The sequence below is a fragment of the Streptomyces sp. DI166 genome (assembly GCF_900091315.1).
Taxonomy (GTDB): domain Bacteria; phylum Actinomycetota; class Actinomycetes; order Streptomycetales; family Streptomycetaceae; genus Streptomyces; species Streptomyces fuscus.
This window is the reverse complement of the sequence record NZ_FLSP01000059.1, coordinates 1-54,077: the sequence shown is the minus strand read 5'-3', so window position 1 is coordinate 54,077 and position 54,077 is coordinate 1. Positions and strand designations below refer to the sequence as shown.

General features: G+C 70.5%; 49 protein-coding genes, 1 tRNA gene, 1 pseudogene and 1 riboswitch. Of the genes and pseudogenes, 28 read left to right on the top strand and 23 right to left on the bottom strand.

What is annotated here, in order from left to right:
- The first annotated feature begins 237 nt into the window (after nucleotides 1-237).
- The 9 genes from GA0115233_RS25865 to GA0115233_RS25830 all read left to right on the top strand — a co-directional run bounded on the left by GA0115233_RS25865 (nucleotide 238) and on the right by GA0115233_RS25830 (nucleotide 9,190).
- Nucleotides 238-969: a YcnI family copper-binding membrane protein gene (locus GA0115233_RS25865; RefSeq protein WP_093722699.1), complete on the top strand. Its 732-nt coding sequence runs from the start codon at nucleotides 238-240 to the stop codon at nucleotides 967-969.
- A gap of 78 nt (nucleotides 970-1,047) precedes the next feature.
- A complete protein-coding gene (locus GA0115233_RS25860; protein WP_093722698.1) occupies nucleotides 1,048-1,698 on the top strand; it encodes an SCO family protein in 651 nt (216 codons plus the stop codon).
- Nucleotides 1,695-2,144, top strand: a complete 450-nt coding sequence (locus GA0115233_RS25855; protein WP_093722697.1) for a copper chaperone PCu(A)C — start codon at nucleotides 1,695-1,697, stop codon at nucleotides 2,142-2,144. Before GA0115233_RS25860 ends, GA0115233_RS25855 begins: the two co-directional genes overlap by 4 nt.
- Before the next feature lie 10 nt (nucleotides 2,145-2,154).
- Nucleotides 2,155-3,855 (top strand): copper resistance CopC/CopD family protein, encoded by a 1,701-nt coding sequence (locus tag GA0115233_RS25850; RefSeq protein WP_255310348.1) that lies wholly within the window; start codon nucleotides 2,155-2,157, stop codon nucleotides 3,853-3,855.
- On the top strand, nucleotides 3,813-4,289 hold the full coding sequence (locus GA0115233_RS41875) for a hypothetical protein (RefSeq protein WP_255310347.1): 477 nt from the start codon (nucleotides 3,813-3,815) through the stop codon (nucleotides 4,287-4,289). Before GA0115233_RS25850 ends, GA0115233_RS41875 begins: the two co-directional genes overlap by 43 nt.
- A gap of 6 nt (nucleotides 4,290-4,295) precedes the next feature.
- Nucleotides 4,296-5,576: an iron uptake transporter deferrochelatase/peroxidase subunit gene (efeB, locus tag GA0115233_RS25845; RefSeq protein WP_093722696.1), complete on the top strand. Its 1,281-nt coding sequence runs from the start codon at nucleotides 4,296-4,298 to the stop codon at nucleotides 5,574-5,576.
- Between the two features lie 70 nt (nucleotides 5,577-5,646).
- A complete protein-coding gene (pheA, locus tag GA0115233_RS25840) occupies nucleotides 5,647-6,579 on the top strand; it encodes a prephenate dehydratase (protein ID WP_093722695.1) in 933 nt (310 codons plus the stop codon).
- A 533-nt stretch (nucleotides 6,580-7,112) separates the two neighbouring features.
- Nucleotides 7,113-8,390, top strand: a complete 1,278-nt coding sequence (serS, locus tag GA0115233_RS25835; protein ID WP_093722694.1) for a serine--tRNA ligase — start codon at nucleotides 7,113-7,115, stop codon at nucleotides 8,388-8,390.
- Nucleotides 8,387-9,190: an HAD family hydrolase gene (locus tag GA0115233_RS25830; RefSeq protein ID WP_093722693.1), complete on the top strand. Its 804-nt coding sequence runs from the start codon at nucleotides 8,387-8,389 to the stop codon at nucleotides 9,188-9,190. Before serS ends, GA0115233_RS25830 begins: the two co-directional genes overlap by 4 nt.
- 141 nt (nucleotides 9,191-9,331) lie before the next feature.
- On the opposite strand, the gene GA0115233_RS25825 is transcribed toward GA0115233_RS25830, so the two are convergent.
- From GA0115233_RS25825 to GA0115233_RS25805, 5 genes are all read right to left on the bottom strand, one after another.
- Nucleotides 9,332-9,416 (bottom strand) — tRNA-Ser (locus tag GA0115233_RS25825).
- 261 nt (nucleotides 9,417-9,677) lie between these two features.
- On the bottom strand, nucleotides 9,678-10,397 hold the full coding sequence (locus tag GA0115233_RS25820; RefSeq protein ID WP_093722692.1) for an ABC transporter permease subunit: 720 nt from the start codon (nucleotides 10,395-10,397) through the stop codon (nucleotides 9,678-9,680).
- 9 nt (nucleotides 10,398-10,406) lie between these two features.
- Nucleotides 10,407-11,318, bottom strand: coding sequence for an ABC transporter ATP-binding protein (locus tag GA0115233_RS25815; protein ID WP_093722691.1), 912 nt, complete (start codon nucleotides 11,316-11,318; stop codon nucleotides 10,407-10,409).
- Nucleotides 11,315-12,214, bottom strand: coding sequence for a hypothetical protein (locus GA0115233_RS25810; protein ID WP_093722690.1), 900 nt, complete (start codon nucleotides 12,212-12,214; stop codon nucleotides 11,315-11,317). The genes GA0115233_RS25815 and GA0115233_RS25810 overlap by 4 nt, the downstream gene beginning before the upstream one ends.
- Entirely contained in the window at nucleotides 12,204-13,166 is a 963-nt protein-coding gene (locus tag GA0115233_RS25805; protein ID WP_093722702.1) for an ABC transporter ATP-binding protein, read from the bottom strand. Before GA0115233_RS25805 ends, GA0115233_RS25810 begins: the two co-directional genes overlap by 11 nt.
- Before the next feature lie 262 nt (nucleotides 13,167-13,428).
- Between GA0115233_RS25805 and GA0115233_RS25800 the strand changes: the two genes are divergently transcribed.
- The 5 genes from GA0115233_RS25800 (at nucleotide 13,429) to GA0115233_RS25780 (ending at nucleotide 18,745) form a co-directional block, all read left to right on the top strand.
- Nucleotides 13,429-14,274 (top strand): M24 family metallopeptidase, encoded by an 846-nt coding sequence (locus GA0115233_RS25800; protein WP_176711938.1) that lies wholly within the window; start codon nucleotides 13,429-13,431, stop codon nucleotides 14,272-14,274.
- Nucleotides 14,268-16,055: an SDR family oxidoreductase gene (locus tag GA0115233_RS25795; protein WP_255310346.1), complete on the top strand. Its 1,788-nt coding sequence runs from the start codon at nucleotides 14,268-14,270 to the stop codon at nucleotides 16,053-16,055. The genes GA0115233_RS25800 and GA0115233_RS25795 overlap by 7 nt, the downstream gene beginning before the upstream one ends.
- A 177-nt stretch (nucleotides 16,056-16,232) precedes the next feature.
- Nucleotides 16,233-16,820 carry an RNA 2'-phosphotransferase gene (locus tag GA0115233_RS25790; protein ID WP_093722687.1) on the top strand — a complete coding sequence of 196 codons (588 nt, stop codon included), beginning with the start codon at nucleotides 16,233-16,235 and terminating at the stop codon, nucleotides 16,818-16,820.
- Nucleotides 16,821-16,861: 41 nt separating this feature from the next.
- A complete protein-coding gene (locus GA0115233_RS25785) occupies nucleotides 16,862-17,764 on the top strand; it encodes an LLM class flavin-dependent oxidoreductase (protein ID WP_093722686.1) in 903 nt (300 codons plus the stop codon).
- A 93-nt stretch (nucleotides 17,765-17,857) separates the two neighbouring features.
- Entirely contained in the window at nucleotides 17,858-18,745 is an 888-nt protein-coding gene (locus GA0115233_RS25780; protein WP_093722685.1) for a Cof-type HAD-IIB family hydrolase, read from the top strand.
- On the opposite strand, the gene GA0115233_RS25775 is transcribed toward GA0115233_RS25780, so the two are convergent.
- From GA0115233_RS25775 to GA0115233_RS25755, 5 genes are all read right to left on the bottom strand, one after another.
- Nucleotides 18,746-19,819: a M23 family metallopeptidase gene (locus GA0115233_RS25775; protein ID WP_093722684.1), complete on the bottom strand. Its 1,074-nt coding sequence runs from the start codon at nucleotides 19,817-19,819 to the stop codon at nucleotides 18,746-18,748.
- A 118-nt stretch (nucleotides 19,820-19,937) separates the two neighbouring features.
- Nucleotides 19,938-21,635 carry a sensor histidine kinase gene (locus GA0115233_RS25770; RefSeq protein ID WP_093722683.1) on the bottom strand — a complete coding sequence of 566 codons (1,698 nt, stop codon included), beginning with the start codon at nucleotides 21,633-21,635 and terminating at the stop codon, nucleotides 19,938-19,940.
- Nucleotides 21,636-21,662: 27 nt separating this feature from the next.
- Nucleotides 21,663-25,166 (bottom strand): thiol reductant ABC exporter subunit CydD, encoded by a 3,504-nt coding sequence (gene cydD / locus GA0115233_RS25765; protein ID WP_093722682.1) that lies wholly within the window; start codon nucleotides 25,164-25,166, stop codon nucleotides 21,663-21,665.
- 12 nt (nucleotides 25,167-25,178) lie between these two features.
- Nucleotides 25,179-26,183 (bottom strand): cytochrome d ubiquinol oxidase subunit II, encoded by a 1,005-nt coding sequence (gene cydB / locus GA0115233_RS25760; protein ID WP_093722681.1) that lies wholly within the window; start codon nucleotides 26,181-26,183, stop codon nucleotides 25,179-25,181.
- A gap of 20 nt (nucleotides 26,184-26,203) precedes the next feature.
- A complete protein-coding gene (locus GA0115233_RS25755) occupies nucleotides 26,204-27,712 on the bottom strand; it encodes a cytochrome ubiquinol oxidase subunit I (RefSeq protein ID WP_093722680.1) in 1,509 nt (502 codons plus the stop codon).
- Nucleotides 27,713-27,915: 203 nt separating this feature from the next.
- On the opposite strand from GA0115233_RS25755, the gene GA0115233_RS25750 reads away from it, so the two are divergent.
- Nucleotides 27,916-28,290 (top strand): cyclophilin-like fold protein, encoded by a 375-nt coding sequence (locus GA0115233_RS25750; RefSeq protein WP_093722679.1) that lies wholly within the window; start codon nucleotides 27,916-27,918, stop codon nucleotides 28,288-28,290.
- 24 nt (nucleotides 28,291-28,314) lie between these two features.
- On the opposite strand, the gene hisC is transcribed toward GA0115233_RS25750, so the two are convergent.
- The gene (hisC, locus tag GA0115233_RS25745; protein WP_093722678.1) at nucleotides 28,315-29,394 is read right to left on the bottom strand and encodes a histidinol-phosphate transaminase; all 1,080 of its coding nucleotides are present in this window, start codon (nucleotides 29,392-29,394) and stop codon (nucleotides 28,315-28,317) included.
- A gap of 416 nt (nucleotides 29,395-29,810) precedes the next feature.
- On the opposite strand from hisC, the gene GA0115233_RS25740 reads away from it, so the two are divergent.
- The 3 genes from GA0115233_RS25740 to GA0115233_RS25730 all read left to right on the top strand — a co-directional run bounded on the left by GA0115233_RS25740 (nucleotide 29,811) and on the right by GA0115233_RS25730 (nucleotide 33,360).
- A complete protein-coding gene (locus GA0115233_RS25740; RefSeq protein ID WP_093722677.1) occupies nucleotides 29,811-30,923 on the top strand; it encodes a LacI family DNA-binding transcriptional regulator in 1,113 nt (370 codons plus the stop codon).
- Between the two features lie 200 nt (nucleotides 30,924-31,123).
- On the top strand, nucleotides 31,124-32,299 hold the full coding sequence (locus GA0115233_RS25735) for a metallophosphoesterase family protein (RefSeq protein ID WP_093722676.1): 1,176 nt from the start codon (nucleotides 31,124-31,126) through the stop codon (nucleotides 32,297-32,299).
- Nucleotides 32,300-32,493: 194 nt separating this feature from the next.
- Nucleotides 32,494-33,360 carry a hypothetical protein gene (locus tag GA0115233_RS25730; protein WP_093722675.1) on the top strand — a complete coding sequence of 289 codons (867 nt, stop codon included), beginning with the start codon at nucleotides 32,494-32,496 and terminating at the stop codon, nucleotides 33,358-33,360.
- Between the two features lie 78 nt (nucleotides 33,361-33,438).
- Here GA0115233_RS25730 and GA0115233_RS25725 read toward each other — a convergent pair whose 3' ends face one another.
- Complete coding sequence (locus tag GA0115233_RS25725) at nucleotides 33,439-34,836, bottom strand: VWA domain-containing protein (RefSeq protein WP_093722674.1); 1,398 nt, start codon at nucleotides 34,834-34,836, stop codon at nucleotides 33,439-33,441.
- A 197-nt stretch (nucleotides 34,837-35,033) separates the two neighbouring features.
- Between GA0115233_RS25725 and GA0115233_RS25720 the strand changes: the two genes are divergently transcribed.
- Entirely contained in the window at nucleotides 35,034-35,561 is a 528-nt protein-coding gene (locus tag GA0115233_RS25720; protein WP_141689568.1) for a hypothetical protein, read from the top strand.
- 50 nt (nucleotides 35,562-35,611) lie between these two features.
- Here GA0115233_RS25720 and thiC read toward each other — a convergent pair whose 3' ends face one another.
- Nucleotides 35,612-37,399 (bottom strand): phosphomethylpyrimidine synthase ThiC, encoded by a 1,788-nt coding sequence (gene thiC, locus GA0115233_RS25715; RefSeq protein WP_093722672.1) that lies wholly within the window; start codon nucleotides 37,397-37,399, stop codon nucleotides 35,612-35,614.
- Nucleotides 37,392-37,579, bottom strand: a riboswitch (TPP riboswitch). It overlaps the preceding gene by 8 nt.
- Nucleotides 37,580-37,650: 71 nt before the next feature.
- Between thiC and GA0115233_RS25710 the strand changes: the two genes are divergently transcribed.
- Entirely contained in the window at nucleotides 37,651-39,126 is a 1,476-nt protein-coding gene (locus GA0115233_RS25710; protein WP_093722671.1) for a YibE/F family protein, read from the top strand.
- Nucleotides 39,127-39,242: 116 nt separating this feature from the next.
- Here GA0115233_RS25710 and GA0115233_RS25705 read toward each other — a convergent pair whose 3' ends face one another.
- The 4 genes from GA0115233_RS25705 to GA0115233_RS25690 form a co-directional block, all read right to left on the bottom strand.
- The gene (locus GA0115233_RS25705; RefSeq protein ID WP_093722670.1) at nucleotides 39,243-39,680 is read right to left on the bottom strand and encodes an SsgA family sporulation/cell division regulator; all 438 of its coding nucleotides are present in this window, start codon (nucleotides 39,678-39,680) and stop codon (nucleotides 39,243-39,245) included.
- 99 nt (nucleotides 39,681-39,779) lie between these two features.
- Complete coding sequence (locus GA0115233_RS25700) at nucleotides 39,780-40,514, bottom strand: IclR family transcriptional regulator (protein ID WP_255310349.1); 735 nt, start codon at nucleotides 40,512-40,514, stop codon at nucleotides 39,780-39,782.
- A gap of 355 nt (nucleotides 40,515-40,869) precedes the next feature.
- A complete protein-coding gene (locus tag GA0115233_RS25695; protein ID WP_093722669.1) occupies nucleotides 40,870-41,082 on the bottom strand; it encodes a DUF5326 family protein in 213 nt (70 codons plus the stop codon).
- A gap of 183 nt (nucleotides 41,083-41,265) precedes the next feature.
- Entirely contained in the window at nucleotides 41,266-41,583 is a 318-nt protein-coding gene (locus GA0115233_RS25690; protein WP_093722668.1) for a cupin domain-containing protein, read from the bottom strand.
- 60 nt (nucleotides 41,584-41,643) lie between these two features.
- Between GA0115233_RS25690 and GA0115233_RS25685 the strand changes: the two genes are divergently transcribed.
- From GA0115233_RS25685 to GA0115233_RS25660, 6 genes are all read left to right on the top strand, one after another.
- Entirely contained in the window at nucleotides 41,644-42,021 is a 378-nt protein-coding gene (locus GA0115233_RS25685) for a phage holin family protein (RefSeq protein ID WP_093722667.1), read from the top strand.
- A 6-nt stretch (nucleotides 42,022-42,027) separates the two neighbouring features.
- Nucleotides 42,028-42,519, top strand: a complete 492-nt coding sequence (locus GA0115233_RS25680; protein ID WP_093722666.1) for a low molecular weight protein-tyrosine-phosphatase — start codon at nucleotides 42,028-42,030, stop codon at nucleotides 42,517-42,519.
- Complete coding sequence (locus GA0115233_RS25675) at nucleotides 42,516-43,655, top strand: cystathionine gamma-lyase (protein ID WP_093722665.1); 1,140 nt, start codon at nucleotides 42,516-42,518, stop codon at nucleotides 43,653-43,655. Before GA0115233_RS25680 ends, GA0115233_RS25675 begins: the two co-directional genes overlap by 4 nt.
- 240 nt (nucleotides 43,656-43,895) lie before the next feature.
- Complete coding sequence (locus GA0115233_RS25670; protein WP_093722664.1) at nucleotides 43,896-44,801, top strand: LysR family transcriptional regulator; 906 nt, start codon at nucleotides 43,896-43,898, stop codon at nucleotides 44,799-44,801.
- A 66-nt stretch (nucleotides 44,802-44,867) separates the two neighbouring features.
- Nucleotides 44,868-45,350 (top strand): NUDIX domain-containing protein, encoded by a 483-nt coding sequence (locus GA0115233_RS25665; RefSeq protein WP_093722663.1) that lies wholly within the window; start codon nucleotides 44,868-44,870, stop codon nucleotides 45,348-45,350.
- Between the two features lie 99 nt (nucleotides 45,351-45,449).
- Nucleotides 45,450-46,316 carry a GNAT family N-acetyltransferase gene (locus tag GA0115233_RS25660; protein ID WP_093722662.1) on the top strand — a complete coding sequence of 289 codons (867 nt, stop codon included), beginning with the start codon at nucleotides 45,450-45,452 and terminating at the stop codon, nucleotides 46,314-46,316.
- A gap of 70 nt (nucleotides 46,317-46,386) precedes the next feature.
- Here GA0115233_RS25660 and GA0115233_RS25655 read toward each other — a convergent pair whose 3' ends face one another.
- Nucleotides 46,387-47,595 carry an MFS transporter gene (locus tag GA0115233_RS25655; RefSeq protein ID WP_093722661.1) on the bottom strand — a complete coding sequence of 403 codons (1,209 nt, stop codon included), beginning with the start codon at nucleotides 47,593-47,595 and terminating at the stop codon, nucleotides 46,387-46,389.
- A gap of 120 nt (nucleotides 47,596-47,715) precedes the next feature.
- On the opposite strand from GA0115233_RS25655, the gene GA0115233_RS25650 reads away from it, so the two are divergent.
- Complete coding sequence (locus tag GA0115233_RS25650; RefSeq protein ID WP_093722660.1) at nucleotides 47,716-48,168, top strand: GNAT family N-acetyltransferase; 453 nt, start codon at nucleotides 47,716-47,718, stop codon at nucleotides 48,166-48,168.
- Nucleotides 48,169-48,254: 86 nt separating this feature from the next.
- Here the strand turns inward: GA0115233_RS25650 and GA0115233_RS25645 are convergent, their stop codons facing one another.
- Both GA0115233_RS25645 and dnaB read right to left on the bottom strand, forming a co-directional pair.
- On the bottom strand, nucleotides 48,255-49,640 hold the full coding sequence (locus GA0115233_RS25645) for a serine hydrolase domain-containing protein (protein WP_093722659.1): 1,386 nt from the start codon (nucleotides 49,638-49,640) through the stop codon (nucleotides 48,255-48,257).
- A gap of 63 nt (nucleotides 49,641-49,703) precedes the next feature.
- Complete coding sequence (gene dnaB / locus GA0115233_RS25640; protein WP_093722658.1) at nucleotides 49,704-51,182, bottom strand: replicative DNA helicase; 1,479 nt, start codon at nucleotides 51,180-51,182, stop codon at nucleotides 49,704-49,706.
- Between the two features lie 459 nt (nucleotides 51,183-51,641).
- Here dnaB and GA0115233_RS25635 point away from each other — a divergent pair, with 459 nt between their 5' ends.
- Nucleotides 51,642-52,979 carry an MATE family efflux transporter gene (locus GA0115233_RS25635; RefSeq protein ID WP_093722700.1) on the top strand — a complete coding sequence of 446 codons (1,338 nt, stop codon included), beginning with the start codon at nucleotides 51,642-51,644 and terminating at the stop codon, nucleotides 52,977-52,979.
- 185 nt (nucleotides 52,980-53,164) lie between these two features.
- Here GA0115233_RS25635 and rplI read toward each other — a convergent pair whose 3' ends face one another.
- From rplI to GA0115233_RS41870, 3 genes and pseudogenes are all read right to left on the bottom strand, one after another.
- On the bottom strand, nucleotides 53,165-53,611 hold the full coding sequence (gene rplI / locus GA0115233_RS25630) for a 50S ribosomal protein L9 (protein WP_093722657.1): 447 nt from the start codon (nucleotides 53,609-53,611) through the stop codon (nucleotides 53,165-53,167).
- Nucleotides 53,612-53,629: 18 nt separating this feature from the next.
- Nucleotides 53,630-53,866: a 30S ribosomal protein S18 gene (gene rpsR / locus GA0115233_RS25625; RefSeq protein WP_003949403.1), complete on the bottom strand. Its 237-nt coding sequence runs from the start codon at nucleotides 53,864-53,866 to the stop codon at nucleotides 53,630-53,632.
- 72 nt (nucleotides 53,867-53,938) lie between these two features.
- Nucleotides 53,939-54,077: pseudogene (locus GA0115233_RS41870) on the bottom strand (single-stranded DNA-binding protein); the annotation flags it as partial.

The following is a 54,077-nucleotide window of genomic DNA, read 5'->3' as shown; positions in this document are numbered from 1 at the left end:
CCGCGGACCTCGCGCCGCCCCCGCCGCACACCACCGCGCTCCAGCACACGGTGATCCGGCGCGGCCCGCCCGCCACCGCGCCCGTTCTCGTGCTCGCCGCCTGACGCGACCCGCCGCTGGGAGATCCACCCCGGATTCCGGTGGGGCCGCCGTCGCGCGGCCCGCGCACGCCACCGCACGGTGCGTGCGCCCCTCTACCTCACCGGAACAACCGAATCTCACTGTGGAGTGCTTCCCATGAAGGCTTCCCGCCTCGCCGCTGTCGGCGCCCTCACCGGCACCGCCCTGTTCGCCCTGTCCGCCCCGGCGCTCGCCCATGTCACCGTGCAGCCCGAGGGCGAGGCCGCCAAGGGCGGTTACGCGGTCGTGGACTTCCGGGTCCCGAACGAGAGCGACACCGCCTCGACCGTGAAGCTGGAGGTCAGCTTCCCGACCGAGCACCCGCTCGCCTCCGCGCGGCCCGAGCCCATCCCCGGCTGGGACGCGAAGGTCAGCAAGACCAAGCTGGACAAGCCGATCGAGCTGCACGGCCGGAAGATCAACGAGGCCATCAGCAAGATCACCTGGACCGCCACCGGCAAGGGCATCGAGCCCGGCTTCTTCCAGAAGTTCACGGTCTCCATGGGCGCCCTGCCCGAGGACGCCGACGAACTGGTCTTCAAGGCCGTCCAGACCTATGACGACGACGAGGTCTCCCGCTGGATCGAGGTGCCGCAGGAGGGCCAGGAGGAGCCGGAGAACCCGGCTCCGGTGCTGGCCCTGTCGGAGGCCGAGGAGGGCCACCACGGCGCGGCGGCGGACGACAAGTCCGACGACACCGAGAAGGCCGCCGCCGAGACCACCACCGAGGCGGCCGACTCCGACAGCACCGACACCACGGCCCGCGTCCTGGCCGTCGTGGGCATCGTCGTGGGCGCCCTGGGCGTGGCCTACGGCGTCCTCGCCGGCCGTCGGCGCACCAGCGCCTGAGTCCTCTCCCGGCGCGCGCCGGTGCCCCCGCGGCCCGGCGCGCGCCCGGAACCCTTTCCACCTCCGGGAACTTTCGCCATGCGCACCAAGACATACGCGGCGGCTGCACTGCTCGCCGCCGCGGCCCTGACCCTGACCGCCTGCGGCAGCGAGAAGGACGGCTCCTCGCCGGTCACCGTGGTCTCCGAGGAGGCCGGCGCCGAGAAGGCCGCGACCGTCCTCGACAAGCCCTTCGAGAAGCCGGACCTGGTCCTCACCGACACCGACGGCAAGTCCTACGACTTCCGTGAGGCGACGGCGGGCAGGCCGACGCTGATCTACTTCGGCTACACCAACTGCCCCGACGTCTGCCCGCTGACGATGAACAACATCGCCGTCGCCAAGAAGCAGCTCTCCAAGGCCGACCAGGAGAAGCTGCGGATCGTGTTCGTCACGACCGACCCCGAGCGCGACACCGCTCCCGCGCTCGGCAAGTGGCTCAAGGGCATCGACCCCGACGTCGTCGGGCTGACCGGCGACTTCGACACCATCCAGGCCGGCGCCCGCACCCTGGGCATCAGCATCGACCCGCCGCGCAAGGAGAAGGGCAAGGTGGTCTCCCAGCACGGCACCCAGGTCATCGCCTTCTCGCCGAAGACCGACGCCGGTTACGTCCTCTACGGCGAGGACGCCACCGTCGAGGACTACACCGCGGACCTCCCGAAGATCATCAAGGGGGAGAACCCGTGAGGCGGCTCGGTACGGCGGCCGCGGTCACGGCCCTGGGTCTGCTGCTGGCCGGCTGCGGGTCCGAGGACTCCGGTCCCGACCTGTCCGTCAGCGGCGCCTACATGCCGCAGCCGGTGTCCGACACCGCCGCCGCGGGCTTTCTGACCATCGAGAACAAGGGCGGCAGCGGCGACGAACTGACCTCCGTCAGCAGCGACATCGCGGGCACCGTCACCGTGCACGAGACCGTCGACTCCGCGATGCGGGAGGTGTCGAAGCTCGTCGTGCCCGCCGACGGAAGCGTGGTGTTCAAGAGCGGCGGCACCCACCTGATGTTCGAGAAGCTGAAGCGGAAGCCGAAGGAGGGCGACACGATCTCCGTGGAGCTGCACTTCGCCGATTCCGACCCGGTCACGGTCGAGATGCCGGTGAAGCCGGCCACGTACACCCCGACGACCGGACACTGAGGGAGATCCCTTGACCGCGACCATCGCTCCCCGCGTGCGGACCCTGGTGCTGCTGCTCCTGGCCGCCGCCGGACTGCTCCTGGCCGGTGCCGGACCGGTCTCCGCGCACGCCGTGCTCACCGGCAGCGACCCGCAGCAGGGGTCGGTGGTCGAACAGGCCCCGGACCGGGTCCAGGTCACCTTCTCCGAGGAGGTCGCGCTCTCCGACGACTCGCTGCGCGTCCTCGACCCCAAGGGCGAGCGCGTCGACACCGGCGAGCCCTCGGAGGTCAGCGGGACGACGTACGCGGTGCGGCTGCGCGACTCCCTCGCGGACGGCACGTACACCGTCTCCTACCAGGTCGTGTCGGCGGACAGCCACCCTGTGGCGGGCGCCTACACCTTCTCCGTGGGCGCCCCCTCGGCGACCTCCGTCTCCGTCTCGGACCAGACCGCGGGCGGCGGGGTCGTCGGCGCGCTCTACGGCTTCGGCCGCTACGTCTCCTACGCCGGCTTCGTCGTCCTGGTGGGCGGTGCCGCCTTCGTGCTCGCCTGCTGGCAGCGCGGGTCGGGGGTGCGGGCGGTGCAGCGGCTGGTGGTCTCCGGCTGGCTGGCGCTGACCTCGGCCACGCTGGCTCTGCTGCTGATGCGCGGCTCGTACACCGGGTCCGGCAAGGTCGCCGACATCTTCGACCTGGACCTGCTGGGCGATGTGCTGCAGACCAAGACCGGGGCGGCGCTGGTCTCCCGGCTGCTGCTGCTCGCGGCGGCGGCGCTGTTCATCGCGGTGCTGTTCGGCGCGTACGACAAGCGGGAGGGCACCGAGAAGCGGGACCTGACCTTCGGGCTGGCCATCGGCGGCACGGTGGTGGCGGCCGGGCTCGCGGCGAGCTGGGCGATGTCCGAGCACGCCTCCACCGGTCTGCAGCCCGGGATCGCGATGCCGGTGGACGTCGTCCACCTGCTCGCCGTCGCCGCCTGGCTCGGCGGCCTGACGGCCCTGCTGGTCGCGCTGTACCGCTCCCCGGAACTGCCGCCGGACGGCACGGCGGTACGCCGCTTCTCGGCACTCGCCTTCGGCAGCGTGCTCACCCTGGTCGTCACCGGCGTCTACCAGTCCTGGCGCCAGCTCGGCTCCTGGTCGGCACTGACGGACACCCGGTACGGGCAGCTGTTGCTCGTGAAGGTCGCCCTGGTGGTGCTGCTGGTGGGGGTCGCGTGGATCTCCCGCCGCTGGACGGGACGACTGGCGGCCCCGTCCGCGGCGAAGCCGCGGACGGAAGAGGCCACGGCGTCGGCAACGGACGGCACCGACACCGACCCGGCCGGTGAGACCGAGGGCTCCGCATCCGGTAACACCGAGCCCGCCGACTCCAAGCGTGCCGCCCGGCTCGCGCGGCAGCGGGCGGGGGCGCGGTGTCCGGCGCGGCCGGACAGGACAGCGCCGGTGACGACGGACAGGCCGCGCCCGACTCCACGGCACCGCCCCGGAAGACCGCCACCACGACCGCGCCGGGCGACACCGACACCGACCCGGCCGGTGAAGCCGAGGACTCCACCTCCGGCGGCGCCGAGCCCGCTGACTCCGCGCGCGCCGCGCAGCTCGCTCGGCAGCGGGCCGCTGCTGAGGCCGCGCGGCAGAAGCGGGTGCGGGACGCCGATCCGAACCGGTTCGGGCTGCGGCGGTCCGTGCTGGCCGAGGCGGGGGTCGCCGTGGTGCTGCTGGCGGTGACCACCGCGCTGACGTCCACCGAGCCGGGCCGTACGGAGCAGGAGGCCGCGAAGGCCGTCGCCGCCTCGTCCTCGGACGCCGGGGACTCCTCCGGGGCGCTGACGCTGGACATGCCCTTCGACACCGGCGGCGAGGACGGCAAGGGAGTCGTCCGCGTCGAACTCGACCCCGCGCGGGCGGGCAACAACGAGATGCACGTCTATGTCACCCGGCCCAACGGGCGCGCCTTCGACGTCCCCGAGGTGAAGGTCGCCTTCACCCTGGAGGCCCAGGACATCGGCCCGCTGCCGGTCGTCCCGGACCACATCACCACCGGTCACTGGTCCGCGAACGGCGTACAGGTGCCCATGGGCGGCGACTGGAAGATCGCCGTGACCGTGCGGACCTCCGACATCGACCAGGCCACCGTCTCCAAGAACGCGAAGATCGGCTGAACCACCATGGCTGAGCAGTCCATCCCGGAGGCCCGTACCCCCGTCGCCGACCACAGCGGCCCGTCCCCCGCCCCGGCCGGCGTGACGCGCCGCGCACTCCTGGGCACCGCCGGGGCCACCGGCCTCGTACTCGGCGCGGCGGGCGCCGCCGTGGGCTACGCCGCCGCCCCCGACCGGGAGACCCCGCTCAGCTCGGTCGGCTCGGACGAGGTGATGTTTCACGGGAAACATCAGCCCGGCATCCTCCAGGGCCTGCAGGCCCGCGGCCATCTGATCGCCTTCGACCTGGCGCCGGGCGCGGGCCGCAAGGAGGCCGCCGCCCTGATGCGCCGGTGGTCGGACACGGCACGCAGGCTGATGGCGGGCGAACCGGCGGGCAGCGGCGACACGGCGGTGGCCCGGGACGCGGGACCGTCCTCGCTGACGGTCACCTTCGGCTTCGGCCACAGCTTCTTCGCCCGCACGGGCTTGGAGAAGCAGCGCCCCGTCGCCCTGGACCCGCTCCCCGACTTCTCCTCCGACCACCTCGACAAGTCCCGCAGCGACGGCGACCTGTGGGTGCAGATCGGCGCCAACGACGCCCTGGTCGCCTTCCACGCCCTGCGCGCGATCCAGAAGGACGCCGGGAAGGCGGCGAAGGTGCGCTGGCAGATGAACGGCTTCAACCGCTCACCGGGCGCCACCGCCCACCCCATGACGGCCCGCAATCTGATGGGCCAGATCGACGGCACCCGCAACCCCAAGCCCGCCGAGCCCGACTTCGACAAGCGGATCTTCGTGCCCGCCTCGGGCGAACCGGCCTGGATGGCGAACGGCTCCTACGCCGTCGTACGCCGGATCCGGATGCTCCTCGACGACTGGGAGGGGCTCTCCCTGAAGGAGCAGGAGGCGGTCATCGGGCGCCGCAAGTCGGACGGGGCGCCGCTGTCCGGGGGCACCGAGACCAGCGAGATGGACCTGGAGAAGCTGGACGCGAACGGCGAGCTCGTCGTCCCGATCAACGCCCACGCGCGGATCAGCAGGCCCGACCAGAACGGCGGGGCGGCGATGCTGCGGCGGCCCTTCTCCTTCCACGACGGCATCGACGCGGACGGCACCCCGGACGCGGGCCTGCTGTTCGTGTGCTGGCAGTCGGACCCGCTGCGCGGCTTCGTGACCGTCCAGCGCAAGCTCGACCGCGGTGACGCGCTCTCGACGTACATCCGGCACGAGGCGAGCGGCCTGTTCGCGGTGCCGGGCGGCGCGGGCGAGGGAGAGTACGTCGGACAGGCCCTGCTGGAGGGGTGAAGCCGGTCGGGATCACCCGGTCGTGAGACGGGCGCACCATGCTGCGCGCCGGGGCCATTAGGGTGAGGACATGCCAGCGAGCTATGCGTATCTCGGTCCCGAGGGCACCTTCACCGAAGCCGCCCTGCGCACGCTTCCGGAGGCGGCCACCCGGAACCTGGTCCCGTACGTCTCCGTGCAGTCCGCGCTCGACGCGGTGCGCATCGGCGAGGCCGAGGCCGCTTTCGTGCCGATCGAGAACTCCGTCGAGGGCGGCATCACCACCACCCTCGACGAACTGGTCGCGGGCACCCCGCTGATGATCTACCGCGAGGTGCTGCTGTCGATCACCTTCGCGCTGCTGGTCCGGCCGGGCACCAAGCTCGCCGACATCAAGACGGTCTCCGCGCACCCGGCCGCCCAGCCGCAGGTGCGCAACTGGCTCAAGGCCAACCTCCCCGACGCCCACTGGGAGTCGGCCGCCTCCAACGCGGACGCCGCCCGGCTGGTCCAGGAGGGCCAGTACGACGCGGCCTTCGCGGGCGAGTTCGCCGCCGCCCTGTACGGCCTGGAGGTGCTGGAGAGCGGGATCCACGACGCGGAGAACGCCCAGACCCGGTTCGTGCTGGTGGGCCGCCCGGCCCGGCCGGCGGCGCCGACCGGCGCGGACAAGACCTCCGTCGTGCTGTGGCAGCGCGACGACCACCCGGGCGGGCTGCGCGATCTGCTCGGCGAGTTCGCGACCCGGGGCATCAACCTGATGCTGCTGCAGTCCCGGCCCACCGGCGCCGGTATCGGCAACTACTGCTTCTGCATCGACGCGGAGGGCCATATCTCCGACCGGCGGGTGGCGGAGGCCCTGATGGGGCTGAAGCGGATCTGCCTGGAGGTGCGCTTCCTCGGCTCGTACCCGCGTGCGGACGTGACCGCGAAGGACGTGTCCGCTCCGCGTCCGGGGACCTCGGACGAGGAGTTCGTGGCCGCCTCGGAGTGGGTGGCCCGCTGCCAGGACGGGCGGTTCTGAGCGCCGGTCGTACCAGCCGCTCATCGTTATCCACAGGAGTTATCCACAGGTCGGCCTCTCGACCTGGGGACAAGTCGACATCACAGGGCGACTCGGTCGACAAATCGCCCTACAGCACCCCACTCCGTCCACCGGCGCGCAGTTCACCCTTCGTCCACGTGTTTCCTGCGAGCAATCCTTTGGAGCGACGCATTTCCACTCGAACGTGGGCGTAAAGGAGGTTTGGCCTGGGAATCCACAGGATCGACCGGGCTATTCGGAGTGATCAATTCCGGAATCCACAGATCTTCCACACACCCTGTGGATAACCTTGCCGACACCTGTGGACGCCTGTGGATGAAGCTCTGCCAAGTCCCGGTTCTCCCAAGGGAATCGGGTCAACCGGGCGCCCGCCGCGTGCCCCGTCCCAGGGAGCGGGACGGATCTTATTGACACGTGGAGCAATTCCGTCATAACGGTAAGTAAGCCGCGATTCGACATACCGCGGAAATGCGAGTCGTGAGCAGGGACCCCGCCCCGGTAGCCTTGGCCGCGTGATTGACCTTCGCCTGCTCCGTGAGGACCCCGACCGTGTGCGCGCCTCCCAGCGTGCCCGTGGAGAGGATGTCGCGCTCGTCGACGCTCTCCTGTCTGCCGACGAGCGGCGCAGGTCGTCCGGCGTCCGCTTCGACGAGCTGCGCTCCGAGCAGAAGGCGCTCGGCAAGCTGATCCCCAAGGCCACTCCGGAGGAGCGGGCCGAGCTGCTGCAGAAGGCCGAGCAGCTCAAGGCGGACGTCAAGGCCGCGGAGGCCGCGCAGAACGAGGCCGACGAGGAGACCAAGCGCCTGCTGCTCCAGCTCGGCAACCTCGTCCACCCCGACGTGCCCGTCGGCGGCGAGGAGGACTTCGTCGTCCTGGAGACGCACGGCACCATCCGCGACTTCGCCGCCGAGGGCTTCGAGCCCAAGGACCACCTGGAGCTCGGCGAGGCGCTGGGCGCCATCGACGTCGAGCGCGGGGCCAAGGTGTCCGGCTCGCGCTTCTACTACCTCACCGGCGTCGGCGCCCTGCTGGAGCTGGCCCTGGTCAACGCCGCCATCGCGCAGGCCACCGAGGCCGGCTTCGTCCCGATGCTCACCCCGGCGCTGGTCCGCCCGCGCGCCATGGAGGGCACCGGCTTCCTCGGCCAGGCCGCGGAGAACGTGTACCACCTGGAGAAGGACGACTACTACCTGGTCGGCACCTCCGAGGTCCCGCTCGCCGCGTACCACATGGACGAGATCCTCGACGCCGACCGGCTGCCGCTGCGCTACGCCGGGTTCTCCCCCTGCTTCCGCCGCGAGGCCGGCACCTACGGCAAGGACACCCGCGGCATCTTCCGCGTCCACCAGTTCGACAAGGTGGAGATGTTCTCCTACGTCGCCCCGGAGGACGCGGAGAACGAGCACAAGCGGATCCTGGAGTGGGAGAAGCAGTGGCTGACCGGCCTTGAGCTGCCCTTCCAGGTCATCGACGTGGCCTCGGGCGACCTCGGCGCCTCGGCCTCCCGCAAGTTCGACTGCGAGGCGTGGATCCCGACCCAGGGCAAGTACCGCGAGCTGACCTCGGCCTCCAACTGCGACGGCTTCCAGGCCCGGCGTCTTTCGGTGCGGATGCGCGACGGCAAGAAGGTGCAGCCGCTGGCCACGCTGAACGGCACGCTGTGCGCCGTACCGCGCACGATCGTCGCCATCCTGGAGAACCACCAGCAGGCCGACGGCTCGGTGCGGGTGCCTCAGGTGCTGCGTCCGTACCTGGGCGGGCGGGAGCTGCTGGAACCGGTCGCGAAGTGAGCGGCTCGTTCCCCTACCGGCTGATCGCGACGGACCTCGACGGCACGCTGCTGCGGTCCGACGACACGGTCTCCGCGCGCACCCGTGACGCGCTCGCCGCGGCCACCGCGGCGGGCGCCGCGCACATCGTCGTCACCGGACGTGCGGCGCCCTGGACCCGGCACATCCTCGACGACCTCGGATACCAGGGGCTCGCGGTGTGCGCCCAGGGCGCGCAGGTGTACCACGCCGGTGAGCACCGGCTGCTGACCTCGGTGACGCTGGACCGGCAGCTGGCCGGGGTGGCGCTCGCGAAGATCGAGGCGGAGGTCGGTCCCCTCTTCCTGGCGGCGAGCCGGGACGGGCTGGACGGGGAGGTGCTGGTCGGACCTGGCTACTCGGTCACCGGAAAGCTGCCGTCGACGCCGTTCACCGACGCGGCGGACCTGTGGTCGGCCCCGCTGAACAAGATCTACATACAGCACCCTGAGCTGTCGGACGACGAGCTGGCGGACGCCGCGAGGCGCTCCGCGGGCGGGTTCGTGACGGTCGCCATGGCGGGCGCGGGCATTGTGGAGCTGCTTCCGCTGGGGCTGTCCAAGGCGACGGGGCTGTCCATCGCGGCCCGCCGCCTCGGCATCAAGGCCGCGGAGACCATCGCCTTCGGTGACATGCCCAACGACGTGCCGATGTTCGCGTGGGCGGGGCACAGCGTGGCGATGTCCAACGCGCATGCCGAACTGAAGGCGGTCGCGGACGAGGTCACGCTGTCCAATGACGAGGACGGGATTGCGGTGATCCTGGAGCGTCTGCTCGGGTAAGCGGTCCGGTCCAAAAAGCGCGGGGAACTGGTCCGCCCCAAGGGGCGCGGGGAACTGCGCGACCAGCCACAGCCGGTCAGCAGCCGCCCCTCAACCGCGCCCCCACTGCCTACGCGGCTCAGTCCCAGTGACAACGTTTCGCGGAGGATGCACGGATCGAACGTGCGCGGGGTTTCCCCCGACCACGGCTTAGCAAGCCGGTGCCTTACCACTCGGCCAATCCTCCGGGTGGGCGGCCTCACGCGACGTGGGAAATCGCGTGCTCGAAGCGGCCGCCCCGGGCAGCTCCCGTGCGGTGGGGACTCGACGGTGGGGTAACTACACCGGAGTCCGCCGCGGACTGCCCTGACGGGAGCAGAACGTACTGCCGTGCATGGACATCGTCCCGCTCCTCTCCCAGTCGACGGCGCCGCATGGCCTCGCGGCCGGACACCAACCATGGTGCCCGGCCGCCTAGTTGGACGCCACCGAATAAAAGGCGGCTGCTCTACTCCTCACCCGCCAGCGTCAGCGTCCGCAGCTTCTGTCCCGCGTACCAGGTGGCCAGCACCGTGACCGCGGTGAGCAGCACCGTGGCCGTGGTCAGGCTGACGTCCGAGACGACGAAGTCCCCGCCGGTCACCTCGTGGGCGACCGCCAGCGACCACTGCTGGACGCTCAGCGTGCGGGCGCCCTCGACGAGGGAGCCGAACAGCGCCTCCCAGACCAGGGCGTAGACCAGGCCGAAGACCACCGCGTGCCGGGAGACCGTGCCGAGCAGCAGGAACAGGGCGGCGTAGGCGATGGAGGCGACCAGCGCGGCCACCGTGTAGGCGACGGCGATCTGCTGGCCGTTGCCGTTGAGGACGAAGCCGGCGATCAGCGTCGGGACCGCGGAGAACACCATGGTCACCGCGATGGCCACGATCAGCTTGGTGAAGATGATCGTCGGGCGCTTGATCGGCTTGGAGAGCAGGTACACCACCGAGCCGTCGTCGATCTCGGGGCCGATCGCGCCGGTGCCCGCGATGACGCCGATGATCGGCACCATGGTGGCCAGCGCCAGCCCGCCGAGTAGGTCGGCGGCGGTCTGGTCGTCGGCGCCCGCGAGGCCGCGGACGATCACCGCGATCACGATCAGCAGCAGGGGCAGGGCACCGAGGATGAGGGCCCGTCGGCGGCCGAGCAGGGCCCGGTAGGTGAGCCGGGCGACTGTGGGGTCGTACATCAGGGCCTCCTACGCCGCGACCAGATACGAGAAGACGGACTCAAGCGACTCGTCGGACGGCGAGACCGTGAGCAGGCGGATGCCGTGGTCGCGCGCCACCCTCGGCAGCAGGGCCGTGAAGCGGCCGAAGTCGACCGCCTGGATGCGCAGGGCGCCCTCGGCGAGGTCGACCTCGATGCCGGACGTCGACGGGTCGGCGATCAGTGCGGCGGCCAGGGCCCGGTCGTCGCTGGAGCGCACCAGGTAGCGGTGCGGACGGTCGGTCATCAGACGGCGGATCTTGCGGAAGTCGCCGCTGGCCGCGTGGCGTCCGGCGACCACGACCTCGATGTGCCAGGCGAGCTGCTCGACCTCTTCGAGGATGTGCGAGGAGAACAGCACCGTGCGGCCCTCGTCGCCCATCTTCCGCAGCAGGTCCATCAGCTGCATGCGCTGGCGCGGGTCCATGCCGTTGAAGGGTTCGTCCAGCAGGAGCAGCGAGGGGTCGTGGACCAGGGCGGAGGCCATCTTCACGCGCTGGCGCATGCCCTTGGAGTACGTCTGGATCTTGCGGTCCTGGGCGTACTCCATCTCGACCGTGGCCAGCGCCCGCTGGGCGGCCTTGGCGCCCAGGCCGTGCAGTTCGGCGTTGGCGACGACGAATTCGCGGCCGGTGAGGAAGTCGTACATCGCCTCGCGCTCGGGGACGATGCCGATGTGCTGGTAGATCTCCTCGTTGCGCCACACCGGCTTGCCGTCGAGGGTGATCGTGCCGGTGGAGGGGGCGAGGAAGCCGCCCATCATGTTGATGAGGGTGGACTTCCCGGCGCCGTTGGGGCCGAGCAGGCCGGTGACGCCGGGCCCGATGTTCATGGTGATGTCGTTGACGGCGACCACGTTGCCGAACCAGCGGGAGACGTGGTCGATGCTGAGCGTGGTCACAGTCCGACCTTTCGGTAGCGGCGGATCAGCAGCCCGTAGGTGGCGGCGATCAGGCCGAGCGTGACAAGGACGTACACGGCGCCCTCGCCGTTCGACGGACCGACGCCGCCGGGGAAGTTGGTGGCGGCGCCGAGGAACGCGCTCTGCACCCCGTCGATCAGCGTGACCGGCGAGAACAGCCCGATCCAGGCGATGGCGTCGGTGCTGTTCTGGGCGTGGGCGATGGCCTGCAGGGTGGTGACGGAGCCGTAGGAGATGGTCAGTACGGCGATCACGGCGGCGATGCCGAAGCCGCGCCGCGGGGTGACTGCGGCGATGACCAGGCCGATTCCGGCGAACAGCAGCGAGAGCAGGGCGACGGACACGAGTCCCTGGGCGAATCCCTTGGTCTGGTCGGTGAAGTCGAGCTTGGCCAGCAGCGCGCCCACGTAGAGGACGAGCAGCGGGGCGCCGGTGAGGATGAACATCGCCGAGGCCAGCGCGGCGAACTTGGCGCGCACGTAGTCCGCGGTCTCGATGGGCCGTGAGAAGTACAGCGGCACGGTCTTGAAGCGCAGGTCGCGGGAGACCGACTGGGGCGCCTGCGAGGCGACGTACAGGCTGATGACGGCCTGCATGACGATCGCGTAGCGCGTGTAGTCGACGGGCAGTTCCTTGGCCTTGGTGGCGACCGCGACGGCGACCATGATGGCCGCGGGTACGCACATCACCACGAACAGCAGCATCGGCAGCACCTTGGACTTCGCCGAGCGGCCGAGGCCGTAGGCGCCGCGCAGGGACTGCGAGTACAGCGAGCGGGTGGCGTAGCTGCGGCCGAGGCGCGGGCCGTCGTAGCTGCGGTAGCCGATGTCGTGGATGCGGGTCTGGTCACCCGTCATGGGCTGGTCAAGAGCCATGGACGGCCGCCTCCTTGCGCTGCTCGTCGCCCTCGGTGAACACCTCGGCGATGTGGTGCCGGCGCTGTTCCATGCGGACCAGGCCGAGACCGAGGTCCGCGATCACGTCCCGGATCAGGTCGTACGTCTCCTCGCCCTGCGCGGTCAGCAGCAGGATGTGCCCGGCGCCGGGCAGTCCGCTGCCGGACTCGACGGTGATCCCGCGCGCCAGGAGCGCCTCGCGCACCGCGCGGGTGCCGTCGGGGTGCTCGTCGGTGTCGGTGACCTCGACGGCGAGGGTGGTGGTGGTCTGGGTGAAGTCGGTGGTGGAGGACGAGCGCAGCAGCTTGCCGCCGTCGATGATGACGACGTGGTCGCAGGTCCGCTCCAGCTCGCCCAGCAGGTGCGAGGTGACCAGGACCGAGATGCCGAAGTCGGTGTGGATCCGGCGGATCAGCCCGAGCATCTCGTCGCGGCCGACCGGGTCGAGGCCGTTGGTCGGCTCGTCCAGGAAGACCAGGTCGGGGTCGTGGACCAGGGCCTGGGCCAGCTTCACGCGCTGCTTCATGCCGGTGGAGTAGCCGCCCATGGGGCGGTAGCGCTCCTCGTACAGGCCGACATGGCGCAGCGTGTCCGCGGTGCGCTCGCGGGCGGCCGTCGGCGGCAGCCCGGACATGCGCGCCATGTGGACGACGAACTCGGTGGCCGAGACGTCCGGTGGCAGGCAGTCGTGCTCGGGCATGTAGCCGACGCGCTCACGGATGGCGGCGCCCTTGGTGGCGACGTCGAGGCCCAGCACCTCGGCGCGGCCCTCGGTGGCGGGGGACAGACCCAGCAGGATCTTGATCAGTGTGGACTTGCCGGCTCCATTGGCTCCGACGAGTCCGGTCACACCGGGCCCGACGTCCACGGAGAGCCGGTCAAGCGCGGTCACCCGGGGGAACCGCTTGCTCAGGCTTTCGGTCGCGATCACAGTCACAAGGACGACGGTAGTGACCGGGAACACGCCGGTCGTCAGACCGTGGAGCAGTCTTGGGGTCCCTCTGGAGTCGTACGGGTCCGTAGGGGTCACCCTGAAGTCGAACACCGGCCGCCCCGGCCGGGCCTGCTCCTGTGTCTCGGCCCTCCCCTGCTTCCAGGCCTCACCCCCTTCCTATTGACGCCGGGTCTAACAAGTGCCAGATTCTGCGATGTCAAGTTACGAGCGCGTACCGCAACCGGTGGGACGGGGTGCCATGGCTACGGCGTTGACCAGTGAACGCACGGCGGAGCTCGAAGGTTTCCGAAGAGTGCAGCGTCTTGCCTACGAGTGCGCCGAGGCCGTGGCCGCGCGGCTGGAACCCGGGGTCACCGAGCGTCAGGCCGCCCGGATGCAACGGGAGTGGCTCGCCGCGCGCGGGGTGCGGGACTGGTTCCACATGCCCTTCGCCTGGTTCGGCGACCGCACGGCCTTCGTGAACTTCCGGGTGCCGCTGCAGTTCTTCCCCACCAGCCGGCGCCTGGAGCCGGGGATGCCGTTCATCCTCGACATGGCCCCGGTGTTCGAGGGCTTCACCTCCGACATCGGCTACTCGGGCTCGCTCGGCGCGAACCCCGTCCAGCACAAGCTGATGGACGACCTGCGGGCCCACCGGGAGCTGATCCTGCGCGAGGTACGCGAACGCCGCTCGCTGAGGGAGATCTACGAGGACGTGGACCGCCTCATGGTCCGCCAGGGCTACGCCAACCGGCACCGCGCCTACCCCTTCGGCGTGATCGCGCACAAGGTGGACCGGGTGCGCGCACGCCGCTTCTCGCCCCGGCTGTTCGGGTTCGGCACCCAGTCCCTGAAGGGCCTGGCGGCAGACGCGCTGCACGGCCACCGCGAGGGCTGGTCCCCGCTGTGGTCGCCGTACCGCTTCTCCGACCATCCGCCGCGGCCGGGGCTGTGGGCGGTCGAACCCCACCTCGGGTTCCGGGGCACGGGCGCGAAGTTCGAGGAGATCCTGGTGGTCACCGACTCCCGGGACCCCGAGGAGAGCGCCTTCTGGCTCGACGACGATCTGCCGCACGTGCGGCGCTGGGCGGAGGTCACATGCTGACGGGAGCGCGGGGCGAAGGGGGAGTGACGGTGCTGAAGGGTGCGCGCGAGCGCTGGGTGCCGACCGGCGGGGTCGAGCTGTGCGTGGCCGAGCTGGGGGACCCAGAGCGGCCGACCGTGCTGCTGGTGCACGGCTATCCGGACAGCAAGGAGGTCTGGTCAAAGGTCGCGGTACGGCTGGCCGAGGACTTCCATGTGGTGCTCTACGACGTACGGGGCCACGGCCGCTCCTCGGCGCCGAAGCCGCTGCGGGGCGGGTTCACGCTGGAGAAGCTCACGGACGACTTCCTGGCCGTCGCGGACGCGGTGAGCCCCGGGCGGCCGGTGCATCTGGTGGGCCACGACTGGGGCTCGGTGCAGGCCTGGGAGTTCGTGACGGTCAAGCGCACCGAGGGCAGGATCGCCTCCTTCACCTCGATGTCGGGGCCGTCCCTGGACCACTTCGGGCACTGGATCCAGCAGCGCGTGAAGCGCCCGACCCCGCGCCGGATCGGCCAACTCCTCGGCCAGGGCGCCAAGTCCTGGTACGTGTACCTGCTGCACACCCCGGTCCTGCCCGAGCTGGCGTGGCGCGGACCGCTGGGCAAGCGGTGGCCGCGTCTGCTGTCCAGGCTGGAGAACGTGCCCGCGGGCAACTACCCGACCCCGTCGCTGCCTTCGGACGCGGCACACGGAGCATGGCTGTACCGCGACAACGTGCGGCCGCGCCTGCGCCGCCCGCGCGCCGACGCCTACGCGCACGCGCCGGTGCAGCTCATCACGCCCCTCGGCGACGCCTTCCTCTCCGAGCGGCTCTACGACGAACTGGAGCTGTGGGTTCCGCAGTTGACTCGGCGGACGATCCCGGCCAAGCACTGGGTGCCGCGCACCCGTCCGGACCAGCTGGCTTTGTGGATCGGGGAGTTCGTGACCTCCGTGGAGGGCGGACGGCCCGAGCCGAAGGCCGCCGGGCGCCATTCCGACCGCTTCGCCGGGCAGTTGGTGCTGGTCACCGGCGCGGGCAGCGGCATCGGGCGGGCGACGGCGTACGCGTTCGCGGAGGCGGGCGCGCGGGTGATCGCCGTCGACCGGGACGGCGAGGCGGCGGCGCGTACGGCGGAGCTGTCCCGGCTGGTCGGCGCAACGGACGCCTGGGCGGAGGTCGTTGACGTCTCCGACGACCAGGCGATGGAGAAGCTCGCGGCGAGGGTGGCCACCGAGCACGGCGTGGTGGACGTGCTGGTGAACAACGCCGGGATCGGGCTCGCGGGCACCTTCCTGGACACCACGTCCGAGGACTGGCGCAAAGTGCTGGACGTCAATCTGTGGGGTGTGATCCACGGCTGCCGGCTGTTCGGGCGGCAGATGGCGAACCGGGGACAGGGCGGCCACATCGTCAACATCGCTTCCGCTGCCGCTTTTCAGCCCTCGCGCGTTCTTCCCGCCTACAGCACGTCCAAGGCGGCGGTGCTCATGCTCAGCGAATGCCTGCGCGCCGAACTCGCCGACCAGGGCATCGGGGTGAGCGCGATCTGCCCCGGGCTGGTGAACACCAACATCACATCGACGGCACGGTTCGCGGGAGTTGACGCGGAGGAGGAGGCGCGACGGCAGAAGAAGTCGGCGCGCTTGTACGGAATGCGCAACTACCCGCCGGAAAAGGTCGCCGAGGCGATTCTGCGCGCAATTGTCAATGACGACGCGGTCGTTCCGGTGACTCCCGAGGCGCGTGGGGCGCATGTGCTCTCGCGGTTCGCGCCGGGGGTGCTGCGCAGGCTCGCGCGGGTCAAGTCGCCGGTGTAGGAGTGGAGTTCGTCAACTCAAGGGATCGTCAAGGCGAGTTGACGAAACCCCTTGAGAGTGGCGCTCGTTGTCCACAGAGTCGCCAATTCCCCTGTGGATAACCGCACTTGGCTGTGGATCAAACATGTTCCGCAAAATCATTCGCGTGATTCGGGTCTCTCCCGTCACCCTGAAAGGATGGACAAGAGACCACCCGGCGAACCCATGGACGAGCGCCGCACAGTGAGGGTGTCGAAGTACCTCTCCAAACACCTCCGGCATCAGCCCGAGCGCATCGGGCTCACCCTCGACGAGGGCGGCTGGGTGGAGATCGACACCCTGATCGCCGCCGCGGCCGCGCACGGCTTCCGGTTCACCCGGGAAGAACTGGACCACGTGGTCGCCCACAACGACAAGCGGCGCTTCGCCGTCGAGGGCACCCGGATCCGGGCCAGCCAGGGCCACAGCGTCGAGGTGGAGCTGGGGCTGCCCCCGGCGACCCCGCCGCCGTACCTCTACCACGGCACGGTGGCGCGCTTCCTGGACGCGATCCGGGCCGAAGGGCTGCGGCCCATGAACCGTCACGACGTGCATCTGTCGGCGGACCGCGAGACGGCGACCCGGGTGGGCGCCAGGCGGGGCCGTCCGGTCGTCCTGTCCGTCGACGCGGGCGCCATGCACCGGGACGGGCATGTCTTCCACATCAGCGCCAACGGCGTCTGGCTGACCCAGGCCGTACCCCCGCGGTATCTGCGCTTTCCGGAGTCGCACCGCAGCGCACGGTGACCGTTTCACGTGAAACCCGTTCGGCCGCATACGCTCGAATCATGAGTCTGCGCCTGAGCACCGTGATCCTCCCCTACCGCCGTTGGCAGGAAGGGAGCCGCGCGGCCTGGCAGCGGGCGGAGCAGCTCGGATTCCACACCGGCTACACCTACGACCACCTGTCCTGGCGCAGCTTCCGGGACGGCCCGTGGTTCGGCGCCGTCCCCACCCTGACCGCGGCGGCGGGCGTCACCGATCATCTCCGGCTCGGCACCCTGGTCACCTCCCCGAACTTCCGGCACCCGGTGACCCTCGCCAAGGAGCTGATCACGCTCGACGACATCTCCGGCGGCCGTGTCACCCTCGGCATCGGCGCCGGCGGCACCGGTTTCGACGCCACCGCCCTCGGCCAGGACCCCTGGACCCCGAGGGAGCGCGCGGACCGCTTCGCCGAGTTCGTCCCGCTCCTCGACCGCCTCCTGACCCAGGACGCCGTCTCCTACGAGGGCGACTTCTACTCCGCCCACGAGGCCCGCAACATCCCCGGCTGCGTCCAGCGGCCCCGGCTGCCCTTCGCGGTGGCCGCGACCGGCCCGCGCGGACTGCGGCTCGCCGCCCGCCACGGGCAGGCATGGGTGACCACCGGTGACCCGAAGCTGTACGAGAACGGGACCCCCGAGCAGTCGGTTCAGGCCATTCGCGGGCAGGTGGAGAAGTTGTCCGACGCCTGCGCCGAGATCGGGCGGGACGTGAGCGCGATGGACAAGATCCTGCTCACCGGGTTCACCCCGGACCGGGCCCGGCCGCTGGAGTCCCTCGGCGCGTTCGTGGACTTCGCGGGACGCCACCGGGAGCTGGGGTTCACCGAGATCGTGATCCACTGGCCGATCCCGGAGACGGACTTCGCCGCGGACGAGAAGGTCTTCGAGCAGATCGCCATGGAGGCGGTGGGGCAGCTCGGGTGAGGGCCGGATCCGGGGCTGCCGAAGGCGGTCCGGGCCGGGTTCATGGGCGTTAACCACTCACATGCGCACACTGCCGCACGGGCATGCAGGCATATGCGGGACAATGGCGCGGTGACCTCAGCGACTCGACAGCCCGAGACCCCGGCCGCCGCTCTTCCGCCCCGGCTGATCGCCACCGATCTCGACGGCACCCTGCTGCGGGACGACAAGTCGGTCTCCCCGCGCACGGTCGCGGCGCTCGCCGCCGCCGAGGAGGCGGGCATCGAGGTCTTCTTCGTGACCGGCCGGCCCGCCCGCTGGATGGACGTCGTCAGCGACCACGTCCACGGCCACGGCCTGGCCATCTGCGGAAACGGCGCCGCGGTGGTCGACCTGCACGGCGGCCCCGGCGCCCACCGGTTCGTGAAGGTCCGCGAGCTGGCCCGGGAGAACGCCCTGGACGCCGTTCGCCTGCTGCGGGACGCGGCGCCCGGCACCCTGTACGCCGTGGAGCAGACGTACGGCTTCCACCAGGAGCCGGACTACCCCAAGCTGCACATGGAGATCCCGGACACCCTGGCACCGGCCGAGGAGCTGCTCTCCGGGGACGGCCCGGGCGCCGACGAGCCGGTGCTCAAGATCCTCGCCTACCACCCCGACCTCGACCCGGACGCCTTCCTCACCCTGGCCCGCGTCGCCGTCCAGGACCGCGCCAACGTCACCCGCTCCAGCCCCAGCGCCCTGCTGGAGATCAGCGGCCCCGGCGTCTCCAAGGCCAGCACGCTCGCCCTGTGCTGCGCCGAGCGCGGGATCTCCCACGAGGAGGTCGTGGCCTTCGGCGACATGCCCAACGACGTGGAGATGCTCACCTGGGCCGGCCAGTCGTACGCGATGGGCAACGCCCACCCGGACGTCATAGCCGCCGCCTCGGGGCGGACCGTCGCCAACAACGACGACGGTGTGGCGGTCGTCATCGAGCGGCTGCTGTCCCTGCACGGCTGATCAGCCCAGGTTCACCTCGCGCGAGGCCAGCCAGGCCTCCGGGTCCAGCGCCGATCCGGACTCCGGGGTGACCCGCACCTCGAAGTGCAGATGCGGGCCCGTGGAGTTGCCGGTGCTGCCGGACTGCCCGATCCACTGCCCGGTGCCCACCCGCTCGCCCTGGTCGACGGCGACGGCCGCGAGATGGGCGTACTGGGTGTAGTAGCCGTTCGGGTGCTGGAGCACGATCTCGATGCCGAACGGTCCGCCGCAGGACACCCGCACCACGCGCCCCTCGCCCACCGCCCGTACCGGGGTGCCGATCGGCACCGCGAAGTCCTGCCCGGTGTGCCGACGCGCCCACCGGTCACCGCCGCTGCCGTAGGACGCGGACAGCTCGTAGGTCTCCACCGGCGCCACCCAGCGGCTGGCGAAGTGGGTCTCCGGCTGGTCGAGGCGGACCGCGCCCCGGCAGGCACCGGCCGCCACCGAGGCCTCCGCGCGGCCCTGCAGCTCCTCGCGGGCCTCCTCCAGCTTGGCCTCGATGTCCTGCTTCAGCGAGGCCAGTTCGGTGCTGCGCCGGTCCAGGTCCCGCCAGGCCTCCTTGGCCTTCTCCTCGTCGGCGGTGAGCCGTGCCTCGGCCCGGCGGTTCTTCTCGACGGCGTTGTTGACGGCCAGGTTGGTGCGGGAGAAGACATGCTGACCGCGCATCAGCTCCTCGGGGCTGTCGGCGAGGATGATCTGCGCGGTCACCGGCATCCCGCCGCCGTCGCGGTACTGGGCGCGGGCGATCCGGCCCAGGTCCTCGCGCAGGACGGCGATCTCCGCCCGCCGGCGGTCCAGCAGGGCTTCCAGCCGTTCGGCCTTCGCCCGCTGCTCGTCCGCTTCCCGTCGGCCCGCCTCGTAGTGCCGGGTGGCGACAGCCGCCTCCTCGTACAGCTGTGTCACCTTCGCGCTGAGCACGGAGTCGCCGTCCGCGGCGGCCGTCCCGGCGGTGTCGGAGGTGTCGTTCGTGGTGGCGGGGCGGGCCGCGAGCACGGCGCATGCGCACAGCAGCACCGGAACGAGCAGCGGATGTCGGCGAAGTGAACGCATGTCAGCGATCGTGTCCCCACCCGGGGCGCGCGGTCCTGTTCAAGGGGTACGGCCGGGGGAACGGTTGGTCCCAACGGACCACGGCCGCCTGGACCCGGTACGTCTGCGGTCGCGCCACTCACTGCGGCGCCTGCCACACCACCGTCGTCCCGGCGCCGTTCTCCCCGATGCCGCCTTCGATCCAGCTGTCGCCGCCCAGCGACTGCGCGCGCCGCTTGAGGTTGCGCAGGCCACTGCGCCTGCCGCCCTCGGGGACGCCGACGCCGTCGTCGGCGACGGTCAGGCGCACGCCGGGAGTGCCGTCGGGAAGTTCGACGGTCGCGTCGACGACGACCTCGATCCGGGAGGCGTTCGCGTGCCGGAAAGCGTTGGAGAGCGCCTCGCGCAGCGCGGCGAGGAGATCCTTGCCGGTCAGCTCGCCGACCAGGGTGTCGACGGGCCCGACGAAGCGGTGCCCGGGTCGGAAGCCGAGCGGTACGGCGGCCGTGGTGAGTTCGCGCAGCACCCGGGTGCGCAGGCTCGTGGCGGCCTCCGCCGGGTTCTGCTGGAGCGCGAAGATCGCGGTACGGATCTCCTGGATCGTGGTGTCGAGTTCGTCGACCGCCTTGCCGACGCCCTCCCGCACCTCGGGCACGACCGACCGGCGCTGCGCGCTCTCCAGCATCATCCCGGTGGCGAACAGCCGCTGGATGACGAGGTCGTGCAGGTCGCGGGCGATCCGGTCGCGGTCCTCGTAGACCGCGAGCCGCTCCCGGTCGCGCTGGGCCTCGGCCATCATCAGCGCGAGCGCGGCCTGGGCGGCGAACTGCACGGCCAGCACCCGCTCGGCCCGCGTGAACGCCCGCCCGCCCCGCGCCCGCGCCATCACCAGCCCGCCGAGCACGCGGCCCTCGCTCTGCAACGGCAGCATCATCGTCGGGCCCCAGGCGCGGGCGAGCCGGGCCACGGCCTGCGGTTCGGTGGCCGTACGCGGATCGGCGGCCGCGTCCTGGAGGAACACCACCCGCCCGTCGACGAGTTCGCGCACCAGCTCGTTCTCCGCCGGTACGACGGTGCCCAGCACCCGGCCCGGCCGCTCGGCGGACACGGCGACGATCTCCAGGCCGCCCTCGTCGGCGGGCAGCAGCACCAGGGCGGCGGCCGAGTCGGACAGACGGCGCGCCTGTTCGGCGACCACCTGGAGGGCGTCATCGGTGTCCTGGCCCGACAGCAGCGCGGTGGTGACGGCGACCGAGCCGTCGATCCAGCGCTCGCGCTGCTGGGCCGCCTCGTACAGGCGGGCGTGGCCGATGGCGATCCCGGCCTCGGAGGCCAGCACCCGGACCAGGTCGAGGTCCTCCTGCCCGAACGGCCCCCCGCCGCGCTTCTCGGCCAGGTACAGGTTCCCGAAGATCTCCCCCTGGACCCGGACCGGCACCCCCAGGAAGGTGCGCATCGGCGGATGGTGCTCGGGGAAGCCGTAGAAGCGCGGGTCCTCGGTCACGTCCTCGATCAGCAGCGGCACCGGGTCGTGGATCAGGGCGCCGAGCACGCCGTGGTGCCCGTCGGGCCGCCGTCCGATGCGGCGCGCGGTCTCCTCGTCCACGCCGTGGAAGACGAAGTCCGAGAGCCCCTCGCCCTCCTCGTCGACCACGCCGAGGGCCGCGTACCGGGCGTCCGTGAGGGCCGCTGCGGTCTCGCAGATCCGGTCCAGGGTGGAGTGCAGCTCCAGCTCGCTGCCGACGGTCCGCACGGCCTCCAGCAGTCGCAGCAGCCGCCCCGCCTGCGCGTCCGGCAGGGACGGCGGCGGGGTGGGGAGACCGGGGGACTGTGACATGACCTGAGCCTAAGTACGCCGTTTTGTTCAGGAAACTCGGACGGGCTGCCCCGCCGACGCCAGCCGGTCCGCCTGCTCCTCGCGCTCCACCATCGCCCGCAACGGCCCCTCCACGGCCGCCAGCTCGGCGAAGGTGCCGCGCTGGACCACCCGTCCCCGGTCGAGGACGACGACCTCGTCCACGGCGTCGAGACCGGCCAGCCGGTGCGTGATCAGCAGGGTGGTGCGGCCCTCGGTGGCGGCGAGCAGATCGGCGGTGAGCGCGTCGGCGGTGGGCAGGTCGAGATGCTCGGCGGGCTCGTCGAGGACCAGCACCGGGAAGTCGGCGAGCAGGGCGCGCGCCAGCGCCAGCCGCTGCCGCTGACCGCCGGAGAGCCGGGCGCCGTGCTCCCCGACGAGCGTGTCCAGCCCCTCGGGCAGCGCCTCGGCCCAGTCCAGCAGCCGGGCCCGCTTCAGGGCGTCCCGCAGTTCGTCCTCCGTGGCGTCCTTCCGCGCGAGCAGCAGGTTCTCGCGCACCGAGCTGTCGAAGAGGTGCGCGTCCTGCGCACACAGCCCCACCAGCCGCCGGACGTCGTCCCCGGCCAGCGCGCGGGCGTCCACACCGCCGAGCGTGTACGTGCCCGCCCGCGCGTCGAGGAACCGCAGCAGTACCTGGGCCAGTGTCGTCTTGCCCGAGCCGGACGGCCCGACCACGGCGATCCGGCGGCCCTCCTCCAGGGTCAGGTCGAACCCGGCGAGCGCGTCCCGGTCCTGCCCGGCGTACCGGGCGGCCAGGCCCTCGACGACGACCGGGAAGGGCACGGCGGGCGCCTGCCGCGGCTGCTCCGGCTCGCATACGGGCTCGGGGGCGTCCAGCACCTCGTACACCCGCTCCGCGCTGCGGCGCACCCGCTGGCGGTACCGCACGGCGAGCGGCAGCCCGAGGACCGCCTCGAAGGCGGCCAGCGGGGTCAGTACGACCACGGCCATGGCGACACCGCTCAGCCGCCCGTCGGCGACACCCTGGGCGCCCACGAGGGCGGCGGCCGCGACGGTCAGACCGGAGACCAGCGCGGTGAGCCCGTCGCCGAGCGCGGTGGCGGTGGCGGCCCGCGAGGCGATCCGGGTGAGCGCGGCATCGGCACGGCGGGCTTCGGCGGTACGGGTGGGCAGGGCTCCGGCGACGGTCAGTTCGGCGGTGCCGGTGAGCAGATCCGTCACGCGAGTCGCCAGTACGCCCCGGGCGGGGGCCAGGCGTCGCTCGGCGCGGCGGGCGACGGCGGCGGTGACGAGGGGGAGTCCGGCGCCGGCCGCCAGCAGGCCGACGGCGAGCACGGCGCCCGCCTCGGGCAGCAGCCAGGCCATGAAGCCGACGGAGACCGCGGACACCGCGGCGGCGGCCCCGGCGGGCAGCAGCCAGCGCAGCCAGTAGTCCTGGAGGGCGTCCACGTCGGCGACGAGCCGGGAGAGCAGATCGCCGCGCCGGGTGGTGCGCAGTCCGGCCGGGGCGAGCCGCTCCAGGCGCCGGTAGACGGCGACCCGGGTGTCGGCGAGCATCCGCAGCACGGCGTCGTGCGAGACCAGCCGCTCGGCGTAGCGGAACACGGCGCGTCCGATGCCGAAGGCGCGGGTCGCCGTGACGGCCATCATCAGGTAGAGCACGGGCGGCTGCTCGGAGGCCCGGGAGATCAGCCAGCCGGAGGTGGCCATCAGTCCGACGGCACTGCCGAGGGCGAGGCTCGCCAGCAGCAGCGCCAGGGCGAGCCTGCCGCGGCGGGCACCGGACATGGCGCGGACCCGGGCAAGGACGTCACCGCTCGCTGCGGGGGTGGCGGTGGATTCCTCTGCCGGGACCTCCCGCACGGTGCTGGTCGGCGTGGGCGCGGACTTCGGCTTCGCCGGGACCGGGTGGGCGGTCGCGGCCGGCTCCGCCAGGCGCACCACGCGGTCGGCCACGGAGAGCAGCGCCGGACGGTGCACCACCAGCAGGACCGTCCGCCCTGCGGCGAGGCGCCGTACCGCCGCCACGACCTCCGCCTCGGTGTGGCCGTCCAGGGCGGCGGTGGGCTCGTCCAGCAGCAGGACCGGACGGTCGGCGAGGAACGCCCGCGCCAGCGCCAGCCGCTGCCGCTGACCGGCCGACAGCCCGGCGCCGTCCTCGCCGAGCACGGTGTCGGCGCCCTCGGGGAGCGCGGCCACGAACTCCAGCGCCCCGGCGTCCTTCAGGGCCTGCGCGACGGCGGCGTCGTCCGCGTCGGTACGGGCCAGGCGTACGTTCTCGGCGATCGTCCCGGCGAACAGGTGGGGCCGCTGCGGCACCCACGCGATCCGTGACCGCCACTGCTCCAGGTCCAGTTCGGTGAGGTCGGCTCCCCCGATCCGCACCCGCCCCTCGGTGGGCCGCACAAAGCCCAGCAGGACGTTCAGCAGCGTCGACTTGCCCGCCCCGCTCGGGCCGACCAGGGCCACGGTCTCGCCGGGTTCGACGGTGAAGGAGACGTCCGACACGGCGTCCCCGGCGCGGCCGGGGTAGCGGACCGTCACGTTCTCGAAGGCCAGGGCGCCGGACGGGACCGGGGCACTGCCCGAGTCCGGCGCGGGCGTCTCCAGTACCTCGAAGATTTCCTCGGCGGCCGCCAGCCCCTCGGCCGCCGCGTGGTACTGCGCGCCGACCTGGCGCAGCGGCAGGTACGCCTCGGGCGCCAGCACGAGGATGACCAGACCGGTGTAGAGATCCATCTCGCCGTGCACGAGCCGCATGCCGATCGTGACGGCGACCAGGGCGACGGAGATGGTGGCCAGCAGCTCCAGCGCGAAGGAGGACAGGAAGGCGATGCGCAGGGTCCGCATCGTCGCCTGCCGGTACTCCCCGGTGATGCTCCGGATCGACTCGGCCTGCGCCTTGGCCCGGCCGAACACCTTCAGCGTCGGCAGCCCCGCCACGACGTCCAGGAAGTGCCCGGACAGGCGGGACAGCAGCCGCCACTGACGGTCCATCCGGGACTGGGTGGCCCAGCCGATCAGCACCATGAAGATCGGGATCAGCGGAAGGGTGCCGACGATGACGGCCGCCGAGACCCAGTCCTCGGTGACGATCCTCGTCAGCACCGCCACCGGCACCACCACCGCGAGCCCGAGCTGCGGCAGATAGCGCGAGAAGTAGTCGTCCAGGGCATCGACCCCGCGGGTGGCGAGCGCGACCAGCGATCCCGTCCGCTGTCCGGCCAGCCATCCCGGGCCGAGCGCGGAGGCGCGCTCCAGCAACCGCCCCCGCAGCTCGGACTTGACCGCCGCGCTCGCCCGGTGGGCGGCCAGCTCGGTGAGCCAGCCGACCACCGCCCGTCCGGCCGCCACCGCCGCCAACAGCAGCAGGGGAGTGCGCAGTTCGGCGACGGACATGCCCTGCTGGAAGGCGCCCACCACCGTCTCGGCGATGAGCATGGCCTGCGCCACGACCAGCAGGGCCCCCACGACGCCCAGGCCGACCACGGCCACCAGGAAGATCCGGGTGGCGCGGGCGTACCGGAGCAGTCGGGGATCGATTGGTTTCACGTGAAACACACCTCAATGCACGGATTCAGCGATGTGCTGCGTACCGATGCGCTTGCGGAACACCCAGTAGGTCCAGCCCTGGTAGAGCAGCACGATCGGCGTGGCGATCACCGCGCACCACGTCATGATCGTCAGGGTGTACGAGCTCGACGAGGCGTTGGTGACCGTCAGGCTCCACTCCTCATTGAGCGTGGAGGGCATGACGTTCGGGAAGAGCGTCAGGAACAGCATGGCCACCGCGGCCACGATGGTCACGCCCGACAGCGCGAACGCCCAGCCCTCACGGCCGGCCTGATTGGCCGCCAGCGCCGCCACCAGCGCGGCCACGGCCACCACCAGCGCCACCAGGCTCTGTCCGTCGCCGTTGTCGACCTGCGTCCACAGCAGGAAGACCAGCGCGCACACGGCCGTGGCCAGACCGACCTGGAGCGCCCGCTTCCGTGCCCGCTCCCGGATGTCCCCCACGGTCTTCAGCGCCACGAACACCGCGCCGTGGAAGGTGAACAGCGTCAGCGTCACCAGGCCGCCGAGCAGGGCGTACGGGTTGAGCAGGTCCCAGAAGTTGCCCACGTACTCGAAATCCTGGTCGATCTTGACGCCGCGCACGATGTTGCCGAAGGCCACGCCCCACAGGAACGCCGGGACCAGCGAGGACCAGAAGATGGCGGTTTCCCAGTTGCGCTGCCAGTGCTCCTCCGGCCGCTTGGCGCGGTACTCGAAGGCGACGCCCCGGACGATCAGACAGATCAGGATGATCAGCAGGGGCAGGTAGAACCCGGAGAAGAGGGTCGCGTACCACTCGGGGAAGGCCGCGAAGGTGGCGCCGCCCGCGGTGAGCAGCCACACCTCGTTGCCGTCCCAGACGGGGCCGATGGTGTTGATCAGCACCCGCTTCTCGGTGCGGTCACGGGCCAGCAGCCGGGTGAGGATGCCGACCCCGAAGTCGAAGCCCTCCAGGAAGAAGTAGCCGGTCCACAGGACGGCGATCAGGACGAACCAGACGTCGTGCAGTTCCATGACTGTGCAGCTCCCTCGGCCTAGTACGAGAAGGCCATCGGCTTGTCGGCGTCACGGGGGTCGCCGCCGATCTTCGTGGGCGGGTTGAGGTCGGCCTCGGTCAGCTCGGGCGGTCCTGCCTTGACGTACTTCACCAGCAGCTTGACCTCGATCACGGCGAGGATCGCGTAGAGCGCAGTGAAGATGATCATCGAGGTGAGGACCTCGCCCTGGGAGACTCCGGGGGAGACCGCGTCGCGGGTGCGGAGCACGCCGTAGACGACCCACGGCTGGCGGCCCATCTCGGTGAAGATCCAGCCCCAGGAGTTGGCGATCAGCGGGAAGGCCAGGGTCCAGATCGCGATGCGCCAGTACCACCGGGTCAGCTTCGGGCCGAGGGCCTTGTTCGGGAGCAGCACCAGGTGCGGCACCTCGTCGTCACCGACCCTGAGGTGCTGCGGCAGCATGAACTTCTTGCGGGTCAGCCACAGGCCCACCAGACCGATGGTGAACGACGCCATGCCGAAGCCGATCATCCAGCGGAAGCCCCAGTAGGCGACCGGGATGTTGGGCCGGTAGTCGCCGGGCCCGAACCGCTCCTCCTCCATCTTCTGAATGTCGTTGATACCGGGCACGAAGGAGCTGAAGTCGTCCTTGGCCAGGAAGGACAGCAGGCCGGGGATCTCTATGGCGACCTTGTTGTGGCCCTCGTCGACGTCGCCGTAGGCGAAGACCGAGAACGGCGCGGGTGCCTCGCCGTCCCAGAGGGCCTCGGCGGCGGCCATCTTCATCGGCTGCTGCTCGTACATGATCTTGCCGAGCACATCACCGCTGACCGCGGTGAGCAGACCGCCGACCGCGACCGTGACCAGGCCGAGTCGCAGCGAGGTCTTCATCTCGCGGATGTGCTTCCTGCGCAGCAGGTGGAAGGCGGCGATGCCGACCATGAAGGCGCCACCGGTGAGGAAGGCCGCGGAGAGCGTGTGGAAGGCCTGGGCCAGCGCGGTGTTCTGGGTCAGGACGTGCCAGAAGTCGGTGAGCTCGGCCCGGCCGCGTTCCTCGTTGATGCGGTAGCCGACCGGGTGCTGCATCCAGGAGTTGGCCGCGAGGATGAAGTAGGCCGACAGGATCGTGCCGATCGACACCATCCACATGCAGGCGAGGTGGATCTTCTTCGGCAGCTTGTCCCAGCCGAAGATCCACAGCCCGATGAAGGTGGACTCGAAGAAGAACGCGATCAGGGCCTCGAAGGCGAGCGGGGCGCCGAAGACATCACCGACGAAGCGCGAGTAGTCGGACCAGTTCATGCCGAACTGGAACTCCTGCACGATGCCGGTGACCACACCCATCGCGATGTTGATCAGGAAGAGCTTGCCCCAGAACTTGGTGGCCCTGAGGTACTTCTCCTTCTCCGTGCGCACCCAGGCGGTCTGCAGGCCGGCCGTGAGGGCGGCGAGCGAGATCGTCAGCGGGACGAACAGGAAGTGGTAGACGGTGGTGATGCCGAACTGCCATCGCGCCAGAGTCTCCGGCGCCAGAGCCAGATCCACGTGTCAGTCTCCTTACTTCGGCGCGAACACTGCCGTGATTCATCCCCGGTACATCTCACGCATCACGGGACCAACCCGGCATGCTTGTGAACGCGTTCACATTCACAAGCAATTATGACGCACCGATTTTCGCCACTCGAAGGGGGGTCCCCTTAACACCGGAGCCTTGGCGAGACCTTCAACATATTGTTGAATTGCTCGCCATGCAGATACGGATCTCCTGGCCCGCGGGAAACCTCACCGCGACCCTCGACGACAGCCCGACCACCCGGGCCCTCGCCAAGGCCCTGCCCCTCACCTCCACCGCCCGCACCTGGGGCGAGGAGGTGTACTTCGACACCGAAATCTCGGTTCCACGTGAAACCGACGCCCGGCAGGTCGTGGAACCGGGCACCGTGGCCTTCTGGACGGACGACGACGCGCTCGCCCTCCCCTACGGGCCCACACCGATCTCGCGAGGCGACGAGTGCCGCCTCGCGAGCCCGTGCAATGTCCTCGGACGCCTCGACGGCGACCCCCGCCTGCTCGCGACCGTGCGCAACGGGGACCCCGTCCGGGTCGAGGAGGTGACCGACTAGAACTCCCCGACCGGAGCCACCCGGCTAGATCTCCTTGCGGAAGTCCTCCGCCACCTTGAGGAAGATGTCGTTCGCCTCGGTCTCCCCGACCGTCACGCGTACGCCCTCACCCGCGAACGGCCGGACCACCACGCCGTGCCGCTCACAAGCGGCGGCGAAGTCCACCGTGCGCTCCCCCAGCCGCAGCCACACGAAGTTGGCCTGGGTCTCCGGCACCGTCCAGCCCTGGGCGCGCAGCGCGTCGACCACGCGCGTGCGCTCGCCGACCAGCGAGCCGACCCGGCCCAGCAGTTCGTCCTCGGCCCGCAGTGAGGCCACCGCCGCGTCCTGCGCGAGCTGGCTCACCCCGAACGGCACCGCGGTCTTGCGCAGCGCCGCCGCGACCGGCTCGTGCGCGATGGCGAAACCGACCCTGAGTCCCGCGAGCCCGTACGCCTTGGAGAAGGTGCGCAGGACGCAGACGTTCGGCCGGTCCCGGTAGATCTCCACGCCGTCCGGCACCTCGGGGTCGCGGATGAACTCGCGGTACGCCTCGTCCAGCACCACCAGCACGTCACCGGGCACCCGGTCCAGGAACCGCTCCAGCTCGGGACGCTTGACGACCGTGCCGGTGGGGTTGTTGGGGTTGCAGACGAAGATCAGCCGGGTCCGGTCGGTGATGGCCTCGGCCATCGCGTCCAGGTCGTGCACATCGCCGGACGTCAGCGGCACCCGCACCGAGGTCGCCCCGCTGATCTGCGTGATGATCGGGTACGCCTCGAAGGACCGCCAGGCGTAGATGACCTCGTCGCCGGGGCCGGCGGTGGACTGGAGCAGCTGCTGGGCGACGCCGACCGAGCCGGTGCCGGTGGCCAGGTGGGAGACGGGGACCCCGAAGCGCTCGGAGAGCTCGTTCATCAGGCCCGTGCACGCCATGTCCGGGTAGCGGTTGAAGGAGGAGGCCGCGGCGGTCACGCTCTCCATCACGCCGGGCAGCGGGGGGTAGGGGTTCTCGTTGGAGGACAGCTTGTAGGCGACCGGCCCGCCGGCCGCGGCGGGCTTGCCCGGCTTGTAGGTGGGGATACCCTCCAGCTCGGCGCGCAGCTTGGGGCTTGTCTCGCTCACCGCAGTCCTCCTCGCGACAACCGGCGGCGTCGTCGCCACCGGCTTTCCAATGCTTCTCACCTTATGAGGATTCGGCCCGCCTGCGTACAGGTGGGACAGGACCTCCTCCGTCACACCGGCATCAGGGGCATCACGCCGCAAGCTGTACGAATTGGGGGGCGCGCTTTACATATATCTACGCGCCGGTGGCTCGCGCCGTGGCGCGCATCCCTCGTGAAGGTGAGTTGAGACCTCTTCGAAACATCGGGAACTTGGCAGGCTTGCGCACGCCGACAAGTCACGTATTGCTATGGGAGCGCTTAACTCCCTTGCAATCCAAGGAACTTACTGCTTGTTGACCATGCAGAAACGTGCCTGTCAACGCCTGCATATGCGTCCGCACTACCCCACCTGATGAGCCCTACTATCGGCTCGCCATGACAGCAGCAGGGAAGCACCAGGTGAGCCGCGCGGAGACCGCCCGCCGGGGCAACAGGCCGGGGCGAGCGGGCATCAGAGACGTCGCCGCCGCAGCCGGAGTCTCCATCACGACCGTCTCCGACGCCCTCAACGGCAAGGGCCGGCTCCCCGACGCCACCCGACGCCACGTCCGTGAAGTCGCCGACCGGCTGGGCTACCGCCCGTCGGCCGCGGCCCGAACCCTCCGTACCGGCAAGTCAGGGCTCATCGGCCTGACCGTGACGACATACGGGGATGAACCTTTCACCTTCACCGAGTTCGCCTACTTCGCCGAGATGGCCAGGGCCGCCACCTCCGCCGCGCTCGCCCGCGGCTACGCCCTGGTCATCCTGCCCGCGACCTCCCGCCACGACGTGTGGTCCAACGTCGCCCTGGACGGCACCGTGGTGATCGACCCGTCCGACCAGGACCCGGTCGTCAGCGAACTGGTCCGGCAGGGCTTACCGGTCGTCTCCGACGGCCGCCCCGTCGGCTCGCTGCCGGTCACCGCCTGGGTCGACAACGACCACGAGGCCGCCGTCCTCGGCATCCTCGACCACCTCGCCGACGCCGGCGCCCGCCGCATCGGCCTGCTCACCGGCACCACCACGGACACGTACACCCACCTGTCCACCACCGCCTACCTGCACTGGTGCGAGCGGGTCGGCCAGGACCCGGTGTACGAGGCGTACCCGGCGCACGACCCCTGCGCGGGAGCCGTCGCCGCCGACCGGCTGCTGGCCCGCCCCGACCGCCCGGACGCCGTGTACGGGCTGTTCGACCCCAACGGCACCGACCTGCTCGCCGCCGCCCGCCGCTACGGGCTGCGCGTCCCGGACGACCTGCTGCTGGTCTGCTGCAGCGAGTCCACGGTCTACGCCAACACCGAGCCGCCCATCACCACGCTCTCGCTCAAACCGCGCCGGATCGGCACGGCCGTGGTGCAGCTCCTCATCGACGCGATCGAGGGGGTCGAATCGGACCAACCGGTCGAGCAGGTGATACCTACCGAGCTGATCGTCCGTACCTCGTCCCAGCGACGTCCCCCGCGGACGACCGTCAGCCCGCCCCGGTCACCCGAGGAGCGGTAGAACAGGGCCGGAGACGGGCGGTAGAAGCCCTGCCCAATCGGGGCGAAAGCCGCGGTGAACCAGAGCCCTGTTCTGATTCACCACCCCTGGGTCATCACATGGCGCGATCTGCATTCCTATGATGGGCCCACGACACCGCGGGCCGCTGCGACCAGGCAGTCCGAAGCGGTGCAGATGCGGCGCGATGGTGGAGGGGTCTGATGACTCAGGGGGCCGGTCAGGGACCCGAGGTGGAGCGGACGGCGACGTTGCGCGACTTCCGGGTGCCCGCGTACGTCCACGAGACCGGTCCGTACGGCCAGCCCGCCCAGGCCCCCGGCACACCCCACGCCCACGGCACGCCGCCCGTCCCGCAGGGCACCGCTCCGCGCGGCGCTCCGGCCGACCCGCACGGCGGGCACCCGGGCGGCGTCACCCCGCCCCCGCCGGCCGAGGAGGTCTACCCGGAGGGGTACACCCCCACCCAGCGCGACCTGCCCGTCATCAACCGGCGCGGTGACACGCTCCAGGTGACCGTCGAGCCCATGCCCGCCCCGGCCCCCCAGCGGGCCGACGGCCCCGGGCCGCTGTTCGTCGTCGGTGACGTCCACGGCTACCTCGACGAACTGATCGCCGCCCTCCAGCAGAAGGGCCTGATCGACGCGGCGGGCAACTGGTGCGCGGGCACCGCCCGGCTGTGGTTCCTCGGCGACTTCACCGACCGCGGCCCCGACGGCATCGGCGTCATCGACCTGGTCATGCGGCTGTCCGCCGAGGCCGCCGCGGCCGGCGGCTACTGCAAGGCCCTCATGGGCAACCACGAGCTGCTGCTGCTCGGCGCCAAGCGGTTCTCCGACACCCCCGTCAACTCCGGCGCGGGCACCGCCACCTTCCAGGCGGCCTGGCTGCTCAACGGCGGCCAGAAGACCGACATGGACCGGCTCCAGGACCATCACCTGCAGTGGATGGCCCGCCTGGACGCCATGGAAGAGGTCGACGGGCATCTGCTCGTCCACTCCGACACCACCGCCTACCTGGACTACGGCCGCTCCATCGAGGAGGTCAACGACACCGTCCGGGAGACCCTCACCCGCAATGACGCGGACGAGTGCTGGGATCTGTTCCGCAAGTTCACCAAGCGCTTCTCCTTCCGCGACGAGGGCGGCTCCGACGCCGTACGCTCCCTGCTCGATACGTACGGCGGCACCCGGATCGTTCACGGCCACAGCCCGATCCCCTATCTGCTGGGCGAGGTCGGCTCCGAGGACGGCGAGGACAACGGCGGCCCGGTCGTCGAGGGACCGCACGTCTACGCCGACGGTCTGGCCATCGCGATGGACGGCGGCGTGACCATGGCCGGGAAACTGCTGGTCCAACAACTCCCGCTGGACATCTGATTCTTCACCGGGCACACCCGTCCCCGGTCGGAAGCGCCGGGGACGATGCAGGCCAGGGCCCAATTTCTGCAAACCCCCTGTCACCGTGTGCCGTGACCGCTCTACCATCGGCTTATCCGTAGCAGGCTCCCCTCCGTTTCTGCCCGACGGCTCGTTGCCATGCGCGAGCCCCAAGCCCTACGGAGCATCGGGGGATGCACATGAACAGCGTTCCGCAGCACCTGCACAGCGAGGACCGCCAAGAGTACGAGCGGCTCCTCGACGAGGCGCTGCGCTCCGCACCGACCCGCCCTGAACTGGCCGCTGTCGGACAGCGGCTCAACACCGAACAGCTGCGCACCATGGCGCTGAACGCCTCCGCGATCATCACGGCGGCAGCGGCGACCGAGTACCAGCACTACGTGAAGGTCCGCGAGGAACTGCGCCATCCGGCGCCGTCCACCCCGTCCGTGCGGGAATCCGGCTCCAGCGAGTCGGCGTCCGGCGCGATGGGGCTCGCCGCCACTATGGGAGAGGCCACGGCCGAGACCGCCGGCGCGGGTGTCGTCGCCGTCGCGGCCGTCCTCACCCCTGTCCTCGCCGGGATCGCCGCGGCGATCTTCCTGCTCGTCGGCTACATCCTGAAGATGCTGAACCCCGAGCCGGCGTTCGCCCAGACCATGCTCACCACCGGCTGGGTGTTCGGTGCCGTGACGGCGGTCGCGATCCTCATCGCCGCCGTCGGGCTGCTGCTCACCGCACTGCGCAACCGCCCGGCGATGGACGGTGCCTACGGAGAGATGCACGGTGAGGTGGCCAGGGCCAGGGAGGCATGGCGAGAGGCCCTGCTGGAACGGGGCATCATGCCGTTCCTGCGGGACGCCCTCGCCGACCCCGGCTCCGCCGTCGCCCTGCCCCGCACCGCCCCCACGGCGCCGACCAGCCGAATCCCCCACCTCGGCTACGACCGGCCGGGTTTCAGCAGCCCCGGCGAAGGTCCCGCCCCGGGTTCCCGTCCGAGCTTCACCAGTCCGGACTACACCAGCCCCGACTACGGGGGTCCGGAACACCGGCCGGAGTGACCCTGGTCCCACGGCTTGCGCCCCCACCGAGGGGACGCAAGCCGATCGTCGGGGCGGCTCTGCGTCGGGCGGCTCTGCTCAGAGGATGCCGGCGCTGCGCGCTGCGACCGTCCAGCTCGGGAACTCCGACAGCAGACGGTCGTAGAGCTCCTGGTCGGGGACGGTGCTGATGTCGTCCACGGCGAAGAAGCCGACGTTGTCGACGCGGCGGCCGGGCAGGGTGTCGAAGCGCTCCAGCACGCCGTAGTTGGACTTGCCGAGCCCCACGAACTGCCAGAAGATCGGCTCCTCGACGGCCGCGCGGAGTTCCTTCTCGATCTGGGCGTTGCGGTAGATGCCGCCGTCGGAGAAGAACAGCACCAGGGTGGGCGCGGGCACCGGCGTCTTCCGGACATAGTCCCGGACTTCGGCGATGACCTTCTGCTCCTCGTTCTGGATCCCGACCGCGCGCATGTCGACCTGGCCCTCCGCCAGACCCTTCTTCCGCTTCCTGCCTCCGAAGAGGCTCAGCTCACCGCAGCGCACGTGCAGCCGCGTCCACTCCGGCAGTTCACCGATACGGAAGTCCGGCAGCCGGGCCGGATTCGAGGCGAACGTCCACGCCTGCATCTCCCCGTCGTCGTCCAACTGCGCGGCCACGGCGGCCATCCGCTCGACGACGTCGGCGACGACGCCCTTGGAGTACAGGAACGACATGGACCCTGAGGCGTCCAGCACGAGAATGACCCGAGCGGTGATCCCCTGCGCCCCGTGCTTGCTGAGACTGACGGCGACCTGCTTCTTCCGAAGATCAAGCCGCTTGCGCATGTCGACCGGGAGCCGCTCCTCGCCCTTGGTGAGGTTGGGGGAGGGGGCAGGAGGCGCGGGGGGTGCCACAGGAGCGGCGGGAGCCGCAGGTACGGGAGCCGTGAGTACGGAAGGCGCAGCCGCGGCTGAGGGCTCCTCCTCGTCCACGGTGATACCGAAATCGGTCGCCAACCCGGCCAGCCCCGAGGCATACCCCTGCCCGACGGCCCGGAACTTCCACTTCCCCTGCCGCAGATAGAGCTCCCCGCCGATGAAGGCGGTCTCGGTGCTCGCCTCCATGACGAAGTGAGCGATCTCGGCCCGGGTTCCTTCGTCGACCAGCCTGAGCCTGAGCCCCGGCACCTGCCCGAAGGTGCCCCCGTCGGCCGAGGCACACAGGACGATCCGCTCCACGGCAGGCTCCAGCCCCCCGAAGTCGACGGTGAGGGTGTCGGTCACCGTGCCCGCCCCGTCGTCCCGCTGCTTTCCCAGATGACTCACCGCCTGGGAGGCATGCTGCGGCTGGTTGTAGAAGACGAAGTCCCCGTCGTCCCGCACCCGTCCCGCCGCGGTGAGCAGCAGCGCCGAAGCATCCACATCGGGCACCCCCGGCCCCTCCGACCAGGTCAACTCCACACGTACGGCCGCGGCATCCACGGCCAGATTGGCGCCCTTGCTCAGTGCTGTCATGGGTTCAGTGTGCCGACTGATCCGTTTCCTCCGGAAGGCTTGCGCCGATCGGCCGAGGTGGGTGTTTCACGTGAAACACCCACCTATGGGAACGGCTGCCCCCAGGCCGTTATCGCACCGACATTCCCCCCTGACCTTGAGCGACCTTTAATTCGATCCCCGATCCGAAGGAAGGTCCGGGGCTCTTGGGAGGCGTGGTGGCGGAACAGGTAGCGGTGCTCAGACGACCCGCGTACGTATGGCTGCCGTTGACCGGCGCGATCGTCGCCCACGCCTTCGCCTTCGTGCTCATGGGGCCTGTCGACGAACCGGCGGGTGCCTTGATGCTCGGCGGACTCGCGCTCTTCTTCTGGGCGCTGGGCTGGGACTCCGCCGTCCGCAGCACCGCCGACCGCGTGTCCGTCACCAACTTCCTGGTGACGTCGACCGTCGCCTGGGGCGATGTCCTCCACGTGGCCGCCAACGGGTGCCTGCACATCGCCCTACGAGACGGCCGCTCCCTCACGTCGGTCGGTTTCGGCAGCTCCCTCGTCGGCACATTCACCGGATACCCGACTCACCGCAGAGCGGTCCAACTGCTGGAGGAGACCCACCGAGCGGCCCCCGAAACACGCCAGGTGAGGGGCCCGGCCCAGATCGACACGAGGTTCGAGTGGCGCCGACTCCTCGGCGCCCTGGCCACGGTCTACGGCCCGCTCCTGATCGTCTGGGCCCTGCCCCTCTGAGGACGCACGGCGCTGCCCCTCGTCGCGGGACAGCACCGGCGCGCCGTGCGTCAGTCGGCCAGCGGCAGATACACCCGGTTCCCCGCCGCCGCGAACTCCTTGGACTTCTGGGCCATGCCCTCCTCGATCTCCTGCGGCGTACCACCATGCTGACGGCGGATGTTCTGGGAGATCTTCATCGAGCAAAACTTGGGACCGCACATGGAGCAGAAGTGGGCGGTCTTGGCCGGCTCGGCCGGGAGGGTCTCGTCGTGGAACTCGCGGGCCGTGTCCGGGTCGAGGGCCAGGTTGAACTGGTCCTCCCAGCGGAACTCGAAGCGGGCGTCGGACAGTGCGTCGTCCCACTCCTGGGCGCCGGGGTGGCCCTTGGCGAGGTCGGCCGCGTGGGCGGCGATCTTGTAGGTGATGACGCCGGTCTTGACGTCGTCGCGGTTGGGCAGACCCAGGTGCTCCTTGGGCGTGACATAGCAGAGCATCGCCGTGCCCCACCAGGCGATCATCGCGGCGCCGATGCCGGAGGTGATGTGGTCGTAGGCCGGTGCCACATCCGTCGTCAGCGGGCCGAGCGTGTAGAACGGCGCCTCCTCGCAGATCTCCTGCTGAAGGTCGATGTTCTCCTTGATCTTGTGCATCGGGACATGGCCCGGGCCCTCGATCATGGTCTGTACGTTGAAGCGCTTGGCGATCCGGTTGAGTTCGCCGAGCGTCCGCAGCTCCGCGAACTGCGCCTCGTCGTTGGCGTCCGCGATCGACCCGGGCCGCAGGCCGTCGCCGAGGGAGTACGTCACGTCGTAGGCGGCCAGGATCTCGCAGAGCTCCTCGAAGTTCTCGTACAGGAAGCTCTCCTTGTGGTGCGCGAGGCACCACGCGGCCATGATCGAGCCGCCGCGCGAGACGATGCCGGTCTTGCGGTTGGCGGTCAGCGGCACGTACGGCAGCCGGACGCCTGCGTGGACGGTCATGTAGTCCACGCCCTGCTCGGCCTGCTCGATGACCGTGTCCTTGTAGATCTCCCAGGTCAGTTCCTCGGCCTTGCCGTCCACCTTCTCCAGGGCCTGGTAGAGCGGCACCGTGCCGATGGGCACGGGGGAGTTGCGCAGCACCCACTCGCGGGTGGTGTGGATGTTGCGGCCGGTGGAGAGGTCCATGACCGTGTCGGCGCCCCAGCGGGTCGCCCAGGTCATCTTCTCCACCTCCTCCTCGATGGACGACGTCACCGCGGAGTTGCCGATGTTGGCGTTGACCTTCACCAGGAACCGCTTGCCGATGATCATCGGCTCGATCTCCGGGTGGTTGACGTTCGCGGGCAGCACCGCCCGCCCGGCCGCGATCTCCTCGCGCACCACCTCGGGTGAGACGTTCTCCCGGATGGCCACGTACTCCATCTCCGGCGTGATCTCGCCCCGACGGGCATACGCGAGCTGGGTGACCGCGCTCCCGTCACGGCTGCGGCGCGGCAGCCGGGGCCGCCCCGGGAAGACCGCGTCGAGGTTACGCAGATTGCCGCCGCGCGGCGAGGTGTGCTTGATCCCGTCGTCCTCGGGACGCACAGGACGGCCCGCGTACTCCTCGGTGTCCCCGCGGGCGATGATCCAGTTCTCCCGCAGCGGGGCCAGCCCCCGGCGGACGTCTGTCTCGACGAGTGGATCGGTGTACGGGCCCGAGGTGTCGTACAGCGTGACCGACTGCCCGTTGGTGAGATGCACCTGACGGACCGGCACGCGCAGATCGGGGCGCGAGCCCTCGATGTACCCCTTGTGCCAGCCGATGGACTTCCCGGCCTCCTGCGCCTTCTCGTCCTGGCTGGAGGCAGGCGTGCGTACGTCCTTGATGGTCATGAGACCTACTCCCTACGCCGGCATTACCCGGTAACAGGTTCGGCGGTCGACGCAGCGGTATCCGTCTGCCGATGTTCCGTGGTGAGCGTCACGTTCGTGGTGACGTTCCACGTGAAACATCGCTGGGACGGAGGTCAGCGCCCTCTCAGCCCGGTGCTCCGAGCTCCCGCGTGTACAAAGGTGCCCCCACGCTAGCGTCAATTCGGGCGCGGTGAACAGGGGGCCCCTGTCGTTCTTGCGATGATCGGTCGGTGACCTCGATGCATGAACCCCCGTTTCCGCCGCACGGGCCGCCCCGCGCCCAGGGCGGCACCGAAGCACCAGGCGACGGCCACGGGCATCCGCAGGGACACGGGCACGGACCTGGGCGCGGCCATGAACCCGGACATGGGCACGGGCACTCCCACGCTCACGCCCACGGCCCGGCCGCTCCGGTCTCCAAGCATCTGCGCAAGGTGATCGCGGCCGTCCTCATCCCGTTCGCCGTCGCCGTGGTCGTCGGGCTCGTGGTGCTGTGGCCGGGCGGTGCGCCGGGGCACGAGCGCACCGGGGTCGGCTTCGACCGGCAGACCCAGCAGGCCACGGTCACCCAGGTGGAGAAGGTCAGTTGCTCCTCGGTGAACGCCTCCGGGGTGCCGCCGACCGGTGACACCTCCACGGCGGAGGGCTCCTCGGCGCAGCAACAGGCCGACGGCACCTGCGAGAAGGCGACGATCCGGGTCGACACCGGCAAGGACAAGGGCCGTACCTTCACCGAGATCGTGCAGCCGGACCAGTCCCGGAAGCTGAGCGAGGGCCAGGAGGTCATCGTCGCCTACGAGCCGTCGGCGCCGAAGGATCTTCAGTACGCGGTCACCGACGTCAACCGCCGGGTGCCGATGATCGTGCTCGCCGGCATCTTCGCGCTCGCCGTTGTGCTGGTGGGGCGGATGCGCGGAGTCATGGCGCTGATCGCGCTGGCGGTCAGCTTCCTGGTGCTGACCCTGTTCATCCTTCCGGCCATCCTCCAGGGGTCGAACCCGCTGCTCGTGGCGGTCGTCGGATCGAGCGCGATCATGCTGATCGCCCTCTACATGTGTCACGGGCTGTCGGCGCGAACATCCGTGGCGGTGCTCGGCACGCTGATGTCGCTGCTGCTGATCGGCATCCTCGGCTCCGTCTTCATCGACTGGGCCGCGCTCACCGGCAACACGGACGACAACACCGGTCTGATCCACGGGCTGTACCCGGAGATCGACATGAGCGGTCTGCTGCTGGCCGGCATCATCATCGGCTCGCTCGGTGTGCTCGACGATGTGACGGTCACCCAGACCTCGGCGGTGTGGGAGCTGCACGAGGCCAACCCCGCGATGGGCCGGCGCGGGCTCTACCGGGCCGCCATCCGTATCGGCCGCGACCATATCGCCTCGGTGGTCAACACCCTGGTCCTCGCCTACGCGGGTGCCGCGTTGCCGCTGTTGCTGCTGTTCACGATCGCGGAGAGCAGCGTGGGCACGGTTGCCACGAGTGAGCTGGTGGCGGAGGAGATCGTGCGCACGCTGGTCGGCTCGATCGGTCTGGTCGCCTCGGTGCCGCTCACCACGGTTCTCGCCGCCCTGGTGGTCTCGGCGGACCGCCCGGAGGGGCGGCTCACGACGGCCGAGGGCCACTCGGCCTCGGCGCGTTCCACGACCGGCGCCCAGTCGGCACCGGCACGCGGAGGGCGGGGTCGGCGCCGCAAGCGGTAGCGGCGTCCCGGGCGCCGAAGGGCGCCCTCCCGCAGGAGAAGCGTTCCTGCGCACCACCCGCCGCCGGCCCCTGGGCGTTACGGCAGGGCGGCCCCCGCTGCCCCTGCCGTAACGCTTCACCCCGCGCTCTGCTCCTCGGCCAGGATGCGGTCCAGGGCCTCGTCGAGGCTGGCGTCGAAGTCGGACAGGGCGGCCTCCTGCCCCAGCGGCACCAGCTTGTCCGTACGGTCGAGGAAGGCGATGAGCGGCGCCGAGGAGGACCGGAACAGCGCGTGGTCGCCGCCGACCTGAAGCCGGATCAGCACATCGCCGAGGCTGTCGGGGTCGGCCGGGGCGACCCGCACATCGCCCTCACCGCATGGCCGGCCCACCCCGTCGATCAGCAGCTCCCGCCCGAACGCCCAGGTCACCGGGGCGTCCCCGGGGAGATGGAAGGTCAGCCGCACGGCATAGGGATCAGAGGTCTCGTACCGCAACTCCACCGGAATGCGGAAGGAGAGCTCCTCGGAGACGAGAAAGCTCATCATGACCTCTGCCTGTACGGACTCGCGCATCGCCTACCCCGTCATCTGCCGTCGTATCGGCCAGGAATGATCCGCCTGACACTGGGAAATCTTGCTGAACGTACACAGGAGATCACAAGGAGTGAGTTTTCAGATGCTGATAGAGATCGCGAGCGAACCCAGATGTCGCCCGATCTCGCCCTGCAACTGGCGTGCCGCGGCCATCAGACGGTCGGCCTGATGGCACGGAAGGGAGATCGCCATGGTCGCCGCTGTTGTACCCACAGTGATCGGAATGGCGGCGCACACCGTGCCCAGCGCGTACTCCTGACGCTCGGTCACCAGCTCCATGCGCTGCATCCGGTCCAGCCGCCGGAGCAGGGTGCGGTCGTCCCCCACCGTGTACGGGGTGAGGGGCTGCACCGGGTAGCGCTCCAGATGCTCCCGGCGCGAGCCCTCGTCCAACTGGGCCAGCAGACACTGACCGATGGCGTGCGCGTGCCCGGTCTCCCGGAAGTCGGCCCATTCCTCGACGGCCGGATTGCCGGGCGTGTCGGAGACGCACATGACCTCGATCTCGCCGTCGCGGTACATCGCGTAGTACACGGGCACACCGATGGCGTCCCGCCAGTGGGCGAGCGCGTCGGCGACCGCGCTGCGACGTTTCTGCTGTGCTCCGCTGCTGCTCAGCCGCTCGGCCGCCTCCCCCAGGAAGAACAGGCCCTTCTCGCGCCGTAGATAGCCCTCGTGGACCAGGGTGCGCAGCAGGTGGTAGGCGGTCGGCAGGGCGAGACCGGTCTCGCGGGCCAACTGTTTGGCGGGAGCGCCGTGTTCGTGCTCGGCGACGGATTCCAGCAGGCGCATCGCGCGCTGCACGGAGCCGATGAGGGTCGCGGAGTGCGCGCCGCCAGCAGGGTGGGCGGGCGCGGGGTCCTGCGGTGTCGGCTGGGCCGGGGGGCGGGCGCAGGTGCCGGTGCCGGGGGCCCGGGCTGTCGCTCGGGCTGCGTGGGTTTCGGAGAGGGCGGTGTCAGCCGTGGCCAAGGGTCACTCCCGAAGCGCGAGGGGGCAGCCCGTGCGGGGAACACGGGTGGGGGTGTACGCCGCTCGCGGGGTCGTCCCCGCGTCGATTTCCCGGACTCTATTCGTCCATCAGCGCTCGTAGACGGCCTGCCCGCGAAACTTCCCTCGCCCGAGGGAACCGGTGATTCTGGTTACCGCCCACCGGTGCCCGCGGTGTCACTCAGAAGTCCCCGCGCGAGGAGGAGCTCGACGTGAACTTCCGCACGACGTAGACGAGTCCGCCGACCAGGGCCACGAAGACCAGCACCTTGAACAGCAGCCCGATGACGAAGGTGACCACGCTGGCTATCAGCCCGCCGAACACGACCAGGGCGATGACCGGCACCGCGATCCACTTGACCCACCACGGCAGTCCCGCGAAGAACTCACCCATCGTCCTTGTCCTTACCTCTCCGCCCGTCACTGTGCCGGGTCCTGTGGGACGGCCCCGCGCTGTGACCGCGGGACCGTCTTTTCTTGCCTGCTTCGATGCTAGGGCGGCGAGGGGGTCGGGCGGGGCCGTCGCGCCCCCCCGTCCTCCCCTGATCGATCCCCTAGGGATTCCGGGGGCCGACCCTCAGCTCTCGGGCGGAGAGAACACGACGAGGACCCGCAGATCCTCGCTGATGTGGTGGAACTTGTGGGCCACCCCGGCCGGCACGTACACCACGCTGCCCCGCGCCACCTGCGTGGTCTCCATGCCCACGGTGATCGCCGCGCGGCCGCTCACCACGAAGTAGACCTCGTCCTGGTTGTGCGGCTGCTGCGGGTCGTGCTCGCCGGCGTTGAGCGCGTACAGACCGACCGACATGTTCCGTTCCCGCAGGAACTGGAGGTATGCGCCGTCGTTCGCGGCGCGCTCCGCCTCCAGTTCGTCCAGCCGGAATGCCTTCATCGCTAGTTGCCCGCTCTCTGCCACTGCTCGTTTCCGATCTCGTCTGCCACGATCAGACACATGAAGAATTTCGTAGTCAAGACGATCGCCAACGCGGGCGCCCTGGCGGTCGCCGTATGGCTGCTGGACAAGATCACCCTCACCGGTGACAGCACCGGCAAGAAGGTCGGCACCCTGCTCCTGGTCGCGCTGATCTTCGGGCTGGTCAACGTGGTGGTGAAGCCGCTCGTGACGCTGCTGAGCCTGCCGCTGCTCGTGCTCACGCTCGGCCTGTTCACCCTGATCGTGAACGCGCTGATGCTGCTGCTGACCTCGTGGCTCGCCGACAAGCTGGACCTGAGCTTCCATGTCGACGGTTTCTGGACCGCGGTGCTCGGCGGCCTGATCATCTCCGTGGTCTCCTGGGCGCTCAACGCGTTCCTGCCCGACGGGGACTGAGCGCCGATGACGTACCGCGTCTGTTTCGTCTGCACGGGCAACATCTGCCGTTCCCCGATGGCCGAGTCGGTCTTCCGGGAGCGGGTGGCCGAGGCCGGGCTGGACGGCCTGGTCGAGGTCGACAGCGCCGGCACCGGCGGCTGGCACGAGGGCGACCCGGCCGACCCGCGCACCGTCTCGGTGCTGGAGAGCAACGGCTACGACGGCACCCACACCGCCCGCCAGTTCCAGCACTCCTGGTTCGCCCGCCTCGACCTGGTCGTCGCGCTCGACGAGGGCCACCTGAAGGCGCTGCGCCGGCTCGCACCCAGCGAGGAGGACGCGGCGAAGGTGCGGCTGCTGCGCTCCTACGACCCCGCGGCGGGCGACGACCTCGATGTGCCTGACCCGTACTACGGGGGCATGGACGGCTTCGAGGAGTGTCTGGAGATGGTCGAGGCGGCGAGCGCCGGGCTGCTCGACGCCGTGCGCGAGGCCGTTCGGGGGCGGGCGGCGTGAGCGGGGCCGCGCGGCCCCTCGGGGAGGGCACCCGTGCGGTGCGCGCCGGGCTGCCGGACCCGGTCAAGCACGAGCCGGCCCTGCCCGGACCGGTGTTCGCGGCCCACTTCCACCTGCCCGGCGACCCGACCGGCCCGTACACCTACGGCCGCGACGAGAACCCGACCTGGACCCGTCTGGAACGGGCGGTCGGCGAGCTGGAGGCCCCCGGCGGGGACGGCGTGCACACGCTGGTCTTCGCTTCCGGCATGGCCGCCGTCTCCTCGGTCCTCTTCTCCCAGCTGCGCGCCGGGGACACCGTCGTCCTGCCCGACGACGGCTACCAGGCGCTGCCCCTGGTGCGCGAGCAGCTGGAGGCGTACGGCGTCCGGGTGCGCACCGCGCCGACCGGCGGCGACGCCCAGCTCGACGTCCTCGACGGCGCCCGGCTGCTGTGGATCGAGACGCCCTCCAACCCGGGACTGGACGTCTGCGACATCCGGCGGCTCGTCGAGGCGGCACACGCGCGTGGCGCCCTCGTCGCCGTCGACAACACCCTCGCGACCCCGCTCGGGCAGCGCCCGCTGGAGCTCGGCGCGGATTTCTCGGTCGCGAGCGGCACCAAGCAGCTCACCGGGCACGGCGACATCCTGCTCGGCTATGTGTGCGGCCGCGACGACGCGGCGATGACCGCCGTACGCCGCTGGCGCAAGCTCGTCGGGGCGATTCCGGGGCCCATGGAGGCGTGGCTGGCACATCGCTCCCTGGCCACGCTCCCGTTGCGGGTGGACCGGCAGGACGCCACCGCTCTCGTGGTCGCCGAGGCGCTGCGGGACTGGCCCGAGGACCTGAAGGTGCGCTATCCGGGCCTGCCGTCCGACCCCTCCCACGCGATCGCCGTACGGCAGATGCGGCGCCATGGGTGCGTGGTCTCCTTCACGTTGCCCTCACGCGCGCGTGCCGAGCGTTTTCTGCACGCGCTGCGGCTGGTGGACGACGCGACCAGTTTCGGCGGGGTGCGGTCCACGGCCGAGCGGCGCGGACGCTGGGGCGGGGACGCGGTGCCGGAGGGCTTCATCCGGCTCTCCGTGGGCGCCGAGGACCCCGAGGACCTGGTGGCCGATGTGCTGCGTGCGCTCCGGGAGTCGGCGCAGTGACCGGCTCCGGGGGAGGACGGCTACGCCCGGGTGCGGAGCATGCTACGTACAACCGGCGGTCCGAGCCTCCCCCCTCGTGGCTCGGACCGCCTTCGGTTCCGCGCGCGAAGAACCGCGCACACAAGGCTAGTTGACTCTGTGTCAGTGTCCAATCACAGTAGCGACAGAGACCTATCGACTTATTTATAGTTGAGCGCGGTCGGGGGGCCGAGGGAGGGCCGAAGAGGGGAGGGTGTTGGCATGGACTTGGCCTTGCTGCGCACCTTCGTGACGGTGCACAGGGCCGGTTCCTTCACGCGTGCCGCCGCGCTGCTGGGTCTGTCCCAGCCCGCGGTGACCTCCCAGATCCGCACCCTCGAACGGCAACTGGGCCGCCCGCTCTTCCTGCGGCAGGCCCGCGGGGTGACACCGACGAGCATCGGCGACGAACTCGCGCACAAGGCGGCTCCCCATCTGGACGCCCTGGTCGAGATCACCGAGGCCGGCCTGGACGACGAGTCCTCCTTACGGACCCTGCACCTGGCCGGGCCGCCCGAGTTCACCGCCGAGCGGGCGCTGCCCGCGCTCACCGAGCTGACCGGCGAGGACGGCCAGCCGTTCGCGTTGCGGGCCTCCTTCGGCACCGCCGAGGAGACGCTGGAAGGGCTGGCCGCCGGACATCATGATCTGGCCATCAGCACCGCCCGCCCGCGCGGTGCTCTGCTCACCGCGACTGCCCTCTGCGACGAGGAGCACGTCCTGCTGGCCGCCCCGCGCTGGGCGGACAAGATCGGCCCCCAGACCGCGCGGCACGAGGGAGCGCGGGCGCTGGAGGACGTCCCGGTGATCGAGGTGCACGAGTCCCTGCCCTTCGTCTCCCGCTACTGGGCCTCCGTCTTCGACTCCCGCCCGGCCGCCCCCGGCACCGTGATCGTCCCCGACCTGCGGGCGGTACTGGCCTGCGCCGCCGCCGGAGCGGGTCTCGCGGTCCTGCCCCGCTATCTGTGCGCGCCCGCGCTGGAGCGCGGCGAGGTGGTCGCCCTGCACGAACCGGCCGTACCGCCGCTGCGGACGTACTTCCTGGTCGTACGCACCGGGACACTGGCGATGCCGCATGTCGCACGGGCCCACGAGTGGCTGTTGCAGTCGGCGGCGGAGTGGTGCTGACCGCGATGTTTCACGTGGAACCAAGCACGAGGTTTCACGTGGAACCAGCCGGGCCACATTTCTCCCATGACCGTCCGACCCGTGGTCAAGCGCACCGCCCGCGCCGTTCTGCTGGACGGTGACGACCTGATCCTGATCAAGCGCACCAAGCCGGGCATGGATCCCTACTGGGTCACCCCCGGCGGCGGGGTCGAGCCCACGGACGCGACCGTCGTGGACGCCCTCCATCGCGAGGTCTACGAGGAGCTCGGCGCCAAGATCGTCGATGTGGTCCCCTGCTTCGTCGACACCGTCGAGCACATCGGCGAGGACGGCGGCGCGACCGGGGTGAAGGTCCAGCACTTCTTCGTCTGCCGACTGGAGTCGATGGACGCCTCCCTGCGGCACGGGCCCGAAGTGGAGGAGCCCATCGGCGAGTACGAGATCGTGCGGGTGCCGTTCACCCGCGTCGGCATCGCCTCGGTCCATCTCGTTCCCCTGTCGCTACGGCACTATCTGGACGGCAACATCGAGGGCGTACGGGCGATGCACGCACCGGACCTGGGCTGATCCCCCGGCGGCCGGGTCCGCCATGACCTGGCCAAAAGGACGTATGTCTCAGCCGAAACAGGTGGACGCCGGGGCCACCTGTCGGACAGCCTGACCTGCGTGCCGACACCTATCCCCACCGCTCTGCCCATCCGCCGTCTGACGCTCCGCGACCTCACCGCCTGCGCCGACCTGTCCGAGAACCGGGGGTGGCCCCGGGAGGAACACAAGTGGGGGTTCCTCCTCACCGCGGGACAGGGTTACGGCATCGACGACCCCGAAGGCGGGCTGGTGGCCGCCTGTGTGGTCACCCGGTACGGCCCGGCCGAGCGGCCCGACCTGGCGGCCATCGGCATGGTCCTGGTCGCCGAACGCCACGCCCGCCAGGGCATCGGACGCCACCTGATGCACCATGTCGTCGAGTCGTTGGGCACCGTCCCGCTGACCCTTCACGCGACGCCGAACGGCCGGCCGCTCTATGAGGAGCTGGGCTTCAAGGCCACCGGCCGGGCCGAGATGGTCGTCGGCCGGTTCACTCCCCGGGCCGAGGACCCCCAGGTCGCCACCCGCGCGGCCACCGCCGAGGACCTGCCCGCGATCCTCCGGCTCGACGAAGAGGTCTTCGGCTCCGACCGCACTCCCCTCATCACCCGGCTGCCCGCCTTCGCCGACCAGCTGCGGGTCGCCGAGGAGCGCGGCCGGATCACCGGGTACGCGGCCGCCTGGCCCAATATGCACACCCATGTCGTCGGCCCGCTGATCGCCCGGGACACGCCGACCGCCCAGGCCCTGATCGCCTCCCTCGCCGCCCGCACCGACCGCCCGCTGCGCACCGACATCGACGTACGGCACGAGGAACTGCTGGCCTGGGTCACATCGCGGGGCCTCGAATCCGTCGCCTTCAACGCGGTGATGACGTACGGCATGGACGAGCTGCCCGGCGACTGGCAGCGCCGGTTCGCCCCGCTCACGGTGGCGGCGGGCTGAACCGTACGGACATGACGGACGCCGGTTCCTTCGGGAGCCGGCGTCCTTGCTCGTGCCAGAGGCGAAGCCGTCAACGGTGTGCGAGGGCCTGCTCCCGGGCCGGGGCTGCCCCGGCGACCACGGTGCCCGCCGTGCGGTCCCGGCGCTCCAGGGCGGCCGAGAGGAAGGCCAGCAGCAGCGCGGCGGCGGCGAGGGCGGCGCCGACCCAGTTGGGGGAGGTGTAGCCGAAGCCGGCCGCGATGACCATGCCGCCGAGCCAGGCGGAGAGCGCGTTGCCCAGGTTGAAGGCGCCGATGTTCACGGCGGAGGCCAGCGTCGGAGCGCCGTGCGCCTGGTCGAGGACGCGCTTCTGCAACGGCGGGACGGTGGCGAAGCCGAGGGCGCCGATGAGGGCGATGGTGACGGCCGCGAGGACCTTGTTGTGGGCGGTGAGGGTGAACAGGGCCAGCACCACGGCCAGGGCGCCCAGGGAGACGTACAGCAGCGGCATCAGGGCGCGGTCGGCGAACCGGCCGCCGACGAGGTTGCCGCCGACCATGCCGAGCCCGAAGAGAACCAGCAGCCAGGTGACCGAGCCCTCGGCGAAGCCGGCGGCGTGGGTCATCATCGGCGCGATGTAGGTGATGGCCGCGAAGACACCGCCGAAGCCGAGCACGGTCATCGCCATCGCCAGCAGGACCTGGGTGTTCTTGAAGGCGGCCAGCTCGTGGCGCAGCCGTACGCCCTCCGGCCGGGGCAGATCGGGGACGAGCCGGGCGATCCCGGCGAGGCCGACCACGCCGAGCGCGGCGACGATGCCGAAGGTGACCCGCCAGCCGACGGACTGCCCGACGAAGGTGCCGAGCGGCACGCCCACGACGTTGGCGACGGTCAGACCGGTGAACATCATCGCGATGGCGCCGGCCTTCTTGTCGGGGCCGACCAGCTCGGCGGCGACGACCGATCCGATACCGAAGAAGGCGCCGTGGGCGAGGGAGGCGACGACCCGGCCGATCAGCATGACGGCGAAGGCGGGGGCGAGCGCGGACAGCAGGTTCCCGGCGACGAAGAGGGCCATCAGCAGCATCAGCATCCGCTTGCGGGAGATCTTGGTGCCGAGCACGGTCATCAGCGGCGCTCCGGCCACCACGCCGAGTGCGTAGCCGGTCACCAGCAGACCGGCCGTGGGGATGGAGACCCCGAAGTCGCCCGCGACCTGGGGCAGCAAACCCATGATCACGAACTCCGTGGTTCCGATTCCGAAGGCCCCGATCGCCAGGGCCAGAAGCGCGAGCGGCATGGGGGATGCCACCTTCCAGAAGATTGCAGGAGAGCTTTACGCGCCAAAACAATACTTGCAGACGCGCGATATTTGCAAGCGAAGACTATTCTCCTGCCGTCCACGCATAGAGTGAGCACCATGGGAGATCTTGAAATACGCCCCGTGACCACGAACGACGTCCCGGCGATCGTCGCGATGCTCGCCGACGACCCCCTCGGAGCCCAGCGCGAGTCGCCCGACGACCTGTCCCCCTATCTGGCGGCCCTGGAACGCCTCAACGGCGACCCCAACCAGCTTCTGAGGGTCGCCGAGCGCGACGGGCGCGTCGTGGGCACCCTCCAGCTCACGATCATCCCCGGCCTCTCCCGCAGGGGCGCGACCCGCTCGATCATCGAGGGCGTCCGCATCCACGCCGACGAGCGCGGCAGCGGCCTGGGCACGCAGCTCATCGAGTGGGCGATCGAGGAGTCCCGGCGCCAGGGCTGCTCCCTGGTCCAGCTGACCTCGGACGCCTCCCGCACGGACGCCCACCGCTTCTACGAGCGGCTCGGGTTCACGGCGTCCCACGTGGGGTTCAAGCTCGCGCTGTAGCCCTCGTACGCGCGGTAGGCCGCTGTGCCGCCGTGAGGGGCGCCCGTTTCACGTGAAACAGACGCCCCTCACTCGCCCACCGTCGGCTATCCGATGCCGCGCCACCCCTCCGGGTCCACGGCGCCCGGGACATCGGCCCCCTCCTCGTAGGGCTGCCGGGTGAACACGAACGACCCGAGGTCGAGATGGTCCACGGTCCCGTCCGGTCGCCGTACGGCCCTCAGCAACTCCCCGGCGTAGTAGCCCTCAAGACCGGTCCACGTGCCGTCCCCGTTCGCCCGGAACCGCGAACGGCGGCCCCTGCCGGACAGCGGCTCCAGGGAGACCAGACCGTCGGCCGCCACCCTCAGCGCGAAGGCATGCGTCCCCCAGTACCACTGCCCCGCCAACTCCAGTACGGCCGGATCGACTTCTTTCAGCGGCCGCCACGGCACGGGAATGCGCGGCTCCGCCTCGGCGACGATACGCACGAGGTCGCCGGCGATCAGGGCGGGCATCGGGCCCGAGGTGCAGTTGGTGAGCACCACCGCCCCGATGTCGTCGCTCTCGCTGAAGAGCATGGTCGCCAGGAAGCCCGGCAGCGACCCCGAGTGCCCCACGAGCAGGCGGCCGTCCCAGTTGATGAGCTGCATCCCGAGCCCGTAGGCCACGCCGTCGACGACGTCCGCCGTCTCGGCCGGGGCGGCCGGTGTGCGCATCTCCCGCACGCTGCTCGCGCTCAGCACCCGGTCGTCGCCTCGCAGCAGGAAGACCGCGAACCGCGCCAAGTCGGCGGTGGTGGACCACAGTTGACCGGCCGGGGCCATCAACCCGAGATCCTCGGCGGGCTCCGGGAGCATCGCGTCGGCCCAGGGGTGCACCGCCCAGCCACCGGCATGCGGCGCCCGCGGCTGCCCGCTGGTCCGGTTCAGGCCCAGGGGTTCGAGCACTTCCCTGCGCAGGACGTCCTCCCAGGGCTCCCCGCGCAGCTTCTCCACGAGGGAGCCCAGCAGGGTGTAGCCGGGGTTGGAGTAGTGGTGACGGCGGCCGACGGGGTGCAGGAGCGGCTGTTCGCCCAGGACGTCGGAGAGGTGGGGGCGCAGCGCCCCGGGCGTCCGCTCCCACCACGGCCCGGGGGACTCGGCGGCCAGCCCGCCGGTGTGGGCGAGGAGTTCGGCGATGGTGGCCTCCCCCGCGCCGGTGCCCGGCAGATGCTTCTCCAGCGGGTCCCCGAGGTCGAGCAGTCCCTCGTCGCGCAGACGCAGCACCAGAACGGCCGTGAAGGTCTTGGTGATCGAACCGATCCTGTACTGCACGTTCTCGTCCGGCACCTCCCCGTCCACACAACTGCGGGCCCCGTGCCACACCGTGCGCCCGTCCCGTACGACCGCCGCGACAAGCGAAGGCGTACGCCCCTCGGACTGGGCCACGGCGATCCGGTGCAGCAATGCCCGCCGGGTGCCCGGCAGCAACTCTTCCTGAGGTGTCGTCATTGCCCCAGTCCACCCCGAGGAGCCCCGGGGAGTCGAGCGCATATGGCCCGGGGAGCGGAGGGATCAGGTCTGCGCCATGTCGACGAAGCGCGAGTAGTGGCCCTGGAAGGCGACCGTGATCGTCGCGGTCGGGCCGTTACGGTGCTTGCCCACGATGATGTCGGCCTCGCCCGCGCGCGGTGACTCCTTCTCGTAGGCGTCCTCGCGGTGCAGCAGGATCACCATGTCGGCGTCCTGCTCGATGGAGCCGGACTCACGCAGGTCGGACACCATCGGCTTCTTGTCGGTGCGCTGCTCGGGACCACGGTTCAGCTGGGAGAGCGCGATCACCGGCACCTCCAGCTCCTTCGCCAGGAGCTTGAGGTTGCGGGACATGTCCGAGACCTCCTGCTGACGGCTCTCGGACCGCTTGGAACCACCGGACTGCATCAGCTGGAGGTAGTCGATGATCACCAGCTTGATGTCGTTGCGCTGCTTGAGCCGACGGCACTTGGCGCGGATCTCCATCATCGACAGGTTCGGGGAGTCGTCGATGTAGAGCGGCGCGGCCGACACCTCGGGCATCCGGCGCGCCAGCCGGGTCCAGTCCTCGTCCGTCATGGTGCCCGAGCGCATGTGGTGCAGGGCGACCCGGGCCTCGGCGGAGAGCAGACGCATCGCGATCTCGTTGCGGCCCATTTCCAGGGAGAAGATGACGCTCGCCAGGTTGTGCTTGATGGAGGCCGCCCGCGCGAAGTCCAGCGCGAGCGTGGACTTGCCCATCGCGGGACGGGCCGCGATGACGATCATCTGGCCCGGGTGCAGTCCGTTGGTGAGCGAGTCGAGGTCCGAGAACCCGGTGGGCACACCCGTCATCTCGCCCGTGCGGGAGCCGATCGCCTCGATCTCGTCGAGCGCGCCCTCCATGATGTCGCCGAGGGGCAGGTAGTCCTCGCTGGTGCGCTGCTCGGTGACGGCGTAGATCTCGGCCTGGGCCCGGTTGACGATCTCGTCGACGTCGTCGTCGGCCGCGTATCCCATCTGCGTGATCCGCGTACCGGCCTCGACCAGGCGGCGCAGGACGGCTCGCTCGTGGACGATTTCCGCGTAGTACTCGGCGTTCGCCGCCGTCGGGACGGTCTGGACGAGGGTGTGGAGGTAGGCCGCGCCGCCCACCTTGTTGATCTCACCGCGCTTGGTCAGCTCGGCGGCGATGGTGATGGGGTCGGCCGGCTCGCCCTTGGCGTAGACGTCGAGGATCGCCTGGAAGATCTTCTCGTGCGCGGGCTTGTAGAAGTCGTGGCCCTTGAGGATCTCGACCACGTCGGCGATGGCGTCCTTGGACAGCAGCATGCCGCCGAGGACGGACTGCTCGGCATCGAGGTCCTGGGGCGGCACGCGCTCGAATGCGGAGCCCCCCGCGTCCCATTCGCTGCTCTCCCGGCCGCGGTCGTGCTGTTCGTCGCGGCCTCGGCCGCCGTCACCGCGGCGACGGGATGCAGGCAGACGATCGCTGGGCCCGCTGTCGGCCCACGGGTCGTCCAAGGGCTCGGAAATGCTCACCGAGCCACCTCCTCCCGTCCGCCGAGCGGACCTTCGCGTGCCCCTCTGTTGTACGGCACGCCACTGACAAATAAGAGGCCCAACTCCGGTTCTGGCGCGTCGGTTTTGTCGTGTTTTCTCGACCGACGGACGGAGCGGGCGCCGGACTACGGTAGGCCCCTAGGCGACGTCAGCCAATCTGGTTATCCACAGGCCATGTGGACGACGGCCCAGATGCTGTGGACAACTGCGCGAAACCTGTGCACGACTCGGTGGACAGCCCTGTGAACAAGCCGCGCCTCTTTCTGAAAGAGCGCCCCTGACCTGCACTTTTCCCATCCACTGGCTGTGCAGAAGAAAAACTTCCCCAGTCGGCCCAAGATCGCTTCGAACGGTGCGCGAAAGCACACACCCCGAGACGGACTGTAATGGTCACTCGCTAATTGCATCTCTTACCTGTGGACGATTAGATTGGTGCTCATGACACAGGCTCCCGCGACCCCCAAGGCCGTCCGCCGTCGGCATGATCGAGAGATCATCACGCTGGCCGTCCCGGCCTTCGGCGCACTGGTCGCCGAGCCTTTGTTCGTCCTCGCCGACAGCGCCATCGTCGGCCATCTCGGCACCGCCCAGCTCGCCGGACTCGGTGTAGCCTCCGCGCTCCTGATGACCGCGGTGAGCGTCTTCGTCTTCCTCGCCTACGCCACCACCGCGGCCGTCGCCCGCAGGGTCGGCGCGAACGACCTCCCGGCCGCCATCCGTCAGGGCATGGACGGCATCTGGCTGGCCCTCATCCTCGGTGCCGTCGTCATCGCGGCCGTCCTGCCCACGGCGCCGTCCCTCGTGGAACTCTTCGGCGCCTCCGACACCGCGGCCCCCTACGCCACCACCTATCTGCGCATCTCCGCCCTCGGCATCCCGGCGATGCTCGTCGTACTCGCCGCCACCGGTGTCCTCCGCGGCCTCCAGGACACCCGGACCCCGCTCTACGTCGCCGTCGCGGGCTTCGTCGCCAACGCCGCGCTGAACGTCTTCCTCGTCTACGGCGTCGGCCTCGGCATCGCGGGCTCCGCCTGGGGCACCGTCCTGGCCCAGTGCGGCATGGCGGTCGCCTACCTCGTGGTCGTCGTCCGCGGCGCCCGCAGACACGGCGCCTCGCTGCGCCCCGACGCCGCCGGAATCAGGGCCTGTGCCCAGGCGGGCGTTCCCCTCCTGGTCCGCACGCTCTCCCTGCGCGCGATCCTGATGATCGCCACAGCCGTCGCGGCCCGCCTGGGCGACTCCGACATCGCCGCCCACCAGATCATCCTCTCCCTGTGGAGCCTGCTGGCCTTCGCCCTGGACGCCATCGCCATCGCTGGCCAGGCCATCATCGGCCGCTATCTGGGCGCCGGTGACACCGAGGGCGCCCGCCAGGCATGCCGACGCATGGTGGAGTGGGGCGTCGCTGTCGGCGTCGCCCTCGGCCTGCTGGTCGTCATCTCCCGACCGCTGCTGCTGCCGCTGTTCACCAGCGACGCAGGGGTTCAGGAAACGGCTCTGCCCGCGCTGGTGATCGTGGCTCTCTCCCAGCCGATCGCGGGAGTCGTCTTCACCCTGGACGGCGTCCTCATGGGCGCCGGCGACGGCCCCTATCTGGCCTGGGCGATGCTCCTCACCCTGGCCGTCTTCACTCCGGTCGCCCTGCTCGTCCCGACGCTGGGCGGCGGGCTGACAGCGCTCTGGGGCGCCATGACGCTGATGATGACGGTGCGGCTGCTGACCCTGTGGCTGCGTGCCCGCTCGGGCCGCTGGCTGGTGACGGGCGCGACCCGCTGACCGTTTCACGTGAAACACGTGATGCCCGGAATCCCGGTGTTTCACGTGAAACACCGCGCCGGACTCAACCGCGCCACACCGAGGCAGCAAGAAGGGGCCGCACCCCACGGGTACGGCCCCTTCTCTCAGCTCTTCAAGCCAAGCAGCTTTTCAAGCCGAACAGCTCGTCAAGCCGGACGCGGTGATCAGGCCGCGACAACCTCGATGTTGACCTTGGCGGCAACCTCGGGGTGCAGACGCACGGACGTCTCGTGGGCGCCCAGGGTCTTGATCGGAGCGGTCAGCTCGATACGACGCTTGTCGACCTCGGGGCCACCGGAAGCCTTGATCGCCGAGGCGATGTCGGCCGGGGTGACGGAACCGAAGAGACGACCGGAGTCGCCGGAGCGGACGGCCAGGCGGACCTTGACGCCCTCAAGCTGGGCCTTCACCTGGTTGGCCTGCTCGATCGTCTGGATCTCGTGGATCTTGCGAGCACGACGGATCTGCTCGACGTCCTTCTCGCCACCCTTGGTCCAACGGATCGCGAAGTTCCGCGGGATCAGGTAGTTGCGAGCGTAACCGTCCTTGACGTCGACGACGTCGCCCGCGGCACCGAGGCCGGAGACCTCGTGGGTGAGGATGATCTTCATGTGTCGGTCACCCTTCCCTTATCGCGCGGTGGAGGTGTAGGGCAGCAGCGCCATCTCACGGCTGTTCTTCACGGCCGTGGCGACGTCACGCTGGTGCTGCGTGCAGTTGCCGGTCACGCGGCGGGCACGGATCTTGCCGCGGTCGGAAATGAACTTCCGCAGCATGTTCGTGTCCTTGTAGTCCACGTACGTGACCTTGTCCTTGCAGAAAGCGCAGACCTTCTTCTTCGGCTTGCGCACAGGCGGCTTCGCCATGGTGTTTCTCCTGTGTGATCAAGAAGTTGGGGATACGACCCGCCCTCGACCAGGGGCACGAGGCCCGAGGTTCTAGAAGGGGGGCTCGTCCGAGTAGCCGCCGCCACCGCCGCCGCCGGAGTTTCCACCCCAGCCACCGCCGCCGCCCTGCTGGCCACCGGCAGGAGCGCCGGTCGCCCACGGGTCGTCGGCCGGAGCGCCGCCGCCCTGC

Coding starts and splice junctions, on each gene's coding strand:
- GA0115233_RS25865 (WP_093722699.1), top strand. CDS start 238: ATGAAGGCTTCCCGCCTCGCCGCTGTCGGCGCCCTCACCGGCACCGCC.
- GA0115233_RS25860 (WP_093722698.1), top strand. CDS start 1,048: ATGCGCACCAAGACATACGCGGCGGCTGCACTGCTCGCCGCCGCGGCC.
- efeB (WP_093722696.1), top strand. CDS start 4,296: ATGGCTGAGCAGTCCATCCCGGAGGCCCGTACCCCCGTCGCCGACCAC.
- pheA (WP_093722695.1), top strand. CDS start 5,647: ATGCCAGCGAGCTATGCGTATCTCGGTCCCGAGGGCACCTTCACCGAA.
- GA0115233_RS25820 (WP_093722692.1), bottom strand. CDS start 10,397: ATGTACGACCCCACAGTCGCCCGGCTCACCTACCGGGCCCTGCTCGGC.
- GA0115233_RS25810 (WP_093722690.1), bottom strand. CDS start 12,214: ATGGCTCTTGACCAGCCCATGACGGGTGACCAGACCCGCATCCACGAC.
- GA0115233_RS25800 (WP_176711938.1), top strand. CDS start 13,429: ATGGCTACGGCGTTGACCAGTGAACGCACGGCGGAGCTCGAAGGTTTC.
- GA0115233_RS25795 (WP_255310346.1), top strand. CDS start 14,268: ATGCTGACGGGAGCGCGGGGCGAAGGGGGAGTGACGGTGCTGAAGGGT.
- GA0115233_RS25790 (WP_093722687.1), top strand. CDS start 16,233: ATGGACAAGAGACCACCCGGCGAACCCATGGACGAGCGCCGCACAGTG.
- GA0115233_RS25785 (WP_093722686.1), top strand. CDS start 16,862: ATGAGTCTGCGCCTGAGCACCGTGATCCTCCCCTACCGCCGTTGGCAG.
- GA0115233_RS25780 (WP_093722685.1), top strand. CDS start 17,858: ATGCGGGACAATGGCGCGGTGACCTCAGCGACTCGACAGCCCGAGACC.
- GA0115233_RS25775 (WP_093722684.1), bottom strand. CDS start 19,819: ATGCGTTCACTTCGCCGACATCCGCTGCTCGTTCCGGTGCTGCTGTGC.
- GA0115233_RS25770 (WP_093722683.1), bottom strand. CDS start 21,635: ATGTCACAGTCCCCCGGTCTCCCCACCCCGCCGCCGTCCCTGCCGGAC.
- cydB (WP_093722681.1), bottom strand. CDS start 26,183: ATGGAACTGCACGACGTCTGGTTCGTCCTGATCGCCGTCCTGTGGACC.
- GA0115233_RS25750 (WP_093722679.1), top strand. CDS start 27,916: ATGCAGATACGGATCTCCTGGCCCGCGGGAAACCTCACCGCGACCCTC.
- GA0115233_RS25740 (WP_093722677.1), top strand. CDS start 29,811: ATGACAGCAGCAGGGAAGCACCAGGTGAGCCGCGCGGAGACCGCCCGC.
- GA0115233_RS25735 (WP_093722676.1), top strand. CDS start 31,124: ATGACTCAGGGGGCCGGTCAGGGACCCGAGGTGGAGCGGACGGCGACG.
- GA0115233_RS25730 (WP_093722675.1), top strand. CDS start 32,494: ATGCACATGAACAGCGTTCCGCAGCACCTGCACAGCGAGGACCGCCAA.
- GA0115233_RS25725 (WP_093722674.1), bottom strand. CDS start 34,836: ATGACAGCACTGAGCAAGGGCGCCAATCTGGCCGTGGATGCCGCGGCC.
- thiC (WP_093722672.1), bottom strand. CDS start 37,399: ATGACCATCAAGGACGTACGCACGCCTGCCTCCAGCCAGGACGAGAAG.
- GA0115233_RS25705 (WP_093722670.1), bottom strand. CDS start 39,680: ATGCGCGAGTCCGTACAGGCAGAGGTCATGATGAGCTTTCTCGTCTCC.
- GA0115233_RS25695 (WP_093722669.1), bottom strand. CDS start 41,082: ATGGGTGAGTTCTTCGCGGGACTGCCGTGGTGGGTCAAGTGGATCGCG.
- GA0115233_RS25690 (WP_093722668.1), bottom strand. CDS start 41,583: ATGAAGGCATTCCGGCTGGACGAACTGGAGGCGGAGCGCGCCGCGAAC.
- GA0115233_RS25685 (WP_093722667.1), top strand. CDS start 41,644: ATGAAGAATTTCGTAGTCAAGACGATCGCCAACGCGGGCGCCCTGGCG.
- GA0115233_RS25680 (WP_093722666.1), top strand. CDS start 42,028: ATGACGTACCGCGTCTGTTTCGTCTGCACGGGCAACATCTGCCGTTCC.
- GA0115233_RS25670 (WP_093722664.1), top strand. CDS start 43,896: ATGGACTTGGCCTTGCTGCGCACCTTCGTGACGGTGCACAGGGCCGGT.
- GA0115233_RS25665 (WP_093722663.1), top strand. CDS start 44,868: ATGACCGTCCGACCCGTGGTCAAGCGCACCGCCCGCGCCGTTCTGCTG.
- GA0115233_RS25655 (WP_093722661.1), bottom strand. CDS start 47,595: ATGCCGCTCGCGCTTCTGGCCCTGGCGATCGGGGCCTTCGGAATCGGA.
- GA0115233_RS25650 (WP_093722660.1), top strand. CDS start 47,716: ATGGGAGATCTTGAAATACGCCCCGTGACCACGAACGACGTCCCGGCG.
- GA0115233_RS25645 (WP_093722659.1), bottom strand. CDS start 49,640: ATGACGACACCTCAGGAAGAGTTGCTGCCGGGCACCCGGCGGGCATTG.
- GA0115233_RS25635 (WP_093722700.1), top strand. CDS start 51,642: ATGACACAGGCTCCCGCGACCCCCAAGGCCGTCCGCCGTCGGCATGAT.
- rplI (WP_093722657.1), bottom strand. CDS start 53,611: ATGAAGATCATCCTCACCCACGAGGTCTCCGGCCTCGGTGCCGCGGGC.
- rpsR (WP_003949403.1), bottom strand. CDS start 53,866: ATGGCGAAGCCGCCTGTGCGCAAGCCGAAGAAGAAGGTCTGCGCTTTC.